The following is a 45,311-nucleotide window of genomic DNA, read 5'->3' as shown; positions in this document are numbered from 1 at the left end:
CCCAAAATGAAAGCCAGCGCCTTTAGACGCTGGCCAGTAGCAGGGGCTTATAGCCTCGAGCAAACCACCCGTTTGACGGGTGGTAGTGATTAAACGTTAGGAGGCAAGAGGATGCAGGAATTCATTTTGGTGGCGGAAAAGTTATTTATCGGCTTTTTAGCTTTGATTTTTGTCATAAACATTTCCGGAAAAGGCAATCTGGCGCCCAGCACAGCCTCCGATGCGGTGCAAAACTATGTATTGGGTGGTATTATCGGCGGCGTAATTTATAACGACAACATCAAAATCTGGGAATATCTGGCGGTACTGGCGATTTGGTGCGGTCTGGTTCTGCTGCTTCGCTATGTGAAGATGCACAATGTGAAAATGAAGCAGGTCCTGGACGGTATTGCCCTTCCCGTAGTGGATGAGGGCGTTATACTCTATGATAACTGCAAAAAGCTGGGACTTTCCGCCCACGATCTTTCCTTTAAATTACGAACCAATCGGGTATATTCCGTAACAGAGGTGAAAAGAGCTGTTTGTGAGCAGAACGGACAGCTGATTATTGTAAAATACGGTGAGGAGAATCCGAAATTCCCCCTGATTACCGATGGTCACCTTCAGAATAATATTCTGACCATTATCGGAAAAAACAAGGAATGGCTTCAAGAGGAATTGAAAAAGCAGGGCTATCAAAGTATACACGAGGTCTATTTGGGAGAATATAACAAAGGAGAGCTCAAGTTATTTCCTTATAAGAAATAAAAGAGAAGGTTCAAAAGAGAAGGTTCAAAAGAGAAAAAAGTTTCTTTTCCATAAAGCGGACAGGTTCTCCCCATGGGGAGATTGTTTCAGTTCAGCCAAAGGAAAAAGAAGCTTTTTTTTGTGAAGAAAAAATGTTATAGTAAACTAACTTTGCCGCAAATAGATATCCTTGCTTTTTTCTGTTGAAAGCCAAAGCATAGATTTATCGAAAAATCAAAGGAGGATTTTTTGTTTTTTGGAAAGGAGCAGTTTATGGAATGGAAGATAGAGAAGCATCAGATTCGTTATGAAGAGGACGGAAAAGTCCTGGCGGAAATAACCTTTCCTTATTATAAGGCAGAGGAAAAGGTCTATGAATTTGACCATACCTTTGTGGATCCCTCTCTGCGGGGGCAGGGAATTGCAGGGGCCTTGGTGGAAAAGGCCATTGCAGAGGTCAGGGCAGAGGATGGAAAAATCCTTCCCACCTGTCCTTATGTAAAGGAATGGTTTGCCCGTCACAAAGAGGAAGAGGGGATTTTGTATCGTGAGCACTAAAAAGACATTGCCTCATACTTCTTTTTCTTTTGCACGCCTTCGCAAGTCTTATCTTGTCCTTAGTGCCTGTCTTGTCCTCGGTGTCTGCCTTATTCTTAGCGCTTGTGGAAAGAAGAATCGTTATCAAGACCAGTTTATGGATGTCTTTGATACGGTTTCTCTGGTCATCGGCTACGAGGGAAATGAAGGGGATTTTCAGAAAAACTTCAAAGCAGTGCATAAGCGCCTGCAGGAGCTCCATCAGCTCTTCGATGTGTATGACGATTATCCCGGGGTACAGAACTTAAAGTATGTAAATGAAAATGCCGGCACTGCTCCGGTGAAGGTGGATCCGGAGATTATGGCCTTACTGAAGTTCGGAAAGGAAATCTATGAAAAGACAGACGGAGAGGTAAATATCGCCTACGGAGCTGTCCTTCGCATCTGGCATGACTATCGGGAGGCGGGCATTGCCAATCCGGAAAATGCAAGGCTTCCGGAGGAAACAGCTCTTTTAGAGGCTTCCAAGCATTGTAATATTGAAGATTTGATATTGGATGAAGCAAACTCCACCGTGTACTTTCAAGATCCGGAGCTTAGGCTGGATGTAGGCGGCATTGCCAAGGGTTGGTCCGTGGAAAGGGCAACAGAGCTATTGGAACAAGCCGGAGCCAAGCATTATTTACTGAATATCGGAGGTAACCTCCGGGCTATCGGGAAAAGGGGAGATGGAAAACGCTGGGTTTGCCCCGTGGAAAATCCCTTTTATGTGGATGGACAGGATACGGAGCAGTTTGCGGTGGCCGGAGAAATTGAAGATACTTCTTTGGTAACCAGCGGAGATTATGAGCGTTTTTATGTGGTAAACGGTAAGCGCTATGCTCACATTGTAGACCCGAGAACAAGGATGCCTGCCGACAGCCATCGTTCCGTAAGTATTTTGACCAAGGACTCCGGCCTTGCAGATGGACTTTCTACGGCTCTTTTTATTCTGGATGTGGAAGAGGGAAAGGCACTTCTGAAGAAGTTTCAGGATGGCGGAACGGATGTGGAAGCGATGTGGATCGAACCGGATGGAACACAGGACTATACGGAGAATTTTTTGACGAAAATATCGGCAGAGGCGAATTCCTGATTACAGCCGATTTCACGTGCGGAAAAGCTTTACAGCGCGGAGAAACTTCTCGGTGCTTCAGCCTGTTGGAGTGCGGGCATTTTCCAAGGATAGATCAAAAACAGTTTTTCCGATACCAAGCAAATCTAAACTTTTCATAATCCGAGAGAAAGAAGTCTTTACAAGGCTTCTTTTTTCTATTATACTTATGCGACACGCACGGTAGCGTGGAATTGAATCCGGAAACATGGATTCTTGGTGATAAGTTGTTTTGCTTATGTTTTTGATTTTGTGCAAAAAAAGCGGGATAAATCTTGCTTTCCGGCCGGGGATATGGTATTTTAGTACGGCTGTGGCATGATAGCGTTGAAGGAAAAGATTACTATAGAAATGAAAGCAGTAATGTATAAGTTTCTACAGAGAGCTTTCTGGAGCGAATGTCAAGTTTTGAAACTGACGGCAGGTCACTGTACTACAATCTAAGCACCAAGCAGCGGGTGCGGCGTGTGTATTTTTAAAAGATACGCGCGGAAACGTGTACAGTCACCAACTTATCGTCAATAACCCGATAGGAGGCGACTTTTTTTATGGCAAGTCAAGTAATGAGAATCACCCTCAAGGCTTACGAGCATGGCCTTGTGGACGAATCAGCCGCAAAAATCGTAGAGAACTGCAAGAAGACAGGTTCTCAGGTTTCCGGCCCAGTACCTCTTCCGACAAAGAAGGAAGTTGTAACAATTCTTCGTGCGGTGCACAAGTACAAGGATTCTCGCGAGCAGTTTGAGCAGAGAACCCACAAGAGATTGATTGATGTCATCAATCCTAACCAGAAGACCATGGACAGCTTACAGAGATTGGAGATGCCCGCAGGTGTTTTCGTAGACATCAAGATGAAAAACAAATAATTCTAGTATGAACCGATTACGGTTCCGCTGTAGAAAGGAGAACAGATGAAGAAAGCTATTTTGGCAACAAAAGTAGGAATGACACAGATTTGGGATGAAAATGGTGTGTTGATTCCAGTAACTGTACTGCAGGCCGGTCCTTGCGTGGTTACCCAGGTAAAGACCCTTGAGAACGACGGTTACAAGGCAGTTCAGGTGGGATTTTTAGAGAAGAGAGAGAAGCTGGTGAACAAGCCTCTTAAGGGACAGTTCGACAAGGCCGGCGTTTCTTACAAGAGATTCTTAAGAGAATTCCGTTTTGAGAATGCAGAAGAGTATAAGGTTAAAGATGAGATTAAGGCAGATATCTTTGCCGAGGGAGATAAGGTAGACGTAAGTGCTACTTCCAAGGGTAAGGGATTTGCATCTGCTATTAAGAAATATGGACAGCACAGAGGACCAATGACCCACGGTTCTAAGTTCCATCGTCATCAGGGATCTAACGGTACATCTGCAACACCATCCAGAGTACTTCCCGGTAAGGGAATGCCCTCTCACATGGGTGCGGTAAAGGTTACTACTCAGAACCTTACTGTAGTGAAGGTTGATGCAGAACAGGGATTAATCCTGGTAAAGGGTGCGGTTCCGGGACCAAAGAAGGCTCTTGTAACCATCAAAGAAGCTGTTAAGTCCTAAGACGAGAAGGAAGGAGGAACATACTAATGGCTAACGTATCTGTATTTAATATGCAGGGTAAGGAAGTTGGCAAGATGGATCTGAATGATGCGATTTTCGCAGCACCGGTTCACGAGCACTTATTACACCTCGCAGTAGTTGCACAGCTTGCTAACAAGCGTCAGGGAACACAGAAAGCCCTTACTCGTGCAGAGGTTTCCGGAGGCGGAAGAAAGCCTTGGAGACAAAAGGGAACAGGTCATGCAAGACAAGGTTCCATTCGTGCCCCGCAGTGGAAGGGTGGTGGAGTAGTATTTGCCCCGACTCCAAGAGATTACACCACCGGCATGAACAAGAAGGAAAAGAGAGCAGCGTTAAAGTCTGCACTGTCTAACGCAGTAGCAGAGAACAAGCTTATTGTATTGGATGAGATTCGTTTCGACGAAATCAAGACCAAGAACTTCCAGAGCATGTTAGACGCTTTCAAGGTAAACAAGGCTTTCGTTCTTCTGGATCAGAATGATCAGAATACTGTGCTTTCTGCAAGAAATATTCAGAATGTAAAGACAGCTCAGGTTAACGAGTTAAACGTTTACGATGTTTTGAAGTACGGCACTGTATTAGCTACAAAGGCGGCTCTTTTAAAACTTGAGGAGGTATACGCATAATGGCTAACTTACAATATTTCGATGTGATTCTTCGCCCTGTTGTGACTGAGAAGTCCATGGCAGACATGAGCGAGAAAAAGTACACCTTCCTGGTAAATCCTGAAGCTAACAAGATTCAGATCAGAGAAGCTGTAGAGAAGATGTTCGAAGGAACAAAGGTAAAGGCTGTTAACACCATGAACCTTGACGGAAAGAAGAAGAGAAGAGGGATGGTATTCGGAAAGACAGCTAAGACTAAGAAGGCAATCGTTACATTGACTGCTGAGTCTAAAGAAATCGAGATTTTCAGCGCACTGTAAATTGCTAAGAACTGCGTGAAAAAATTTCTCAATTATACGCAGAAAGAAGGAGAAAAAGTAAAATGGGTATTAAGACATATAAAGCTTATACACCGTCCAGAAGAAATATGACCGGTTCCGACTTCGCTGAAGTTACCAAGAAGACACCGGAAAAATCTCTTTTGGCTAAGAATAAAAAGACTGCCGGTAGAAATAACCAGGGTAAGATCACTGTTCGTCACCACGGTGGTGGAAATAAGCAGAAGTACAGAATTATCGACTTTAAGAGAAACAGTAAGGACGGCATTGTGGCAACTGTTGTAGGTATCGAGTACGATCCAAACCGTTCCGCAAACATCGCACTTCTCTCTTATGCAGACGGATCCAAGGCATACATCCTTGCACCTAACGGTTTGACTGACGGGATGAAGGTTATGTCCGGAGCAGAGGCAGAGGCAAGAGTAGGAAACTGCTTACCATTGTCCGCTATCCCTGTAGGTTCCGAAATTCATGCTATCGAGTTAAAGCCCGGTAAGGGAGCGCAGCTGGTTCGTTCCGCAGGAAATGCAGCACAGCTTATGGCGAGAGAAGGAAAGTATGCAACCTTAAGACTTCCTTCCGGAGAAATGAGAATGGTTCCTATCGAGTGCCGTGCAACCATCGGTGTAGTAGGTAACGGAGACCACAACCTCATCAATCTTGGTAAGGCGGGAAGAAAGCGTCACATGGGTATCCGTCCAACAGTTCGCGGATCTGTTATGAACCCTAACGACCACCCACACGGAGGTGGAGAAGGTAGAGCTCCTATCGGACGGAGCGGACCTAGCACACCTTGGGGTAAGCCTGCACTTGGTTTGAAGACCAGAAACAAGAAGAAGCTTTCCAATAAGCTTATCGTAAGAAGACGTGATGGTAGAGCCATCAAATAATTGAGGAGGAGAAAGAAAAATGGCACGTTCTATTAAAAAAGGACCATTTGCAGATCAGAGTCTTTTAAAGGCTGTGGATGCACTGAATGCACAGAATCAAAAGACAGTAGTGAAAACTTGGTCTCGTCGTTCCACAATCTTCCCGTCATTTGTAGGTCACACCATTGCTATTCATGACGGAAGAAAGCATGTTCCTGTATATATCACAGAGGATATGGTCGGACACAAGCTTGGCGAATTCGTTGCCACCAGAACTTACCGTGGACATCATGGTAACGGCGACGAGAGAAAAGGATAATCTGCATAATTGAAAGGAGGACATGAACAATGTCAAAAGGTCATAGATCTCAGATTAAAAGAGAGAGAAATGCAAATAAAGATAAAAGACCTTCCGCTAAGCTTTCTTATGCTAGAGTGTCTGTACAGAAAGCTTGCTTTGTTTTAGATGCTATTCGTGGCAAGGGCTTGGAAGAGGCATTGGGAATCGTTACCTATAACCCAAGATATGCTTCCACATTGGTTAAGAAACTTCTTGCGTCCGCAGCTGCTAATGCAGAAAACAATAACAATATGAATAGAGAGAATCTTTATGTTGCAGAGTGCTTCGCAAATGCAGCTCCAACATTAAAGAGAATCCACCCAAGAGCACAGGGTAGAGCTTACAGAATCTTCAAGAGAAGCTCACACATCACTGTTATTCTGGACGAAAGAAAGTAAGGAGGCAAGGAATGGGACAGAAAGTCAATCCGCACGGTATGAGAGTCGGTATCATTAAGGACTGGGATTCTAAGTGGTATGCAGACAAGAAAAACTTTGCAGATAATCTTATCGAAGATCACAAGATCAGAGAATTTTTAAAGAAGAAGCTGTATTCCGCAAATGTCTCTAAGATTGAAATCGAGAGAGCGGCTGAGGATAAGGTTCGCATTATCGTATTTACTGCTAAGCCCGGATACGTTATCGGTAAGGGCGGAGCGGAAATCGAGAAGTTAAAGAAGGATGTTCAGAAGATTACCAACAAGAACATCTTCATCGATATCAAGGAAATCAAGAGACCGGATAGAGATGCACAGCTTGTTGCAGAAAGTATCGCGTTGTCCTTAGAGAACCGTGTATCTTTCCGTAGAGCTTTGAAGCAGGCTATGTCCAGAACCATGAAGGCAGGAGCTTTGGGAATTAAGGCTTCCGTTGGTGGACGTTTGGGCGGAGCGGATATCGCAAGACGTGAGTTCTATAGCGAGGGAACAATTCCTCTTCAGACTCTTCGTGCAGATATCGATTATGGATTTGCTGAGGCCGATACTACCTATGGAAAATTAGGAGTAAAGGTATGGATTTACAAGGGCGAGGTACTTCCTGCCAAGAAAAATAAGGAAGGGAGCGAGAAATAATTATGTTAATGCCTAAGAGAACGAAATTCCGTAAGCAGATGCGCGGAAGAATGACCGGTAAGGCTACTAGAGGCAATACCGTTAGCCATGGAGAATTCGGAATTATTTCCACTGAACCTTGTTGGATTAGATCCAATCAGATCGAGGCAGCCAGAGTTGCCCTTACAAGATACATTAAGCGTGGCGGTAAGGTTTGGATCGACATTTTTCCAGACAAGCCTGTATCTGCAAAGCCCTTGGGAGTACGTATGGGATCCGGAAAGGGTGCTACAGAGTACTGGGTTGCAGTAGTTAAGCCGGGACGCGTGTTATTTGAGATTGCCGGTGTACCGGAGGAAATTGCAAGAGAGGCGTTACGTCTTGCTTCTCACAAGCTTCCTTGTAACTGCAAAATCGTCGCAAAGGCAGATCTGGAAGGCGGTGATAACTAATGAAAAAGAAAACATATTTAGAAGAGCTGAAGGCAAAGTCAGCTGAGCAGCTGAATGAAGAGCTGGTTTCCGCAAAGAAAGAACTTTTCAATCTGCGATTCCAGAATGCAACCAATCAGTTGGATAATACAGCCCGCATTACCGAGGTTCGGAAAAACATCGCTCGGATTCAGACTGTTATCACTGAGAAAGCGAAAGCGTGAGAAGGGAGAACAGAATAATGGAAAGAAATCTGAGAAAAACCCGTACCGGTAAGGTGGTTAGTGCAAAGATGGACAAGACCATCGTTATCGCTATTGAAGATCACGTGAAGCACCCTCTTATTGGAAAAATCGTAAAGCGTACCGTTAAGATTTACGCTCATGATGAGAACAATGAGGCTGGTGAGGGAGATACAGTTAAGGTAATGGCAACCAGACCTTTATCTAAGACCAAGAGATGGAGACTTACTTCCATCATTGAGAAGGCGAAGTAATATAGGAGCAAGGAAGGAGCATATATGATTCAGCAGGAAACAAGACTTAGAGTTGCTGATAACACAGGTGCAAGAGAGCTTCTTTGCATCCGTGTTATGGGAGGCTCTACCAGAAGATATGCCGCCATCGGAGACATCATTGTAGCTTCCGTAAAGGACGCTATTCCCGGCGGACAGGTTAAGAAGGGTGACGTTGTAAAGGCCGTTGTGGTTCGTACAGTGGATGAGACCAGAAGAAAAGATGGTAGCTATATCCGTTTCGATGAGAACGCAGCAGTTATCCTCAAGGAGGATAATACCGCAAAGGGCACCCGTATCTTTGGACCGGTAGCAAGAGAGTTAAGAGATCATGGTTACATGAAGATCGTATCCCTCGCACCGGAAGTATTATAAGGAGGGGAGCCAGATGCGTAGAATTAAGAAAGACGATATGGTAAAGATCATTACCGGTAAGGACAATGGTAAGCAGGGTAAGGTTTTATCCTTCGATCCAAAGACCAACAAGGTAGTGGTAGAAGGTTGCAACATGGTAACCAAGCACCAGAAGCCAAGTCAGGCTAACCCACAGGGCGGAATTGTTCGTAAGGAAGCAGCTTTGGATGCATCCAATGTAATGCTTGTTGTTGATGGACAGGCTACTCGCGTAGGATTCAAGCTTGAGAATGGCAAGAAGGTTCGTGTGGCTAAGAAGACCGGTAAGGTTATTGACTAAGAGAAAGGAGGAATAAAGGATGGCTAGATTAAAGGAAATTTACAATAGCGAAATCAAAGAAGCTATGCAGAAGAAGTTTAACTATAAGAATGTTAACGAAATTCCAAAGCTTGAAAAAATCGTCATCAACATGGGTGTTGGTGAAGCAAAAGAAAATTCCAAGGTTCTCGACAGTGCAGTACGTGATTTAGAGATCATTACCGGACAGCATGCTGTAACAACAAAGGCAAGAAAGTCCGTTGCGAACTTCAAGATCAGAGAGGGACAGGCAATTGGATGTAAGGTTACTCTTCGCGGAGAGAAGATGTACGAGTTCGCTGATCGTTTGATCAACTTGGCTCTTCCTCGAGTAAGAGACTTCCGTGGTGTGAACCCCAATGCCTTCGATGGTAGAGGAAACTATGCCCTTGGAATCAAAGAGCAGATTATTTTCCCTGAAATCGAGTTCGACAAGGTAGATAAGGTTAGAGGAATGGATATCATCTTCGTTACAACTGCAAAGACTGACGAAGAGTCCAGAGAGCTTCTTACCCTGTTCAATATGCCTTTTGCGAAATAATCGGAGGAAAAAATGGCTAAATTATCAATGAAATTAAAGCAGCAGAGACCTGCAAAGTTCTCCACAAGAGAATACACAAGATGTAAGATTTGTGGACGTCCCCACTCTGTACTTCGTAAGTACGGAATCTGCCGTGTATGCTTCCGTGAGTTAGCATATAAGGGAGAGATTCCAGGGGTGAGAAAAGCATCTTGGTAAAATGATTGTAAAACGAATATCGATTGCATAAGCATTCGATATTTCGTTTGCAAAGAGGATAGTGCATAGGGCGCATCCTCATAGATAAAAAGAAAGGATATCCGTAAAAATGAGTATGAGTGATCCAATCGCAGATATGCTTACAAGAATTCGTAATGCAAACACTGCAAAACATGACAGCGTATGTATCCCAGCATCTAAGATGAAGCAGTCTATTGCTGAGATTCTTCTGAAGGAAGGTTACATTTCCAGCTGCGAGTTAGTTGAAAATGGAAAATTCCAGGACATTAAGATCGGACTGAAGTACGGTTCCAACAAGAATGAGAAGATCATTTCCGGAATTCGTAGAATTTCCAAGCCGGGTCTTCGTGTATACGCCGGCAAAGAAAATATGCCTAGAGTACTTGGTGGACTAGGTACAGCAATCATTTCCACAAACCAGGGTGTAATCACCGACAAGGAAGCAAGACAAAAGGGTGTAGGCGGAGAAGTCCTTGCCTTTGTATGGTAATCTGTCGGAATATATTTTCTGAAAACAGTATTTTACTGAGAATTTAAGAGAGGAGTATACTATGTCACGTATCGGAAAGTTACCGGTCGCGATCCCGGCAGGCGTTACTGTTGAGATTAAGGACAATGTAGTAAAGGTAAAGGGACCAAAGGGAACCTTAGAGAGAACCTTTGCAAAAGAAATCACAATTAAGGAAGAGGATGGCCACTTAGTGGTTACTCGTCCAAATGACAATAAGAAAGAGAAGTCTCTTCACGGATTATCCAGAGCTTTACTGTTCAACATGGTTGAAGGTGTAAGCAACGGTTACGAGAAGAAGCTGGAAATCAATGGTGTAGGATACAGAGCGGCAAAGCAGGGTAAGACCTTGACTTTGACTTTAGGATATTCTCACCCTGTAACCATGGAAGATCCGGAAGGCTTGGAGACCGTATTAGAGGGAGCCAACACCGTATTTGTCAGAGGAATCGACAAAGAGAAGGTTGGCCAGTATGCTGCGGAAATCCGCTCTAAGAGAGCACCGGAGCCTTATAAGGGTAAGGGAATTAAGTACTCTACCGAGGTCATTCGTCGTAAAGTCGGTAAGACTGGTAAGAAATAATAGGAGGAAAGTAGAATGGTTAGCAAGAAAAATAAAGCCGAGCTTCGTCAAAAAAAGCACGCAAGAATCAGAAACCGTTTATCTGGTACTCCTGAGAGACCACGTCTTGCGGTTTTTCGTTCCAATAAGCACATGTATGCACAGCTTATTGATGACGCTGCAGGGAATACCCTGTGTGCAGCTTCTACCTTAGATAAGAATGCGAATTTGCAGTTTACCGACAATGTTGAGGCAGCTCAGTATGTAGGTAAGGCCATCGCTGAGAAGGCATTGGCAAAGGGAGTTAAGGAAGTGGTATTCGACAGAGGCGGCTTCCTGTATCATGGTAAGGTTCAGGCCCTTGCAGATGCTGCAAGAGAAGCCGGACTAGTATTCTAATCGAGAGGAGAAATCACTAAGATGAAGCGCGAAAAAATTGACGCAAATCAGTTAGAGTTAAATGACAGTGTAGTAGCCATCAAGCGTGTTGCTAAGACTGTTAAAGGTGGACGTACCATGAGATTCTCCGCTCTTGTAGTAGTTGGAGATGGAAATGGACACGTTGGCTGCGGTACCGGTAAGGCAACTGAGGTACCTGAAGCGATTCGTAAGGCAAGAGAGGCTGCAGTAAGAAACATGGTTACTGTACCTGTAAATGAGGATAAGTCTGTACCACACGATTACCTTGGAAAGTTCGGAGCTTCCACAGTTCTTCTGAAGAAGGCTCCTGAAGGAACAGGTATCATCGCCGGCGGACCTGCACGTATGGTGTGTGAGTTGGCAGGAATCAGAAACATCCGTACAAAGTCTTTAGGATCTAACAACAAGACAAATGTAGTTTATGCAACTTTACAGGGACTTACTTCTATGAAGACTCCTGAGCAGTTCGCTGCACTCCGTGGCAAAACTGTAGCAGAAATTACAGGTTAAGAGGGAGGGTAGAAATGGCAGATAAATTAAAAATTACTTTAGTGAAGTCTCCTATCGGTGCCATCCCTAAGCAGAAGGCAACCGTTCAGGCTCTTGGACTTAAGAAGATTCGTCAGTCTGTAGAGCTTCCGAACAATGGCACCACTAAGGGAATGATTCAGAGAGTCAATCACTTGGTAAAAGTGGAAGAGATTTAAGGAGGCGACTATGGAGTTATCAAAGTTATCACCTGCAGAGGGCTCTAAGCACTCCCAGAATTTCCGTCGTGGCAGAGGTCACGGTTCAGGAAATGGTAAGACAGCAGGTAAGGGACACAAGGGTCAGAAGGCTCGTTCCGGAGCACCAAGAATCGGTTTCGAGGGTGGACAGATGCCCTTATTCCGTCGTATTCCTAAGAGAGGATTTACAGATCCCAACTCAAAGGTAATTACAGGAATCAACGTTTCCGTATTGGAAGATCGTTACAATGCAGGAGATGAGGTTACTTTAGAAAATTTACTGGAGAAGAGAATCATCCGTAAGGTAAATGACGGTGTTAAGATTCTTGGAAACGGTGAATTAACAAAGAAGCTTACTGTTAAGGTAAATGCTTTCTCCGAGAGCGCAAAGGAGAAGATTGAGGCTGTGGGCGGAACCTGTGAGGTGATCTAAATGCTTCAAACAATACGAAATGCATTTAAGGTAAAAGATTTAAGAGATCGTCTTATTTATGTTTTCCTTATGCTCGTAGTAATTCGTTTTGGATCAAATCTTCCTATCCCGGGTGTAAATCCGGGATATTTTGGAGATTTATTTAAGAGCATGGCCGGAAACGATGCTTTCGGTTGGTTTAATACCATGACCGGAGGATCCTTCGAGCAGCTCAGTATTTTTGCATTATCCATTACCCCCTATATCACTTCCTCTATTATTATTCAGCTTTTAACCGTGGCGATTCCCGCCCTGGAAGAAATGCAGAAGGATGGAGAAGAGGGAAGAAAGAAGCTGACAGAATACACCAGATACGTGACCATCGGTTTAGCACTTTTAGAGTCTACAGCCATGGCAGTAGGATTTGGCGGTTCCGGACTTCTGATTGGATATGCAGAGGGTTCAGTCTTTCGTAAGATTGCCGGCGTAGTGATTTGCGTAGTAGCAATGACAGCCGGATCTGCACTTCTGATGTGGATTGGTGAAAGAATTACGGACAAGGGAGTGGGAAATGGTATTTCTCTGGTTCTTTTGTTCAATATCTTATCCTCGGTTCCACAGGATTTTCTCACACTCTATGAGAGATTTATTATGGGAAATAACACTGCGAAGATGGTTGTAGCGGCTATTATCATTGCTGCGGCAATCTTCTGTATGGTGGCGTTTACCGTAGTTCTGCAGGATGCAGAAAGAAGAATCCCGGTGCAGTATAGTAGAAGAGTACAGGGAAGAGGACTTGTTGGCGGACAGCAGTCTCAGATTCCGTTAAAGGTGAATACGGCAAGTGTTATGCCGGTAATCTTTGCTTCCTCCTTAATGACCATGCCGGTGGTTATCGGGCAGATTATAAGGGTGGATCAAAGCTCTATTGTAGGACAGATTATCATGGGATTAAATTCCGGTTCCTGGGCAAATCCCAATGCTCCGATTTATTCCTTAGGTTTAGTTCTCTACATTGCCCTACTGTATTTCTTTGCTTACTTCTATACTTCTATTTCCTTTAATCCCTTGGAAGTAGCAAACAATATGAAGAAGCAGGGTGGTTTTATTCCCGGAATCAGACCGGGAAAGCCGACCAGTGATTATCTGGAAGGTATTCTTCGATATATTATTTTTATCGGAGCCACCGGACTGGCTATTATTGCATTAGTTCCCATTATCATTTCAGGCGTATTTAACGTCAGCAGAATTTCCTTCTCCGGAACTTCCTTAATCATCATCGTAGGTGTTGTTTTGGAAACTTTGAAGGCCATCGATTCTCAAATGGTAATTAGAAACTACAAAGGATTTTTAGACAACTAATCTATAGCCTCCTTAGTTTACTAAGGAGGCTCATAGTGGTTTATCCCATCATGAAAGAGGCCCATATTGAAGATTATCATGTTAGGAGCGCCTGGTGCGGGAAAAGGAAGCCAGGCAAGTCGTATTTCTAAGGTTTACGGTTTACCCCATATTTCCACCGGAGATATTTTCCGGGCTAATCTTAAAGGGGAAACAGAGCTTGGTTTAAAAGCAAAGACATATATGGATCATGGGGAGCTGGTTCCCGATGAAATCACCATTGCGATGCTTCTGAACCGTTTGGAAGAAAAGGATTGTGAGAAGGGCTATATCCTGGACGGATTCCCCAGAACCATTCCTCAGGCGGAAGCTTTAGAAAATGCTCTGGCTCCAAAAGGAGAAAAGATTGATCTTGCATTGGACGTTGAAGTACCGGATGATGTGATTATTCACAGAATGGCCGGCCGCAGAACCTGTCCCCATTGTGGTGCGATTTTCCATTTGGAAACCTTAAAGCCAAAAAAAGAGGGGATTTGCGACAACTGCGGTGAGCATCTTGTGCAGAGAAAAGATGATGAAGAGAATACGGTGAAAAATCGTTTGAAGGTTTATCATCAGAGTACCGAACCATTGATTTCCTTCTATAAGAAAGAGGGAATTCTGGAAGAGATTGACGGAACAAAAGATTTAGAAACGGTATTTGCAAGGGTAAAGGAAATCTTGAGCCAAGTGGAAAGGAAAATCCATGATTGAGATTAAGTCCAAAAGAGAAATTGAACTGATGCGGGAAGCAGGCAAGGTTCTTGCAGAAGTACATGAGAAAGTAGGAGAGGCGGTAGCCCCGGGAAAGAGCACCTACGAACTGGATAAGTACGCAGAGGAGCTCATCCGAAAAGCAAAATGTACTCCAAGCTTTCTTCATCTCTATGACTTTCCGGCAGCTTGTTGCGTATCCGTGAATGAGGAGTTGATTCACGGAATACCGGAGAAGACAAGGATTTTAAAAGAGGGAGACATCGTTTCCTTCGATATCGGAGTAAATTACAAGGGCTATCACAGCGATGCCGCCAGAACTTGGGCGGTGGGAGAAATCGCACCGAATGCCAAAAGACTGGTGGAAACTTGTAAGGAATCCTTTTTCCGGGGAATCGAAAATGCGGTTCCCGGAAATCATCTAAATGATATTTGCGGAAGCATCGGAGATTATGTAGAAGCCCACGGCTACGGCGTAGTTACCCAGTATGTGGGACACGGCATCGGCCATCAGGTACACATGGATCCGGAAGTACCCAACTATCGCATGAAGAAGAAAGGCCCGAAGCTACAGGCAGGAATGACCTTGGCCATAGAACCCATGATTACGGAAGGCAATCCGGAGGTCAGGGTTTTATCCAATGACTGGACGGTGGTTCCCCTGGACGGTAAGCTTACGGCACATTATGAAAATACAATTTTAATCACAGACAACGGACCGGAAATCCTAAGTCTATCGAAAGGATGAATTGAGTATGTCGAAATCAGATGTAATCGAAATTACAGGTAAGGTAATCGAGAAGTTACCAAATGCCATGTTTCAGGTGGAACTGGAAAACGGGCATCAGGTATTGGCTCATATTTCCGGAAAATTAAGAATGAACTACATTCGTATTTTACCGGGAGATAAGGTGACTATTGAGCTTTCTCCCTATGACTTATCAAAGGGAAGAATTATCTGGAGAGATAAGTAGGGTTTCGCTTTACATTTCAAGACTGTTTTGCTAGAATGATACGGCAACTCTGTTCAAATTCGTAAAGGAAAGGGGAATTTTACTTATGAAAGTAAGATCATCAGTAAAACCTATCTGCGAAAAATGCAAAGTAATCAAGCGAAAGGGCTCCATCAGAATTATCTGTGAAAACCCTAAGCATAAGCAGAGACAAGGTTAATTAACAGGAGGAAATCAAAGATGGCTCGTATTGCAGGTGTAGATTTACCTAGAGAGAAGCGAATCGAAATCGGTTTGACTTACATCTACGGAATCGGAAGACCCTCAGCAGACAAGATCCTTGCAGAAACCGGCGTAAATCCGGACACAAGAGTAAAGGATTTAACTGACGATGAGGTAAAGACTCTGGCGACCTATATTGCAGAACACCAGATGGTAGAAGGTGACCTTCGTAGAGAGATCGCTTTAAACATCAAGCGTTTGCAGGAAATTGGTTGCTACAGAGGAATCCGTCACAGAAAGGGACTTCCCGTAAGAGGTCAGAAGACTAAGACCAATGCAAGAACCCGTAAGGGACCAAGAAAGACCGTTGCTAACAAGAAGAAGTAAGGTCTGAACAGTAACTAATGGATCTTCATGTTTTAAATACAGGAAGAAGAGAAAAAGGAAAGTAGGTTAGTTTAACTATGGCTAAGTCAACTGGTAAGAGAGTGACAAAAAAGCGCGTAAAGAAAAACGTTGAACGCGGACAGGCACATATCCAATCATCTTTCAATAACACTATCGTTACTTTGACAGATGCTCAGGGTAATGCTTTATCATGGGCAAGTGCCGGCGGTCTGGGATTTAGAGGTTCAAGAAAATCTACTCCATATGCAGCGCAGATGGCTGCTGAGACTGCTGTAAAGGCAGCTTTGGTACACGGCTTAAAGTATGTGGATGTAATGGTTAAAGGACCGGGATCCGGAAGAGAAGCAGCAATCCGTGCTTTAGCAGCAAACGGATTGGAAGTAACCTCCATCAAGGACGTTACACCGGTTCCACACAACGGATGCCGCCCACCAAAGCGCAGAAGAGTATAATGCACTGTGCCCGGGAGATTATGGAATTTCCTATAGCGGCATAAGCTTGTACAGAACAGTATGACCATGTGGTCAGCCTGAAGAAGCCTTATCGGTGTAAAGGGCGTATCAATTTTTTAGGGATGTTGGCTTGTTGAGTCGACAAAACTTGATATTTAGGAGGATAAAATGGCAGTAGATAAAGTTCCTGTGCTTAAAAGATGCAGGTCACTTGGACTGGACCCCGTATTTTTAGGAGTGGATAAGAAATCCAACAGACAGCTTCGTAACCCAAGAAGAAAGATGAGTGAGTACGGTCTTCAGCTTAGAGAGAAGCAGAAGGCAAAGTTCATCTATGGCGTATTAGAGAAGCCTTTCCGTAACTACTATGCTAAGGCAGAGAAGTTAGCAGGACAGACCGGTGAGAACCTTATGATTCTTTTAGAGTCTCGTCTGGACAACGTTATTTTCCGTATGGGAATGGCTAGAACCAGAAGAGAAGCTAGACAGGTTGTAGGACACCGTCACGTAACCGTTAACGGAAAGATTGTAAACATTCCTTCTTATCTTGTATCTGCAGGGGATGTGATTCAGATTAAAGAATCCATGAGAACTGCACAGAGATATAAGGATATTGTGGAAGTAACCAACGGCAGAATGGTACCGGCATGGTTAGAGATGGATGCTGAGAAGCTTAGCGCAACCATTAAGTCTCTTCCACACAGAGAAGACATTGACGTTCCTGTAAACGAAATGTTAATCGTCGAGTTGTATTCTAAGTAATGATAGCCTAAAAAAGGAGGCAGCATGTTTGATTTTACAAAACCAAACATTGAAATTCTTGAAATTTCAGAGGATAAGCGTTTTGGTCGTTTCGTATGTGAACCACTGGAACGAGGCTACGGCTCAACCCTAGGAAATTCTCTTCGGAGGATGATGCTTTCCTCTCTGCCCGGGGCTGCGATTTCTGCAATTAAGATCGAAAATCTGTCCGGAGACAAGGTTTCCGGAATTCAGGAAAGTTTCCCTGAGCTCTTAACCAATCTTAAGAGCATTGCGGTGATTTTGCCGGAGGAAGTGGAAAGTCTGGAAGTTTCCGTTGATTTATCCGGAAAGTCCGAGATTCTGGCTGAAGATTTTATTGGAGAGTCGGAACTTAAGCTGAGTAATCCTACAGAGCATATTGCTACTGTAGAGGCGGGAGCCCAAGGCTCCATTTCCCTCTTTATCAGTAGAGGACAGGGTTACTCCGGAGAAAAGGCAGAAGGAAGAGTAGAAGCACCAAAGGAATATCAGGACATTGATGCTTTGTATACTCCTGTGGAAAGAGTAAATATGTCTATCGAGAATACCCGTGTAGGAAATATGACGGACTATGATCGATTGACTTTGGATGTATATACCAACGGAAGTATGTCTCCGGAAGATGCGATTTCCAAGGCGGCACAAATGCTTTTTCAGCACCTGGATTTGTTTGTAGCGCTTTCTGAAGAAGTGGCTGCAACAGAGCTTATGGTGGATAAGCCCGAAGATGAAAAGGGCAAAGTAATGGAAATGAATATTGATGAACTGGAATTAAGTGTCCGTTCCTATAACTGCTTGAAGAGAGCAGGAATCAACACAGTGTCCGAGTTAACCTCCAAGACACCGGAGGATATGATGAAGGTTCGTAACCTGGGAAGAAAGTCTCTTGAGGAAGTTTTGGCGAAGTTAAGAGATTTGAATCTGGGATTATCATTTCCGGAAGAATAGATAACAGTAAGGCCAACCGGTAAGACTAAAAAGCACGGATAAGGAGAAAACATGGCAAATTATAGAAAGTTAGGAAGAGCTTCAAACCAGAGAAAGGCAATGCTTCGTGCATTAACCACTTCTTTATTGGAGCATGGAAAGATTTTTACTACTGAGGCTAGAGCGAAGGAAGTTCGCAAGCAGGTAGAGAAGCTTATTGCTTTGGCAGTAAGAGAGAAAGACAACTATGAGATGGTTGTCGTTAATGCAAAGGTTGCAAAGAAGGATGCGGATGGAAAGCGCGTTAAAGAAGTGAAAGACGGTAAGAAGGTTACCGTTTATGAGGAAGTAGAGAAGTCCATCCAGAAGGATAAGCCTTCCCGTTTGCAGGCTCGTCGTCAGATTCTTGCAGCTACCTATGTTCCAACTGTTAGACCTCAAGAAGCAGCCGGAAGAAAGAAGAACACCAAGAAGTTAGACTTGGCGAAGAAGCTTTTTGAAGAGATTGCACCAAAGTACGAGAACCGTCACGGTGGATATACAAGAATCGTAAAGGTAGGTCTTCGTAAGGGAGACGCTGCTATGGAAGTTCTTTTAGAGCTTGTATAATATTTTACAAAACGAATAGAACAAAGTTGCTAAAAAAGAGGAAGCCCGGCTTCCTCTTTTTTTGATACCATAGTGTAAATACTGGCGTATTTGTATAAGAATAGCAAAGAAATACTGCGTAAAACAGCTAAAACAAAATAAATGATAGAGTAGTTATAGAAGAATGAAATAACAAAATGCAAAAAAATGATAAAGTTTATATAAACAAAATTGGCAAAATAAGAAAGAAAATATAATCAGGAATATCTCTTATTCTATAAATATAATTGACGTAGCATAAAAATACAGGTAAGCTATGGGTTAAATTATTGTGAGATACAAGAAATTTTCTTATTTTTAAATCATGAACTAATTAAGTGAGAAAGAATAAGTTTCAGGAGATCACAATATTTTTCATTATAGGACGGAACAATGGAGGAGAAAGCATGGGAATGTTTAGGACGCCCTATGGAAAAGGCGGCGTTCTTTCCAGGGAGGCAGATGAAGCAAGAAAAAAGCTGTATAAAGATATACGGCCTTTGGAATTGCAAAAAAAAGAAAAACGGCTTCTGATTGCTTGTTATTTCTTTCAGCTTCCTTTTCTCTTGATTCCGGGATTTTTCTCTAAGGTTGCCCTATCCCACAAGCTTTTTCTGACCTTGCCCTATGGTATGTGCATCATTCAAGTGCTTTTAGCCTCTGTTCGTTTCCTGGGCTATCTTAGGAAGAAAGGTATGGTGGACGGTTGGACCTATCAAAGAAGCTTCATTCCTTTGGAGGGAAATGTGGTTCTTTCCTTCCTATTTGCAGGAATCCTTCTTCTTTTCCAGGGGATTTATCTCTTGCGTGGGGGTAGAGATGGAGGGCTTGTAGGAGAGGCATTGGTTTTTGCTTTGCTTTTGGGATTTATCGTTTTTTCCATCCTGTTTTGGCGGAAGTTAAAACAGAGCTTTTCCTCTTGGAAGATGGAGGAAAGAACGGTCTATAATGAATGAAAATGCAGTTTGAAAGGAAGCCAAAAAATTACTAAAAGGAGGAAGTAGTATGAAGAAAAGAAAAGCGATTATGGCATCACTGCTTGCATCAGTGATGGCGCTTTCCGCATTGGCAGGATGCTCTCCCAAGAAGGCGGAGGACGGAACAAAGGCTCAGGGCGAAAGCGGTCAAGAAGCCGGCGGAAATACCGACGGTTCCCTGGTTTTTGCTCAGGATGAGTTCAGCTCCAAGTTTTCTCCGTTTTTCGCTGAGACTGTACCGGATCAGGATGTAGTGAATTTTGTCACAGCCCCACTCTTACCCATAGATCGAAGCGGTGCCATTATTTACAAAGGCATTGAGGGAGAGACCAAGGAATATAACGGAAAGGAATACAGTTATAAGGGAATTTCAGACCTAGCTGTTACCGAGAATGCAGACGGTACCGTATACTATGACTTTACTATAAAGGATGGTGTAAAATTCTCTGATGGCAAGCCTTTAACTGTTGATGATGTTATTTTCTCCATGTATGTTTTTGCAGATCCTACCTATGACGGATCAGCTTCCTTCTATTCCGTACCGATTCAGGGTATGGAAGAATACAGAAAGGGTATGGAGCCCCTCTTTAAGCTGATTCTGGCTGCAGGAGAGGATAATAAGGACTTCTCCAAGTGGACAGAGGAACAGCAGACAAAGTTCTGGGCAGATTACAAGAAGGCTGCAGAGGCCTTTGTAAAGGAAATTGAGGATTCTTTAATTTCCAGCGGAAGCAACAAGGAAGGAGATTCCGTAGCGGCATTCGCGGCAAACTATGGCTATGAAGGATTGAAGGAAGATGCAACAGCCATGGATTTCTTCAATGCCATGGTAGCAAAGTACGACGGCAGTGTAAAGGATATGAGTTCTGCAGAAAGTGCAGGTACTCCATTTACCGAGTTAATGGAAAGCTACAAGGACTACGCAGTCGGTGTGGAGACCGGTAATTCCGCTCCCAATATCAGCGGTATTCAGAAGACCGGAGACAACACTGTACGTGTTATTACCACCAAGGTGGACGCTCAGGCAATCTATCAGCTTGCTATGGCCATCTCTCCATTACACTACTATGGAGATCCTGCCCAGTATGACTATGCGAACAATAAGTTCGGTTTCCCCAAGGGAGATTTAAGCAGTGTTCGTGCAAAGACCACTCAGCCTTTAGGTGCAGGTGCCTACGTTTTTGAGAAATATGAAAACGGTGTGGTTTCCATGAAGGCAAACGAGAACTACTTTCTCGGCGCACCGAAGACCAAGAGTTTGAAGGTGAACTATGTTGCACAGCCTGACCGTGTAAATGCAGTCTTGACAGGAACAGCAGATGTAACCAACCCAAGCTATACCAATGAGATTGCAGATGCCATTAAGAAGGCAAACAGCAACGGAGAAATCTCCGGAGACAAGATCTATACCTCTGCTGTAGATGCCTTAGGATATGGATATATCGGTATTAATGCCCACAATGTTTCTGTAAACAATGAGCCGGGAAGTGAAGCTTCCAAGAATCTTCGTCGTGCCTTTGCCACTATTTTCTCTGTATACAGAGACCTTGCGGTAAGCAGCTACTATGGAGACAGAGCAAGTGTAATCAATTATCCGATTACCAATACTTCCTGGGCAGCACCTCAGCCTACCGATGACGGCTATCAGATTGCTTTCTCCAAGGATGCAAAGGGAGAACCAATTTATACATCAGGAATGTCCGATGAGGATAAATATGCAGCAGCAAAGAAGGCGGCTTTAGGCTTCTTAGAGGCGGCAGGCTACACCGTGGCAGACGGAAAGATTACTGCAGCTCCTGCAGGGGCAAAGATGGAATATGAGGTTATCATCCCCGGTTCCGGAACCGGAGACCACCCCTCCTTTATGATTTTGACAGAGGCACAGAAGGCCTTTGCGGAAATCGGTATGAAGCTTACCATTAACGATATTTCCAACAGTGCCGACCTGTGGAACAAGCTTCAGGCTAAGCAGGCAGAGATGTGGTGTGCGGCTTGGCAGGCAACACCGGATCCGGATATGTTCCAGATATATTACTCCGATATTGCAAATGGTGGTGCTAATCCCGGAGGTTCCAACTACCAGTACCAGATTGAGGATGCGGACTTAGATGCCATGATTCTTCAGGCAAGAGAGTCAACTGATCAGGAATACCGTAAGACCATGTATAAGGCTTGTCTTGACAAGATTATCGACTGGTCCTGCGAGGTACCAATCTACCAGAGAAAGGAAGTAACCATCTTCTCTGCACAGCGTGTTCAGGTGGATACCATTACTCCGGATATCAGCCCATTCTATAAGTGGTATGCTGAAGTTGAGAATCTTCAATTAGCAAAGTAAAAGTAAACGGATTGTTCCGTCTACATTTTTCGGGTAATAGCCGCGTTTCCTGAAGCTTTAGGAATGCGGCTATTCTTGATATGGAAGAGTAGGTTTTTCAGTGAAAAAGTATATTATCAAACGATTATTATGGTCCGTAGTGATTCTGTTTATCGTGGCTTTCTTGCTTTATATTTTAATGCGATCTCTACCAACCTCCTATTTGGAGCAGATCGCCAGACAGAAGTCTCAACAGCCCGGCTCCAAAAGCTTTGAAGAGTGGATGCAGCAGTTGGAGGCTACTTACGGCATGGACAAGGGAATCGTTCCCGGATTCTTTGCCTGGTTGGGCAAGGCTCTTCGAGGAAACTTCGGAGACAGCTGGAAGTACACCGTGCCGGTTACCCAGAAATTTAAAGAGGTAGTGGGTATTTCCTTTATCATGAGCTTTGTGGTTATGGTTTTGGAATTTGCTATTTCCGTGCCCTTGGGCATTATTGCGGCAACCAAGCAGTATTCCTGGCAGGATAATGTGATTTCTATCGTAGCTTTGGCAGGAATTTCCCTTCCTACCTTCTTCACAGCTTCTCTTTTGAAGCTGGTATTTTCCGTGAAATTACAATGGTTCGACTTAGGCGGACTGGTGGGAAGAAATTACGATATTCTTTCTCCAAGCGGAAAGAAGATGGATATTGCTTTACACCTGGTTTTACCGATTCTTACCCTTCTGATTGCCAGCATCGGAGCGTATATGCGATATATTCGTACCAATATGCTGGAGGTATTAAATTCGGATTATATCCGTACCGCAAGAGCCAAGGGACTTTCCGAGGGACGGGTAATCTATCATCATGCCTTCAGAAATACTTTGATTACGCTGGTAACCATCTGGGGCACCTCTCTTCCCGGATTATTTTCCGGAGCCATGATTACGGAGCAGCTCTTTTCCATTCCGGGAATCGGTTACACCTCTTATCAGGCTATGATTTCAGGAGACATTCCGTTCTCCATGTTTTACTTAGTGTTTATTGCCGTTTTGACCTTGATTGGAAACCTGCTAACGGATATTTTATATGCCGTGGTAGATCCTCGAGTTCGTATTGATTAGGAAAGGAGGGGAAAAGATGTCTGATTTAGAAAATTCTGTAGATAAAACTACACAAGAAACTGTGCAGAATACGGAAGAGTATAGCGATGCTAATGCATCGAAGAATGCTGAATATTCTTTAAGTGATGACCGTCGTGTCAAAACCCTCTCCCCCGGAGCAATGGTGGCAAAGCGTTTTTTCCGAAACCGTATTGCGGTTTTGGGTATGGTGGTTTTGATTTTCATGTTTCTCTTCTCTTTCTTAGGAGGAGCCTTAATGCCCTACGGAGAGTCTCAGCTCTTCTATCGTAAGGACAGCCAAAGCCAGAAGTATGCCGGCGTTAAGGTGAACACGGAGCTTCGTTATCAGCAGGCGGAAAAGGACAGTTTCCCTGCCCTTGCCCAGGCCCAGTTCGTATTGGCCAAGGGAAAGAAGCTGACAGAGTTTGCCGCAGGAGGCGTAGACTATAGCTATGAAGAGGCGGGAAAAGACTTCTATATCATTACAAAGAAGGGAAGCTCTGACCCGGTAGCTTTTGCGGCAGTGGATACCGTGACTTCCGTTTCCGGAGCAGGACAGATTCCTTTTGCGGAGCAGCTAAGCATTTTAAAGGCCTTGGCAAACGGAGAAAAGGAATTTACTGATGGAGGCAGCAGCTATACCCTTTCCGAGGATGGAACCGTAACAAAGGACGGAACAGCCTATGCCTATGCCAGCCGTTATGTGGTGAATGCCATTATGAGCGATGTGACCTTCTCCCAGAAGTTTAAGGAAGAGCTTCTGGAGCAGATTCAGGCGGGAGCTACCAGCTTTAGCTTTACCGACGATGACGGAGTAGAGGCAAACTATACCATGGAATATGACGCCACCTCCAAAACCTATAATATTCTGCAAAGCAGAGAGCAGATGGTCTATGACTCTTATTCTCCACCCAGTAAGGCCCATCCTCTGGGAACCGATAAGAACGGTATGGATATGTTGACCAGACTGATGTACGGCGGAAGAGTTTCTCTTTATATCGGCTTCGTAGTTGTGATTATCGAAACCGTTTTGGGAATGCTTCTGGGCGGTATTTCCGGATACTTCGGAGGCTGGATTGATTCCTTAATCATGCGAATTGTGGATATTTTCTACTGCATTCCCACCATTCCAATCTACATCATCATCGGTGCGGCTATGGATGCGATGAGAGTGGATCCCCAGATTCGTATGTTTTACCTGATGATTATTCTGGGATTTTTCGGTTGGCCTTCCATCACCAGATTGGTACGTGGACAGATTCTTACTTTAAGAGAGCAGGAATTTATGACTGCGGCGGAGGCTACAGGCATTAAGCCCGTAAACCGAATCTTCCGACACCTTTTACCAAACGTTATTCCTCAGCTCATTGTTACCTGTACCATGAGCTTGGGAGGCGTAATCTTGACAGAGGCGGTATTGTCCTTCCTGGGACTTGGTGTAAAGTTCCCCTTTGCTTCCTGGGGAAATATCATTAACGATGTTAACAATACCTATGTCTTAAGTAACTATCTCTTCATTTGGATTCCTGCCGGTGTCTGCCTATTGCTTACCGTGTTGGCCTTTAACCTGGTGGGAGACGGCTTGCGAGATGCCTTTGACCCGAAGATGAAGCGATAAAAGGTTTCGGTAAAAAATCATGCTTTCCGGCATTTGCCTTGGAAAGCTGTAGGAAGATGAGTTGAGGATAGAAAATGGCAAGAGAAGACGGTTATCTCTCCGGTAAAGAATCCCGGAGGATATCGAAAGAAAATAGAAAAATCACCGCTGCCTTAGAGAAAAAGCGGAAGCGGAAAAATGTCCCGGAATCAGAGTATTTGACGGAGATGAAGAATCCGGAGAATACGGTGGAGTTTGAGAATCTTCGGACCTATTTCTACACGGATGCCGGAACGGTAAAGAGTGTGGATTCCGTGAGCTTTTCCGTTCCTATGGGAAAAACCGTGGGGGTAGTGGGAGAGTCCGGTTGCGGAAAATCCGTAACCAGCCTTTCTCTGATGCAGCTTTTACAGCGGCCTCAGGGACAGATTGTGGACGGAGCCATTCGCTTAAATACGGGAGATAAGGTTTACGATATTACCAAGACCCCTGAGACAGTGATGCAGCACCTTCGAGGAAACTTTATGTCCATGATTTTCCAGGAGCCTATGACCTCCTTAAATCCGGTTTTCAAAATCGGAGACCAGGTGGATGAGGTGCTTTTGTTCCATAAGAGCGGTTATGAAACGAAAGAGGCGGCGAAGAAGCGTACCATTGAGCTTTTGGAAATGGTGGGCATTGCCAACAGTGAGGGCGTTTACAATATGTATCCCCACGAGCTTTCCGGCGGTATGCGGCAACGTATCGTAATCGCCATGGCTCTGGCCTGCTCTCCTAAGTTAATTATTGCGGATGAGCCTACAACAGCCTTGGACGTAACCATTCAGGCACAGATTCTGGATTTGTTACGAGGCTTAAAGGACAAGATTAACTCCTCCATTATGCTGATTACCCATGACCTTGGGGTAATTGCGGAAATGGCGGACTATGTGGTGGTTATGTATTCCGGTCGTGTGGTAGAGGCGGGAACGGCGAAGGAAATCTTTTCCAATCCTTCCCACCCCTACACCATCGGTTTGATGGCTTCCAAGCCTGTGGTAGGAAAGCATGTGGATAAGCTCTATTCCATTCCCGGAAAGGTGCCAAACCCCATTAACATGCCAAATTATTGTTACTTCCGAGATCGTTGCGACAAGCGGAAGGCTTGCTGTGATGGGGCTTACCCCGGTGAAATCAGCCTGACTGAGACCCACAGAGTAAGCTGCTACCTGTATGATGAGGAAGCGAGGAAATAATGGAAAATAGCATTTTAAAGGAGACAGAAGCAAAGACTGTCCGGGAAAATGAAGACAATATTTTAGAAGTCCGTGGCTTAAAGAAATACTTCCCTATTCGTGGAGGCTTCTTTAATACGGTGGTGGGACAGGTGAAGGCCATTGACGGCATTTCCTTCTCCATCAAAAGAGGAAGTACCATGGGCTTGGTGGGCGAGTCCGGTTGCGGAAAGACCACCACAGGAAGAGCCATTTTACGCTTAAGCGGAGAGAAGACAGCGGGAGATGTGCTGTTTAACGGAAAAGAGGTTTATGATCTTTCCAAGTCCGCCCTAAACGAAATGCGTACCAAGATGCAGATTATCTTCCAGGATCCCTTCTCCTCCCTTTCTCCCAGACTTCCCGTTGGCGAAATCATTGGAGAGGCAGTAAAAGAGCATCATCTGGTTCCCAAGGAGGAGTACGAGGACTACATTGACCGCATTATGGATAACTGTGGCTTACAGCCCTTCCATAAGGGCCGTTATCCCCATGAGTTCTCCGGCGGACAAAGACAGAGAATCTGTATTGCCAGAGCCTTGGCCTTAAATCCGGAGTTTGTGGTATGTGATGAGCCGGTATCCGCCTTGGACGTATCCATTCAGGCGCAGATTATCAACCTTTTGAAGGATTTACAGGAAAAGTATAAGCTGACCTACCTCTTTATTTCCCATGACTTATCCGTGGTAGAGCATATTGCGGATACGGTTGGCGTAATGTATCTTGGAAATCTGGTGGAGTTCGGAAATACGGAGGATATCTTTGCCAATCCTCTCCACCCCTATACCAAGGCTTTGTTCTCCGCGATTCCGATTCCGGATCCGGAGGCGAAGATGAATCGTATTATTCTGGAAGGAAGTATTCCTTCCCCCGCCAATCCTCCTGAGGGTTGTAAGTTCCATACCCGTTGCAGCCAGTGCATGGAAATCTGCAAGAGCAAGGTGCCGGAAGAGAAGGATATGGGAAATGGGCATAAGGTTTGCTGTCATTTGTATGATGATGGAGCTGTGAAGAATTAATAAGGTTTTCATGGAAAATAGGGCTGAAAGTGGGGCATGCTCTCGCTGACTTTGCCTACAAAAGGAGTTGTGAAGAGGTAAGACGGTTTTCTATGTAATATAGGTCTGAAAATGGGGCACGCTCCCGCTAGCCTCGCCACGTAGCAGTACTAACTTCGAGCTTCGCTTTAGCTCGCTTTCAGTAAGTACTGACGGGCTCAGACTACCCCCTTTCAGACCTATATTACCGAAAACCTGTCTATAATAGTTCTTCGCAGCTTCTTTTTTGTTGGCTGTTAGTGAGTAAGGCATAAGTAGGGTTGAGCCCGGACTCCTTTTTCAGACCTATATTACCGAAAACCTGTCTAAGATAATTCTTCGCAGCTCTTTTTTGTTGGCTGTTAATAAGTGCAGACATAAGCAGAGTTGAGCCCGGACTCCCCCTTTCAGACCTATATTACCGAAAACCTGTCTAAGATAATTCTTCACAGTTCTTTTTTGTTGGCTTTTAATGAGTGCAGATATAAGAAGGGTTGAGCCCAGACTCCCTTTTCAGTCCTATATTACTGAAAAAGTGATTTATAATGAAAGTGCAGTAGTTATGGTGTTTGTGTGCCTACTACTGCACTTTTTTAGCAGGAATAATTAACAAAGTCCAAAGTATACCGTCTTTATGCGGTTTCCGAGATTTTCGAAATATGATTTGATAAATTACATTAATTATGCTTTTAATAAAGCGCAGATAAGTATGATGACGGATCGGGAACATATTTTGCCTCTTCTTAAAGAAAACCCTTCGCTGACACAGGTAAAACTATCAAAATAGTTCCAGCATAGCTAGGAATGCAAATGAGGGATGAACTACTGTATGCGATAGTGAAAATCTTTTATCCATAGGGGAAAGCTTTCTGAAATGGAATCGTGATAGAATAGTGGTCAGAATTAGGATCAAGGGCGCTAATTACGGCGGGAAAGGATGGGTTATGGGAAAGATGGTGAAGCTTGGGGTTGTCGGTCTTGGGCAAAGAGGGGCGGACTTAGTAAAAAATGTGTATTGTGAGCATCCGGATGTGGATTTTATTGCACTTTGTGATGTTTATTCGGATCGGCAGAAGGAAGTGGCGGATGCTTTAGTGGAGATGGGAAGGGAAAGACCTAAGACCTTCTCCGACTATAGGGAGATGCTTTCCATGGAGGATTTGGATGCGATTGTGATTTGTGCATCCTGGGATACTCATAGTGAAATAGCCATGGCGGCCATGCGGGCAGGAAAAGCGGTGGCCTCCGAGGTGGGGGGAGCCTATACCCTGTCGGAGTGTTGGAATCTGGTGGATTGCTATGAGGAAACAAAGACTCCCATTATGTTTATGGAAAACTGCGTCTATGGCAGGGATGAAATGATGGTTTACCGCATGGCGGAGGAGGGGGTTCTGGGAGAGATTGTGCACTGCGAAGGGGGCTATAAGCATGATTTGCGGGAGGAAATCTCCTTTGGAAAGGAAAACCGCCATTACCGTTTGGAAAATTACATTCATCGCAATACGGAAAATTATCCTACCCATGAGCTAGGACCGATTGCCAGGGTGCTTCATATCAACCGGGGAAACCGTATGTTAAGCCTTTGCTCCATGGCTTCCAAGGCAGCAGGCCTTAGAGAGTATATCAAGGAAAAAAAGCCGGAGGACAAGGCATTGCAAAATACGGTATTTCAGCAGGGGGATGTGGTCAATACCATCATCAAATGCAGTAATGGGGAAAGCATTTTACTGACCTTGGATACCACCCTGCCCAGAGCCTATTCCCGGGGCTTCACCGTACAGGGGACGAAGGGGATGTATATGGAGGACAATGCTTCTATCTTCCTGGATGGGGATGAGGGAGCAAAGGATCATTTTGAATGGAAGAAGCAGTGGGGAAATGTGGAGCGTTTCCGGGAAAAATATGAGCATCCCCTGTGGAAAGACTATCTGAAGGCGGGGGTGAAGAAGGGACATGGGGGCATGGATTATCTGATTTTCTCCGACTTTATCCGTTGCCTGCAGGAAGGCCGGCCCATGCCGATAGATGTGTATGATATGGCCAGCTGGATGAGCATTACCGCCCTGGCGGAGGAGTCTATTGCTCTTGGGGGACAGCCGGTAGCCATTCCCGACTTTACCAATGGAAAGTGGATAAAGAGGACTTAAGAAATCAAATTGCTGTAATAGAGCTACGGGATTGCAGAATGTCTTAAGGTCTGCGGCAAGTCGGCTGTTCCGGAATTGTAAGAGAAAAGCACTTGTTTTCCCCTGTGCACCCGCCTTATACTGAGAGGAAATGTGAACAGGAGGTTTTGTATGATTAGATTTTTTCAAAATACAGGAAAGCGCCTGGGGCTGTCTTTAGCCTTTATGGCCACAATGCTTTTTTCTTTAAGCATGCCTGCTTTTGCGAAGGATAGCATCAGCAACATCAATATGATTCGAATTAAGGTAGAGGAAAGACTTCGGAATCTGGATCCGGGAGATAGTCTTGGAAATATCAGTGAAGGCGATTTTTCCACAGGGGACAGCGACAAATACCACGTGGATGCGGTTCAGTGGGTAGACAGCGGAAATGCAGGAGACATTACCGTGGGAAGCACTCCCAAGGTACAGCTTTATCTTGTGGCGGACAGCCGGGATAAGAGCAATGGAGATACTCTCTATTACCAGTTCTTCGGTGCCTATAACAGCAACAATGTTCGGGTGACCAACGGAACTCTGATTAGTGCCAAGAGAATCAGTTCCACAGAGCTTGAGCTTCTGATTCAGCTAAGAGCGGTTCAGGGGCAGTATTCCATGGCGGATAATTTGCAGTGGGACAGTAATTCTCTGGGAAGAGCTCGTTGGACTGCTCCGGAAAACGGTTCCGGCGTCTATGAGGTAAGCCTGTTCAAAGAAGGTAGAAGACTGGCAAAGATTACCACAGATGCGTTAAGCCTGAATTTTTATCCTTGGATGACAGAGGAGGGAAGCTATACATTTTCCGTAAAGACCATTCCTTATACCGAGGAGCAGAAGAAGGCGGGAAAGTCCTCTGAGGAAGCGGAGTCCGAGGTTTTGGATATCCAGCAAAGCACCCGTTCCAACGGAGAAGGAAAGTACAGTGAAAATCAGGTACAGGGACAGAGCGGACAGAACAATTCCGGAACTGCCAACATTCCTAGTACTATCGGTTTTAGCCAAAGCAACGGAAAGTGGTATTTCCGTTTCCCCAACAGCCAGCCTGCCATCAACACCTGGGTGGAGTGGAATGGACATTGGTACCATTTCAACGGACAGGCGGAGATGGAAACCGGATGGTTTAAGAATAGCTATGGGGACTGGTACTATTTGGACCCGGTCAACGGCGATATGAAGACCGGCTGGAGATTCATTAACCAGAAGTGGTATTATCTTCGTCCGGAAAAGGATGACCGCTGTGGGGCTATGCTTTCCAACGGCATCATGCAGATCGGCAAGGAGCAATATTACTTTGACAATTCCGGTGCCATGAGAACGGGCTGGATTTCCTTACAGGAAAACGGAAACACGGTTTACTATTATTTCAAAGAGGACGGGGCAATGGCGAAGAACACTACTATTTCCGGCTTCCGTTTAAATGAAAGAGGACAGTGGGTAAAGTAATGCAAAAAAGAAATACAGTATCGTATGCGAAAAGGGATTTTCTTTAGCATATTTGTTTGGGCCTTCCAGGATAGAGATATCTTGGAAGGTCTCAATATTTTATAGAAAAGTATTGTAAGTAATCAAGGAGATAGTAAATGCTGGAAATCAAGGGTTTGAAGAAGAGTTTTAAGGCAAAAGAAGTTTTGAAGAATCTGAATCTTTCCATCAATGAAGGAGAAATCGTCTGTTTGCTTGGGAATAATGGGGCCGGAAAGACTACCTTAATTAACTGTATCCTTCGCATGCTGCAGGCAGATGCGGGCTCTATCTTCTTGGAGGGACGAGACATTTCCACGTATAAAAATGAGGAGTATTTTTCCAAGGTAAATGCTTTGCTGGAATCCAGTGTGAATGTCTATGATTATCTTACCGGATGGCAAAATATTGAGTACTTTTCCGGACTACAGAACATTGATTCCGGGAACGAGAAAATAAAAACTTATATTTCTTTGTTTGAATTGAAAGAAGCAATCCACGAAGCTGTAGGGACTTATTCTCGAGGAATGCGACAAAAGTTGGCTTTATTGATTGCCCTAATGTCTTCTCCGAAGCTCTTGCTCTTGGATGAGCCTACTTTGGGGCTGGATATTCAGAGTAAGTTATCTGTTATTCAGACATTGAATACCATTATAAAAACAGAGAAAATTGCAGTATTACTCACCTCTCATCAAATGGATGTAGTACAAAAGCTTCAAAGTAGAATACTGATTTTAAAGGATGGAGTCGTCCATGCTTTTGATAAAACAGATTACGAAGACAAAGATTTATATACGGTCTCTTATATAAAAGATAGCGTAATGGAAAGTGACACGATTCGGGGAAGTTTTCAGGATATTTATCAAAGCTATTATGGAAAATATGAAATTATGGAAATAAGAAAAAAGGAAAGAGACTTGGAAGAAATATTGCTGGAGGTTTTCCATGAAACTGATTAAGGCTGAATTTAAAAAAAGTCTGATAGAGGCGGCCAGCTATTATCCGGATTATATTGTGGGCCTGTTAACCGACATTTTGTTGCTCGTGATTGTCATGAATACGGAGGGAGAACAAGAGGAAAAACTCTTTGCTTATCTTCTATGGGTTTTGGTAAATGGTGTTTTATCGGAAGCGTCTTTATGTATATCTACAGAAAAGCAAATGGGAACTTTGCAAAACCTGATGATTAAACCATATTCCATTATGCAAATCATTAGCGTGAAAACCTTAATCTGGTTTATGATTAACAGTGTAAAAGCCTTGGTTTGCATAGGGATAGCTTCTTTGTTTATAAAACTGAGCTTTCGATTCGAACATTTTTATATTGTTATCTTGGTGTGTTTTGGCTGTATGGGAATATCCTATGTACTGTCTGCCTTAACCCTCATTATTACGAAAATGGCCTCCTTTGTCAGCATTGTGGGTTATCTGTTTTTATTTCTTTCCGGTAGTATCCTTTCTTTACCGGAATATTTGCAGTATACCAATCCGCTATCGGCAGGTTCCCATTTTTACGCTCTATTGATTTATCAAACAGCAGGGATTAAGGACTTTTTTATTCTACTGATGCTATGTGTAGCATATTTCTTTGCAGGAAAAGGCATTTTTACATTTGTTTTTCAAAGGAGTAAACAATTTAAATGGACATATTAAGACTATGATGAAGCATGAGCTGACGATTAGAACCGCATTTCATTGCCTTTTCACATGCTAAGGGATATACTGACTAGGATTTATTGTGTATTTCTTTAGGAGAAAATTTTTGAATAATATAGAAGTAAAAGATTGTACTTACGAATACGTACGAAGGGACGAAAATGATGAGGTAGTGGAGAAACTTTCCGCTATTTCTCATTTGAATTTCACAATCGAAGAGGGAAGCTTTGTTTGTGTGCTGGGCCACAACGGTTCCGGAAAATCCACACTGGCAAAGCTTTTTAATGCTTTACAGATTCCTACGGAGGGATGCGTGATTATTTCCGGTATGGACAGCCGGGAGGAGGCCAATGTTTTTCCTATCAGGGAAAAGGTGGGCATGGTTTTTCAAAATCCCGACAACCAGATTATTGCCTCCGTGGTGGAGGAGGATGTGGGCTTCGGTCCGGAAAATATCGGTATTCCTACAGAGGAAATCTGGAAGAGGGTGGCAGATGCTCTGGACGCAGTCAATATGGAAGCCTACCGCCTGAAGTCTCCTAATCACTTATCCGGCGGACAAAAGCAAAGGGTAGCTATTGCAGGAACTCTGGCTATGGAGCCGAAAACCATTGTACTGGATGAGCCTACCGCCATGCTGGATCCCAGCGGTAGAGCGGAGGTGATTCGTTCCATTCGGGAGCTGAACCAAAAGAAGGGCATCACCATCATCTTGATTACCCACTATATGGAAGAGACGGTGGATGCGGATCGAATTATTCTTATGGATCAAGGGAAGCTGGTATTGGACGGTACGCCGAAGGAAATCTTTTCCAAGGTGGAGGAGCTAAAGTCTTTACGGATGGATGTGCCTTTGATTACGGACTTGGCCCATGAGCTTCGTCTTTCCGGTATGCCGGTTTCGGAGGGAATTTTAAAGGAAGAGGAGCTGGTGGAGGAATTGCTTGCTATCTTCGGGGAGGATTCCTTTGTGAAAGAGATGGAGCAGGTGCGAAAACAGGAGGATACGGAAGGCAAATCCGATGCGTTGCCAAGCTTGGAGACAGACAATTCTGGAGTAAGGAGTGCTGAGGGAGTAGATTCTCAAACTCCCACGCCCTCTTTAGAAGAAACGGAAAATGAAAAGGACAAGGAAATAGAAAAGGACTTTATTCTGAAAGTGGAAAATCTTTCCTGCATTTACCAGAAGGGCACTGCCATGGAAAGCTATGCCTTAAAGGACATTCATCTTTCCATTAAAAGGGGAAGCTTTTCCGCCCTGATTGGCCACACCGGTTCGGGAAAATCCACCCTTTTACAGCATTTTAACGGTCTGATTAAGCCGGAAACAGGAGAGATTTCCGTACATTTTCGGAAGAATCCTGCCCTGATTCTACAGGATAAGGGCTTTTTGTTCTGGAAGGGTAAGAAAAGAAAAGTGGAAAAGGAAGGGGTACTTTCCTTCCGGGAAGAGGGCTTTGATTTTCAAGGACTTCGCTTCAAGGTAGGCTTGGTCTTTCAGTATCCCGAGTATCAGCTTTTTGAGGAAACGGTTTTCGAGGATGTGCTTTTCGGGCCGAAGAATCAGGGCCTATCTTTGGAGGAAGCCAGGAAAGAGGCGGAAGAGGCTTTAAGAAGCATGGGAGTGGAAGAAGCTCTATGGCAGAAGTCTCCCTTTGAACTTTCCGGCGGACAGAAGCGAAGGGTAGCTATTGCGGGCGTGCTGGCTATGGAACCGGAGCTTTTGATTTTGGATGAACCCACCGCAGGCTTAGATCCGGCAGGAAGAGAAGAGCTGTTTCAAGTGATTGCCCATTTGCAGGAGCGCTATGCCATGACCATCCTCCTGGTTTCTCATTCCATGGATGATGTGGCTCGCTATGCGGAGGAGGTTTTTGTCTTAAATCAGGGAGAATGTATTCGGCAGGGTAGCCCGGAGGAGGTATTTTCCCATAAAAAGGAAATGGAGGAACTGGGCTTAGGACTGCCCCAGATTCGTGCTTTTTTGTATAGCTTGGAGGAAAAGGGCTTGTCCTTCCCTAAGAAGAATACGGTAGAGGAAGCGAAGGCAATGATTCTTTCTGCCTATAAAAAGAGAAAGGGAGGGGAAAATGCTTAGAGAAATTACTTTAGGGCAGTACTACCCGGTAGACTCCCTTCTTCATAGACTGGATCCCAGAGTGAAGCTGGCAGGAACCTTTTTGTTTCTGATTGCCTTGTTCATTGTAAACAGCTGGACTGCCTATATTTTTCTGGCTCTGGTTTTGCTTTTATTGATTAAGCTTTCCAATGTTCCCTTCTCCTTTATGGTTCGGGGCTTGAAAAGTGTTTTGTTCCTCCTTTTACTGTCGGTGAGCTTTAACCTGTTTTTAACACCGGGAAAAGAGATTTTTCGCTTTTATATGCTTAAAATCAGCCAAGAGGGATTGCATATTGCGTCTATGATGGCGGTGCGACTGATTCTTTTGGTATTAAGCAGCTCCTTAATGACCCTTTGCACCACCCCCAATGAGCTGACAGACGGTATGGAGAAGGGGCTGTCTATCTTGAAAAAGCTGCATTTACCCATCCACGAGATTGCCATGATGATGTCTATTGCACTGCGTTTCATTCCGATTTTGGTGGAGGAAACGGATAAGATTATGAAGGCCCAGATGGCCAGGGGGGCAGACTTTGAAAGCGGAGGAATCGTTCACAAGGCAAAGGCTATGGTGCCGATTTTGGTGCCCCTCTTTGTCTCCGCCTTTCGAAGAGCCTATGACCTGGCTTTGGCTATGGAATCCCGTTGTTATCAGGGAGGAGAGGGTAGAACGAAAATGAAGCCTCTCCACTATGAAAGAAGAGACTATCTTTCCTACCTCTTCCTGCTTATAGTGTTGGCGCTTTCCATTGGAAGCCGATTTGTCTCTCTACCATAAAATCAGAACCATGCAGAGATAAAGCGGACAGGGTTGCAAGGGCGGTATTGCCGGATAAAATCACAAGGAGAGTACGACAAAGAGAGAATGCTTTTTTCGGTATGGCAGATATTTTCGGGAAGGTAAAGAAGCTTTGTCTTCTGCGTACTGATTGAACAAGAGAAAGGAAGAGATGGAACAGCGTATTGTATTAAAACTGGCCTATGAGGGTACGTCCTACCATGGCTTCCAAAAGCAGGAGGGGCTTTCTACCATTGCAGGCACCGTAGAAGAGCAGCTCCGTAATCTTTTTCCATGGAAAATGGAGAACTTTATCGGAGCCAGTCGGACGGATCAGGGGGTGCATGCTCTTGGTAATCTTCTTTCCTTTGATACGGAGGGGAAGGTTTCCGGAGAACAGATTTTACGGGCCTTAAACAGCTATTTGCCGGAGGATATCAGGGTGATGGAAGCCTACTCCGTGCAGCAGGATTTTCATCCCCGCTTTACTCCTCATAGGAAGGCTTATCGATACAGCATTTGCCGGAGCAAAGTGGAAAATCCCCTTCGCAGAAGGACAGCCTATCACTATACCTTTCCTCTGGATTGCGGGAAAATTTCCGAGGGAATGGAGCTTTTAAAGGGAGAGCATGATTTCCGAAGCTTTGCCAATCCCAAGGCTCAAAGTCTTCTACAGGGGGGGAGCTCTGTGCGGGAGATTTATCGCTTTTCCATGGAAGAGGAGGGGGATTATCTTCATTTTTCTGTAGAGGGAAATGGATTTTTGTACCACATGATTCGGATTCTGGCAGGGACTCTTTTGGAGCTGGGAAGGGGAAGGATAAGCCTTTCCCAATTAGAAGAGATTTTGGAAAAGAAGGATCGCACTCTGGCAGGTCCCACCGCTCCGGCAAAGGGGCTTTGCTTAATGAATTTAGACTATGGAGATTTTCAGACTTTTCTTTTATAGTATAGAAGAGTTTTCGAAAGGCCATGGAATTGTTTTTTAGAGAACAGTGCATTGTTGTTATAAAGCTAGGATACAGTTTTTATATAGGCTATGGAACTGTCTTTATAGAAAGTATAAAATAGAGCTTTAGAGTGGCTTGAGGGGATGAAGAGGAAAGAAGGGAGTAAGGCATGGAAAAAGAGCAGATTTCCTTTTTTGATTTTCAAGGAAGATATGGAAAAGAAGAGTATTCTTCTCTTCGAGAAAAGGGAAGCTATTATCCGGAAAGATTGGAGCAAGGCTGCATGGGCTTTCGGAAAAGCCTCTTGGAAAAGAATATTTCCCCCTATGGATTGCATTTCTTTGACTGTGCTTCCATGCACTTTTTGACCAAGTTTTTTTTAGAGAGACTTCGGGAGGACTTTATTCTTCTGCTTTTTGACCATCAGGCGGATTTGAAGAGGCGGGAGGCAAGGGCGCTTTGTCACAATTCCTGGCTTCGGCAGGTAATGGTTCGCCTTCCCCATTGCAGGGGAATTTTGCTTTTGGGAGCCACCGAAGAGGAAAAAGGAATCATTAACGATGCTTTAATGACCTTAGGGGATGAGTTTGTTCCTATGCAGGGAGGCGGGGATAGCCTGGAATCCAGAAGGGAGCTTGCCGCAAAGCATCCCGGGGTTCGGGACCCCTTGATGCACACCAGCCTTTATTGTTTTACGGATAGGGATTTTCAAAGCGGAAGAGCCAAGACCCACATTCCTTCCCTTCTTCGTTTGGTGCAGCTGCCTCTATACTGTTCTATGGATAAGGACATTTTCGGAAAAGGCTTTACAGAGCAGGAATACCGTATTGCTATGGATTGTGTTTTAGCTTCGGGACAGAGGATTTTGGGGATGAATATTTTCGAAGGAGAGGGAGAAGCTGCTCCGGGAGAGGAGTTTAACCTTTCTCTGATTCGGGAATATAAGGAAAATGCCTGTGGGCTATTCCAAAAGACTGAGCTATAAAAGCATGAAGATGCTGAAAATAGTGTTTCAAAGCAGTAAAAACTAACGCAGTAAGCCGCTTGGAATTGCCAGCAAAGAAAAGTTTGTAAAGAAAAGCTTGTAAAGAAAAGCTCGTAAAGAATAGCTTGTAAAGAACAGAAAACTTCTAAAGAATAGAAGAACTGGTAAAACAAGTATGGCAGAATGGAGAACCGGCTTACAAAGTGTAGGTAAGGTGTGAAATGTAAACAAGAGCAGGAGGAAGCAGGAGATGAAGATTCGTGTAGCAGACTACATTGCCCAAAAATGTTATTCCATGGGACTGAGCAGAAATTTCTCTGTGGTTGGCGGAGGGGCAATGCACCTGAATGATGCCTTAGGACACCATAAGGGAATCAAGACCTTATACCAGCACCATGAGCAGGCTTGTGCCATGGCGGCGGAAAGCTATGCCAGAATCCACAATGTACCGGGAATTGTATGTGTGACTTCCGGCCCCGGCGGTACCAATGCCATTACCGGTGTGGTGGGAGCGTATCTGGACTCCATTCCCATGCTGGTGCTATCCGGTCAGGTGCGTCACGACAATACCGCCCGTTGGTCCGGAAGAGCACTCCGTGCCATGGGAGACCAGGAATTTGATATTCTGCAATCCGTATCCTGCATGTGTAAATACAGCGAGATGCTGATTGACCCTTATCGGGTGCGTTATGCCATTGAAAAGGCGATTTACCTTTGCCAGACCGGGCGTCCGGGACCATGCTGGCTGGACGTTCCTGTGGATGTGCAGGGATTTATGGTGGAGGAAGAGGATTTGTTGGGCTTCTCCCCGGAAAGCTATGAGGCTGGAGGAGACGGCTGGGCAGAGGGAACGGTGAAGGATTCCCATCCGGAGACTGCCACCGCTCTTCGGCGGTATTTTGCGTCGGATGCGGAGAAAGAGGCTCTTTTAAAGGCTTTATCTTCTGAGAAGAATCCGCATATCCTGGAAGAGGACAGAACAGAGAAGAAGGAAAAGACCGGGATTCAGAACTGGCAGGATTTCCTTCCTCTGGCAAAGGAAGTTTTAGAGAAGATTCGGAGCAGTGAGCATCCCATCTTCTATACCGGAAACGGTGTTCGTATTGCGGGAGCGGAGGGCTTGTTCTTAGAATGTGCGGAAAAGCTGGGAATCCCCGTGGTTTTAGGCTGGAATGCTCCGGACATCTTCCCCACTACCCATCCCTTAAATGCAGGCCGTCCGGGAGGAAGAGGAGACCGCCCGGGAAATCTGGCGGTGCAAAATGCTGATGTGATTTTAAGCATTGGCTCCCGTTTAAATATTCGTCAGGTAGGATACAGCTTCTGGGAATGGGCGCCTAAAGCCTATGTGATGCAAAATGACATTGATTTGGAAGAGATTGCAAAGCCCTCCGTACACTGTGACCTTCCCCTTCATGGAGATGCCAAGGCTCTCTTAGAAGCTTTACTGCATTTATTGAAGCAGGAAGAAAAGCTTCCTCTTTTTGCCGGCGGAAAGGGCATTTCCAGAGAAAAGGCGAAAGGCTTTGTGCGGGAAGATGCGGCAGGAAAGATTTTAGCGGAAAAGCAGGATGAGAAGCTAAGTTGGCTTGATACCATCCGTTTTTATCAGGCAAACTATCCCACCGTACTTCCGGAGTATCTGGAGGAGCGGAAAGGGGAGCTCACCAATGTCTACGCCCTTGTGGAAAAGCTTTCGGAGAGAGCTTTAGAAGACCAGATTACCGTGGTGGGAAACGGTTCTCCCTGTGTTGCCGGCGGACAGAGTTATATCATTAAAAAGGGAACCCGCTTTATCAGTCAGGACGGTGTGGCGTCCATGGGTTACGGATTACCGGCGGCTATCGGTGCCTACTACGGTGTAGTGGATTTTACCGAGGAAGAGAAAAAGCGTCTTTCTGAGGATCCTTATTGGAAGGGCAAGGGAGAAATTTACCCTCCATACCAGGGGAAGGATATTCTCTTAATGACCGGAGACGGCTCCATTCAGATGAATTTGCAGGAATTGCAAACCATTATCCATCATCAGATGCCCATTAAGATTTTTGTGGTAAACAATGGAGGCTACCACTCCATTCGCCAGACCCAGAACAGCTTCTTCGGAAAGCCCCTGGTGGGAATCGGTGTGGACTCCGGTGTGGAGGGCTGTGACCTGTCCTTCCCGAATTTGGAAAAGTTGGCCCATGCCTACGGCTATCCTTACGTTTCCATCAAGGAAAATGCAGAGCTTGAGCAGGGGATTGAAAAGACTTTAGGACAGAGCGGTCCCGTGATTTGTGAAGTGTTTGTCAGTATGGAGCAGCAGTTCCTGCCAAAGTCCAGTGCCAAGAGAGATGCGGAGGGCAATCTCTTCAGCCCGCCTCTTGAGGATATGGCGCCCTTCCTTCCGGAAGAAGAAATGGAAATGCTTATGCTCTATCCCAGAAAGAAATAAGGGAAGCATTTTCAAAGGAAGATGCAAAGTATTTTCAAGCGGGAACAATCAAGCAATAAGGGAGTTTTGTGAAGATATTAATTAGTGGGGTAAGTAGTTTTCTGGGGATTTATACCGCAATGGAGCTACTTTCCCAAGGCCATCAGGTCTATGGCATTGTTCGAAAAGAGAGTAAAAATAGAGAGAAGCTGGAGTCCCTTAGGGGGCTTCAGCTCATTTCCGTTGATATGAAGGCGTTTTCCTCCTATGCAGAGGAAGGGGAACTTGTTTTGGCAGAAGACATCAGGAAACAAGAAGACAGTTTCTCCCGGGAAGCTGCCTTCTCCCGGGATGGCTTTGCTTTAGCGTCTCTAGTCCCAAACGACTTGGATGCCATTATCCACTTTGCCTGGGACGGTGTAGGCTCCAAGGGAAGAGAAAATCCGGAGATTCAGGAACAAAATCTTTTGATGAGTAAGGGCTTTTACCAATGGGGGCTTCAAAACGGTGTGAAGTACTTTCTCTTTGCCGGCTCTCAGGCGGAATACGGCAGAGGCACAAGGGAAAATCCGGAGCCGGTAAGTGCCTATGGAAAGGCAAAGCTTAGCTTTTCCCGCTACGGACTTTCCGGTGGCAGAGTGGTAGAAGACTCCGCTTTTCCGAAACAATGCTTTAGGTCTTTCGATGATAAGGAAGAGGCGGAACAAGAGAAGGCAAAAGAGACAGAACAAAAGGCGGAACAAAAGACAGAACAAAAGACAGAACAAAAGACAGAACAAAAGACAGAACAAAAGGCAGAACAAGAGAATCCGATGAAGTTCTTAGACCTTCGGATCTTTTCTGTCTATGGCGTAGGCGACCATGAGACGACTTTGGTACATACTCTGGTGCAGGCGGTACTGGCAGACCGGTCCATGGATTTAAGCCCATGCAGTCAAATGTGGAACTTTATGGAGGCAAGGGACTTGGCTAGAGCCATAGCCTTCCTGCTGGAGGGAAGCTTCGGAAGCGGTACTTATGATCTTTGCAGTCAGGATAGTCGCCCTTTAAAGGACTATGTTTTGGAAATAGAGAGTCTTGGCAAGGTATTTTTAGAAAAGAAAGAAGGAAAGACCTTAAGCACCTCCTCCTCTCTACTCCGATTCGGAGAGCGGGCTTCCAATGCGGAGGGGCCTGTGGATTTAAAGCCTTCTATAAAAGACTTATACGATAGAGGATTTTTGGAGAAAATCTCCTTTCAGCAGGGGATAGAAGAGCTGTATCAACACTTTTATCAGAAGAGAGTATAGAAAACTATATAAAAAACTATATAAAAAACTATATAGAAAAGTATGTAGAAAAGAATATAGAAAAGAATATAGAAAAGTATTATAGAAGCGTATATAGAAGCGTATATAGAAGCGTATATAGAAGAGTCTATAGAAATGAGGGAAAGCATGGCAGAGAAAAAATGTTTAGCCTGTGGGGAAAATTTGGAGGAGCTGGCTGTTTTTCATAATATGCCTAAGTCTGCCCAGGAATTTCCCACAAGGGAAGAGCTGGCTACGGAGAAGGGGATGGATCTTTCCCTTTGCCAATGCAGGTCCTGCGGTCTTGTGCAATTTGATACGGAAGCGGTTCCCTATTACAAGGATGTGATTCGGGCCGGGGGTGGCAGCAGCACTATGAAAGCCCTGAGAGAGGAAGAGTATCAAAAGCTTCTCTCTTTTTTGGCAAAAAAGGAAGAAAAGAGACCTTTGATTTTGGAATTGGGCGCCGGAGCAGGAGAGTTTCTGGCCATGTGGTCAGGGGTGGAAAGTGGAGCCGACACAAGTTCTGATGTAAACTCCGTTACAAGTCCTGATACAGCTTCCGGCACAAGTTTAAGTATAGGTGCAAAAAGAAGCCAAAATCTTGAACCCTATGTGCTGGGAATTGAGCATAAAAAGGAGCTGGTGGAGAAGGGGCAGGCAGCAGGGCTTTCCCTGTATCAGGGTTTTCCGGAAGCAGGATTTGAACTGAAAAATATGGAAGGAAAGCATTTTCAAAGCGGAAAAACCCGTCCGGTAGAGGGAGAGTTAGACGCCATGGTGCAGTTTAACTTTTTAGAGCACCAGCCGAATCCCGGGGAAATGCTCTCCTTTGCCTATGAGCATTTGAAAATGGGGGGATATTTTCTTCTCACCGTGCCCAGCTTTCAGTATATTTTAGATCACCGTTCCTACTATGAGTTACTTAGAGATCATATTGCCAATTACAGTGAGGAAAGTCTTTTAAGCCTGGTACAGGATCAGGGCTTTTCCCTGGTGGAAAGCCGAGTTATCAACCGGGATACCATAGAGTTTCTCTTGGAAAAGAGGGAAAAGGAAAGCTGTACCACCTTCCGCTCATTGGGACAGAAGGTGGATATTAAGCCGATTTTGGAAAATGAGAAGGCTATCCAAGAAGACATCCAAAAGCATTTGGAAGGACTTAGGAAGAAGGGGGAGAAAATGGCGGTGTGGGGTGCCAGCCACCAGGGCTTAACCCTCCTTTCCACCACAGCATTACAGGAGGAAGTGGCTTATATCATTGACTCTGCCCCCTTTAAGCAGGGAAAATACAGCCCTGCTTCCCACCTTCCCATTGTGGATAAGAGCCATTTTCAAAAGGAGCCGGTGGAGGAGATTTTGATTGTGGCGCCGGGCTATACGGAGGAAATTGCCGGAATTATTCGAAGAGATTTACACCCCTGCCCCAGGGTTTTGGCCTTAAGGGGAGAGAAGATAGAGGAGCTGTAGACTATTTTTTTGGATTATAAACGACAAGCGGTAAGTAGTAAGTTATAGAAAGGAAATGCGAATGAAAGCCTTTGTACTGGAGGGGAGAGGGAAAGTCTCCTTTATCGAAAAGGAAGAGCCTAAGCTTTTAGAAGAGCATGGGGTATTGATTACCCCTGTCTTAGTGAGCCCCTGTACCAGTGATGTGCATACCATTTGGCAGGGCTCTCCAAAAAGAAAAGACCTTACCCTGGGCCATGAGTGCATTGGCAGAATCCTGAAAAAAGGGAGGGAGGTGAAGGACTTTTCCGAGGGGGAGATTGTGGCGATTTCCGCCATTACTCCGGATTGGGGGAGTCCTGAGGTTTTGGAAAATGAAGCCCATGCGGGGTATCCCTTTTCCGCCCATAGCTTGGGAAAATCCATTGACGGAGCCTTTCAGGAGTGCTTTTACCTTCCCCATGCAGATCAAAACCTTGGGAAAATCCCAAAGGGCATGGATTTGGAGGATGCCCTCCTTTCTGTGGATGTTTTGCAAACCGGCTTTACCGCTGCGGAGGAAGCGGAAGTTAAGGAAGGGGATACGGTTTGTGTACTGGGAATAGGAGCTATCGGCCTTGGGGCTGTCTTTGCCGCAAAGCTTATGGGTGCCAAGAAGATTTTTGCAGTGGGAAGCCGGGAGGACAGCAAAAGGTTGGCGGAAAGCCTTTCTTCGGAAAGCTGCCCGGTAGTGGTGCTGGACTATAAGACTTGTAAGGCTACTCTCCCTAAGGATAAGCACCCTCTAGCAAACTCCACCCATTCCCCTATTGTCAATGCCATCTGGGAGGAAACGGAAGGAAAGGGCGTGGATAAGGTTCTCATCTGCGGTGGAGATGAGTATGCCCTGGCGCAGGCCCTGGACATGGTAAAATATGGCACCGGCATTGTCAGCAATGTAGCCTACTTCGGCTCCGAGGAGGATGTGGAAGCCTTGGAAATGGCGGGGCAGGATATGGAGCTTTCTCTGGGAGAAAAGAAAAAGCGGAAGAAGGCCATAGACGGACTGTTGCTTCCGAAATTTTCCTTAGGAAAGGGCATGGCCGGAAAGACTCTACGCTTTTCCCTTTCCAAGGGGGGCAGAAAGCATTTGGAATGGGTATTGGAGAAGGTGCAGGAATCCGGCTTCCATCCAAGCATTTTCCTTACAAAGCGCTATCACGGCATGGACAAAATTCCGGATGCCCTCTATGATATGAAGGAAAGAAGAGCCATTAAGGTGGCTGTATATATGGAAATTTAGAAGATGCCCCTAAGCAGAACGGGCATTTTAGAAAGAGGTTTCTTTTGAAAAAAACCATTAGTATCGTTGTTCCCTGTTATAACGAAGAGGAAAATGTAGTTCCCTTGGCCAATGCGCTCAGGCTCTGCTTTAAGGAGCAGCTTCCGGAGTATCAATACGAAATTCTTTTTATCGACAATGATTCCTCCGATAAAACCAGAGAGAAAATTCGGGGGCTTTGCAAGCTGGATAAGGGGATTAAGGCGATTTTTAATGCTAAGAATTTCGGCCAATTTAATTCCCCCTACTATGCCATGCTGCAAAGTACGGGAGATGCCACCATTTTGATGGCGGCGGACTTCCAGGATCCGGTGGAAATGATTCCCCGCTTCGTTCATGCCTGGGAGGAGGGCTACCGCATTGTAATCGGGGTTAAGACCGAAAGCAACGAGTCAAAAATCATGTACGCCCTTCGGAGCCTGTACTATAAGCTGATTCGAAAAATGTCTTCCGTGGATCAAATCAGTCAGTTTACCGGCTTCGGTCTATACGATCAGGGCTTTATTTCCGTGATGAAATCCTTGGACGATCCAACGCCTTTCCTACGGGGGATTGTTGCGGAGCTTGGATACAGAAGAAAGGATATCTCCTATACCCAGCCCAAGCGCCGGGCTGGGGTTACCCATAACAATTTCTATACCCTTTATGATGCGGCCATGCTGAGCTTTACCAGCTATACCAAGGTGGGACTTCGAATTGCGGTATTTTTCGGGGGAATCTGCGCCGGCCTTTCCATGCTCTTTGGCTTACTGTATTTGATTATGAAGCTGATCTGGTGGGATCGTTTCCCCGCAGGAATGGCCCCCATGCTGATAGGAATGCTTTTCCTGGGCTCTGTGCAGATCTTTTTTATCGGCCTTTTGGGAGAGTATATTTTATCCATTAACCAAAGGGTGATGAAGAGACCGCTGGTAGTGGAGGAAGAACGGCTGAATTTTTCGGAACAGCCGGGGCAGAATGAAAGTTCTTCGGAAGAGGTGTAAGAGAAAATGAGAGCAAAGATTGATATTGCCTTAGTCAGAGAAGAAAAATTACATATTCAGGGCTGGGCTTTCGGAAGAGACCCGGAGACTCCGGTAAAACTGTCCGTACAGGGAAAGGGCGGGGAAAAGAGAGAATTTTCCTATGAGGAAGTGGAGCGGGAAACCGTAAATGAAGCCTATTTTCCGAAGTACGAGGAGGAAAACGGGAAGAAAATCCAGAGGAAGCTGGGCTTTTCTTTAGACACCCCCTATGCGCTTTCTAAAGGCGAGAGGGTGGAGCTTTTGATTCAGGTGGATCAGCAGCTTCGTCGTTTTAGTTTTGATGATAAAAAAATCGAGTCCTTTAACTCCCATGCCCACAAGAAGATGGAGAAATTCCTGGCTCTTTTCCAATGGGAAACCGTAGAGGCAGTGAAGGATACCCTGAAAAAGGGCGGTCTTTCCGCCCTTTGGCATAAGAGTGTGCGGAAGTTAAAGAGTATCGAAGAGGATTACGACTATAACGAGTGGTACAAAAAAGAGAAGACCGGAGCGGAAGAGCTATCACGGCAAAGGGCGGAAGTTTGGGAGAATCCCCTGCTTTTTTCTATTGTGATTCCGGTGTATCGTCCGAAGGAAGCTTTTTTAAGAAGACTCTTGGACAGTATTTTATCCCAGACCTACCCGCATTTTGAAATTTGCCTTGCGGATGCTTCCGAACTTTCCGAGGATTCCTTGGAAAATGGAGAAAAGTCCCCCATTGCGGTTTTAAAGGAGTAT

The 45,311-nt window shown here is 45.0% G+C and carries 54 protein-coding genes; all 54 read left to right on the top strand.

Going from position 1 to position 45,311, the window contains the following annotated elements:
• Positions 1-111 precede the first annotated feature (111 nt).
• Positions 112-747, top strand: a complete 636-nt coding sequence (locus tag RDQ32_RS04225; protein ID WP_304069241.1) for a DUF421 domain-containing protein — start codon at positions 112-114, stop codon at positions 745-747.
• 228 nt (positions 748-975) lie between these two features.
• Positions 976-1,284 (top strand): GNAT family N-acetyltransferase, encoded by a 309-nt coding sequence (locus tag RDQ32_RS04220; RefSeq protein WP_304069239.1) that lies wholly within the window; start codon positions 976-978, stop codon positions 1,282-1,284.
• The gene (locus RDQ32_RS04215) at positions 1,274-2,398 is read left to right on the top strand and encodes an FAD:protein FMN transferase (protein ID WP_308579225.1); all 1,125 of its coding nucleotides are present in this window, start codon (positions 1,274-1,276) and stop codon (positions 2,396-2,398) included. Before RDQ32_RS04220 ends, RDQ32_RS04215 begins: the two co-directional genes overlap by 11 nt.
• A gap of 566 nt (positions 2,399-2,964) precedes the next feature.
• Positions 2,965-3,282, top strand: a complete 318-nt coding sequence (rpsJ, locus tag RDQ32_RS04210) for a 30S ribosomal protein S10 (RefSeq protein ID WP_007157682.1) — start codon at positions 2,965-2,967, stop codon at positions 3,280-3,282.
• Positions 3,283-3,327: 45 nt separating this feature from the next.
• The gene (rplC, locus tag RDQ32_RS04205) at positions 3,328-3,957 is read left to right on the top strand and encodes a 50S ribosomal protein L3 (protein WP_183683845.1); all 630 of its coding nucleotides are present in this window, start codon (positions 3,328-3,330) and stop codon (positions 3,955-3,957) included.
• Positions 3,958-3,983: 26 nt separating this feature from the next.
• Positions 3,984-4,604 (top strand): 50S ribosomal protein L4, encoded by a 621-nt coding sequence (gene rplD, locus RDQ32_RS04200; protein ID WP_007157679.1) that lies wholly within the window; start codon positions 3,984-3,986, stop codon positions 4,602-4,604.
• Positions 4,604-4,903 (top strand): 50S ribosomal protein L23, encoded by a 300-nt coding sequence (gene rplW, locus RDQ32_RS04195; protein ID WP_007157678.1) that lies wholly within the window; start codon positions 4,604-4,606, stop codon positions 4,901-4,903. The genes rplD and rplW overlap by 1 nt, the downstream gene beginning before the upstream one ends.
• A gap of 62 nt (positions 4,904-4,965) precedes the next feature.
• Positions 4,966-5,811, top strand: coding sequence for a 50S ribosomal protein L2 (gene rplB / locus RDQ32_RS04190; RefSeq protein WP_007157677.1), 846 nt, complete (start codon positions 4,966-4,968; stop codon positions 5,809-5,811).
• A 19-nt stretch (positions 5,812-5,830) separates the two neighbouring features.
• Positions 5,831-6,109 (top strand): 30S ribosomal protein S19, encoded by a 279-nt coding sequence (rpsS, locus tag RDQ32_RS04185; protein WP_298479056.1) that lies wholly within the window; start codon positions 5,831-5,833, stop codon positions 6,107-6,109.
• 29 nt (positions 6,110-6,138) lie between these two features.
• Positions 6,139-6,528: a 50S ribosomal protein L22 gene (gene rplV / locus RDQ32_RS04180; protein ID WP_007157675.1), complete on the top strand. Its 390-nt coding sequence runs from the start codon at positions 6,139-6,141 to the stop codon at positions 6,526-6,528.
• An 11-nt stretch (positions 6,529-6,539) separates the two neighbouring features.
• Positions 6,540-7,202, top strand: a complete 663-nt coding sequence (gene rpsC / locus RDQ32_RS04175; protein ID WP_007157674.1) for a 30S ribosomal protein S3 — start codon at positions 6,540-6,542, stop codon at positions 7,200-7,202.
• 2 nt (positions 7,203-7,204) lie between these two features.
• On the top strand, positions 7,205-7,633 hold the full coding sequence (rplP, locus tag RDQ32_RS04170; RefSeq protein WP_007157673.1) for a 50S ribosomal protein L16: 429 nt from the start codon (positions 7,205-7,207) through the stop codon (positions 7,631-7,633).
• Entirely contained in the window at positions 7,633-7,836 is a 204-nt protein-coding gene (rpmC, locus tag RDQ32_RS04165; protein ID WP_007157672.1) for a 50S ribosomal protein L29, read from the top strand. The genes rplP and rpmC overlap by 1 nt, the downstream gene beginning before the upstream one ends.
• A 17-nt stretch (positions 7,837-7,853) precedes the next feature.
• Complete coding sequence (gene rpsQ, locus RDQ32_RS04160) at positions 7,854-8,108, top strand: 30S ribosomal protein S17 (protein ID WP_007157671.1); 255 nt, start codon at positions 7,854-7,856, stop codon at positions 8,106-8,108.
• 24 nt (positions 8,109-8,132) lie between these two features.
• Complete coding sequence (gene rplN, locus RDQ32_RS04155; protein WP_007157670.1) at positions 8,133-8,501, top strand: 50S ribosomal protein L14; 369 nt, start codon at positions 8,133-8,135, stop codon at positions 8,499-8,501.
• A gap of 13 nt (positions 8,502-8,514) precedes the next feature.
• On the top strand, positions 8,515-8,820 hold the full coding sequence (gene rplX / locus RDQ32_RS04150; protein ID WP_183683843.1) for a 50S ribosomal protein L24: 306 nt from the start codon (positions 8,515-8,517) through the stop codon (positions 8,818-8,820).
• Positions 8,821-8,839: 19 nt separating this feature from the next.
• The gene (gene rplE, locus RDQ32_RS04145; protein WP_007157668.1) at positions 8,840-9,379 is read left to right on the top strand and encodes a 50S ribosomal protein L5; all 540 of its coding nucleotides are present in this window, start codon (positions 8,840-8,842) and stop codon (positions 9,377-9,379) included.
• A gap of 12 nt (positions 9,380-9,391) precedes the next feature.
• A complete protein-coding gene (locus tag RDQ32_RS04140; protein WP_007157667.1) occupies positions 9,392-9,577 on the top strand; it encodes a type Z 30S ribosomal protein S14 in 186 nt (61 codons plus the stop codon).
• Positions 9,578-9,686: 109 nt separating this feature from the next.
• Positions 9,687-10,088: a 30S ribosomal protein S8 gene (gene rpsH, locus RDQ32_RS04135; RefSeq protein WP_183683842.1), complete on the top strand. Its 402-nt coding sequence runs from the start codon at positions 9,687-9,689 to the stop codon at positions 10,086-10,088.
• A gap of 61 nt (positions 10,089-10,149) precedes the next feature.
• Entirely contained in the window at positions 10,150-10,689 is a 540-nt protein-coding gene (gene rplF, locus RDQ32_RS04130) for a 50S ribosomal protein L6 (protein ID WP_007157665.1), read from the top strand.
• Positions 10,690-10,704: 15 nt separating this feature from the next.
• Positions 10,705-11,067, top strand: coding sequence for a 50S ribosomal protein L18 (gene rplR, locus RDQ32_RS04125; RefSeq protein ID WP_007157664.1), 363 nt, complete (start codon positions 10,705-10,707; stop codon positions 11,065-11,067).
• Positions 11,068-11,088: 21 nt separating this feature from the next.
• Positions 11,089-11,598 (top strand): 30S ribosomal protein S5, encoded by a 510-nt coding sequence (gene rpsE / locus RDQ32_RS04120; RefSeq protein ID WP_007157663.1) that lies wholly within the window; start codon positions 11,089-11,091, stop codon positions 11,596-11,598.
• Between the two features lie 14 nt (positions 11,599-11,612).
• A complete protein-coding gene (gene rpmD / locus RDQ32_RS04115; protein ID WP_007157662.1) occupies positions 11,613-11,795 on the top strand; it encodes a 50S ribosomal protein L30 in 183 nt (60 codons plus the stop codon).
• Positions 11,796-11,805: 10 nt separating this feature from the next.
• The gene (gene rplO / locus RDQ32_RS04110; protein ID WP_007157661.1) at positions 11,806-12,249 is read left to right on the top strand and encodes a 50S ribosomal protein L15; all 444 of its coding nucleotides are present in this window, start codon (positions 11,806-11,808) and stop codon (positions 12,247-12,249) included.
• Positions 12,250-13,590, top strand: coding sequence for a preprotein translocase subunit SecY (gene secY / locus RDQ32_RS04105; protein WP_007157660.1), 1,341 nt, complete (start codon positions 12,250-12,252; stop codon positions 13,588-13,590).
• 66 nt (positions 13,591-13,656) lie between these two features.
• Positions 13,657-14,322, top strand: coding sequence for an adenylate kinase (locus RDQ32_RS04100; protein WP_007157659.1), 666 nt, complete (start codon positions 13,657-13,659; stop codon positions 14,320-14,322).
• Positions 14,315-15,070 (top strand): type I methionyl aminopeptidase, encoded by a 756-nt coding sequence (gene map / locus RDQ32_RS04095; protein WP_308579222.1) that lies wholly within the window; start codon positions 14,315-14,317, stop codon positions 15,068-15,070. The genes RDQ32_RS04100 and map overlap by 8 nt, the downstream gene beginning before the upstream one ends.
• A gap of 7 nt (positions 15,071-15,077) precedes the next feature.
• On the top strand, positions 15,078-15,296 hold the full coding sequence (gene infA / locus RDQ32_RS04090) for a translation initiation factor IF-1 (RefSeq protein WP_007157657.1): 219 nt from the start codon (positions 15,078-15,080) through the stop codon (positions 15,294-15,296).
• An 85-nt stretch (positions 15,297-15,381) separates the two neighbouring features.
• Positions 15,382-15,495 (top strand): 50S ribosomal protein L36, encoded by a 114-nt coding sequence (gene rpmJ, locus RDQ32_RS04085; RefSeq protein WP_003022746.1) that lies wholly within the window; start codon positions 15,382-15,384, stop codon positions 15,493-15,495.
• Between the two features lie 20 nt (positions 15,496-15,515).
• Positions 15,516-15,884: a 30S ribosomal protein S13 gene (gene rpsM, locus RDQ32_RS04080; RefSeq protein WP_007157656.1), complete on the top strand. Its 369-nt coding sequence runs from the start codon at positions 15,516-15,518 to the stop codon at positions 15,882-15,884.
• Between the two features lie 77 nt (positions 15,885-15,961).
• Entirely contained in the window at positions 15,962-16,357 is a 396-nt protein-coding gene (rpsK, locus tag RDQ32_RS04075; RefSeq protein ID WP_007157655.1) for a 30S ribosomal protein S11, read from the top strand.
• Between the two features lie 168 nt (positions 16,358-16,525).
• Positions 16,526-17,119: a 30S ribosomal protein S4 gene (gene rpsD / locus RDQ32_RS04070; protein WP_183683838.1), complete on the top strand. Its 594-nt coding sequence runs from the start codon at positions 16,526-16,528 to the stop codon at positions 17,117-17,119.
• Positions 17,120-17,143: 24 nt separating this feature from the next.
• A complete protein-coding gene (locus RDQ32_RS04065; protein ID WP_007157653.1) occupies positions 17,144-18,088 on the top strand; it encodes a DNA-directed RNA polymerase subunit alpha in 945 nt (314 codons plus the stop codon).
• A 51-nt stretch (positions 18,089-18,139) separates the two neighbouring features.
• Positions 18,140-18,676, top strand: coding sequence for a L17 family ribosomal protein (locus tag RDQ32_RS04060; RefSeq protein ID WP_308579221.1), 537 nt, complete (start codon positions 18,140-18,142; stop codon positions 18,674-18,676).
• A 425-nt stretch (positions 18,677-19,101) separates the two neighbouring features.
• Complete coding sequence (locus tag RDQ32_RS04055; RefSeq protein ID WP_308579220.1) at positions 19,102-19,650, top strand: hypothetical protein; 549 nt, start codon at positions 19,102-19,104, stop codon at positions 19,648-19,650.
• A gap of 49 nt (positions 19,651-19,699) precedes the next feature.
• Entirely contained in the window at positions 19,700-22,009 is a 2,310-nt protein-coding gene (locus RDQ32_RS04050) for an ABC transporter substrate-binding protein (RefSeq protein WP_308579219.1), read from the top strand.
• Positions 22,010-22,109: 100 nt separating this feature from the next.
• Positions 22,110-23,096: an ABC transporter permease gene (locus tag RDQ32_RS04045; protein WP_308579218.1), complete on the top strand. Its 987-nt coding sequence runs from the start codon at positions 22,110-22,112 to the stop codon at positions 23,094-23,096.
• A gap of 16 nt (positions 23,097-23,112) precedes the next feature.
• Complete coding sequence (locus tag RDQ32_RS04040) at positions 23,113-24,714, top strand: ABC transporter permease (protein ID WP_308579217.1); 1,602 nt, start codon at positions 23,113-23,115, stop codon at positions 24,712-24,714.
• A gap of 74 nt (positions 24,715-24,788) precedes the next feature.
• The gene (locus tag RDQ32_RS04035) at positions 24,789-25,928 is read left to right on the top strand and encodes an ABC transporter ATP-binding protein (protein ID WP_308579216.1); all 1,140 of its coding nucleotides are present in this window, start codon (positions 24,789-24,791) and stop codon (positions 25,926-25,928) included.
• Entirely contained in the window at positions 25,928-26,965 is a 1,038-nt protein-coding gene (locus RDQ32_RS04030) for an oligopeptide/dipeptide ABC transporter ATP-binding protein (protein ID WP_308579215.1), read from the top strand. The genes RDQ32_RS04035 and RDQ32_RS04030 overlap by 1 nt, the downstream gene beginning before the upstream one ends.
• A 962-nt stretch (positions 26,966-27,927) precedes the next feature.
• On the top strand, positions 27,928-29,130 hold the full coding sequence (locus RDQ32_RS04025; RefSeq protein ID WP_308579214.1) for a Gfo/Idh/MocA family oxidoreductase: 1,203 nt from the start codon (positions 27,928-27,930) through the stop codon (positions 29,128-29,130).
• A gap of 150 nt (positions 29,131-29,280) precedes the next feature.
• Positions 29,281-30,591, top strand: coding sequence for an N-acetylmuramoyl-L-alanine amidase family protein (locus RDQ32_RS04020; protein ID WP_308579213.1), 1,311 nt, complete (start codon positions 29,281-29,283; stop codon positions 30,589-30,591).
• A gap of 137 nt (positions 30,592-30,728) precedes the next feature.
• Positions 30,729-31,568 carry an ABC transporter ATP-binding protein gene (locus RDQ32_RS04015; RefSeq protein ID WP_007157641.1) on the top strand — a complete coding sequence of 280 codons (840 nt, stop codon included), beginning with the start codon at positions 30,729-30,731 and terminating at the stop codon, positions 31,566-31,568.
• Entirely contained in the window at positions 31,555-32,262 is a 708-nt protein-coding gene (locus tag RDQ32_RS04010; protein ID WP_007157640.1) for a hypothetical protein, read from the top strand. The genes RDQ32_RS04015 and RDQ32_RS04010 overlap by 14 nt, the downstream gene beginning before the upstream one ends.
• 109 nt (positions 32,263-32,371) lie before the next feature.
• A complete protein-coding gene (locus RDQ32_RS04005) occupies positions 32,372-34,363 on the top strand; it encodes an energy-coupling factor transporter ATPase (RefSeq protein ID WP_040649276.1) in 1,992 nt (663 codons plus the stop codon).
• On the top strand, positions 34,356-35,162 hold the full coding sequence (locus RDQ32_RS04000; RefSeq protein ID WP_308579212.1) for an energy-coupling factor transporter transmembrane protein EcfT: 807 nt from the start codon (positions 34,356-34,358) through the stop codon (positions 35,160-35,162). The genes RDQ32_RS04005 and RDQ32_RS04000 overlap by 8 nt, the downstream gene beginning before the upstream one ends.
• Before the next feature lie 172 nt (positions 35,163-35,334).
• Positions 35,335-36,111, top strand: a complete 777-nt coding sequence (gene truA, locus RDQ32_RS03995) for a tRNA pseudouridine(38-40) synthase TruA (protein WP_040649357.1) — start codon at positions 35,335-35,337, stop codon at positions 36,109-36,111.
• A 170-nt stretch (positions 36,112-36,281) separates the two neighbouring features.
• Positions 36,282-37,097, top strand: a complete 816-nt coding sequence (locus RDQ32_RS03990; protein ID WP_007157636.1) for a hypothetical protein — start codon at positions 36,282-36,284, stop codon at positions 37,095-37,097.
• A gap of 250 nt (positions 37,098-37,347) precedes the next feature.
• Positions 37,348-39,531, top strand: a complete 2,184-nt coding sequence (locus RDQ32_RS03985) for a thiamine pyrophosphate-binding protein (RefSeq protein WP_308579211.1) — start codon at positions 37,348-37,350, stop codon at positions 39,529-39,531.
• A 68-nt stretch (positions 39,532-39,599) separates the two neighbouring features.
• A complete protein-coding gene (locus RDQ32_RS03980) occupies positions 39,600-40,799 on the top strand; it encodes an NAD(P)-dependent oxidoreductase (RefSeq protein WP_308579210.1) in 1,200 nt (399 codons plus the stop codon).
• A 147-nt stretch (positions 40,800-40,946) separates the two neighbouring features.
• Positions 40,947-42,269: a class I SAM-dependent methyltransferase gene (locus RDQ32_RS03975; RefSeq protein ID WP_308579209.1), complete on the top strand. Its 1,323-nt coding sequence runs from the start codon at positions 40,947-40,949 to the stop codon at positions 42,267-42,269.
• Positions 42,270-42,330: 61 nt separating this feature from the next.
• Entirely contained in the window at positions 42,331-43,530 is a 1,200-nt protein-coding gene (locus RDQ32_RS03970; protein ID WP_308579208.1) for an alcohol dehydrogenase catalytic domain-containing protein, read from the top strand.
• Between the two features lie 44 nt (positions 43,531-43,574).
• A complete protein-coding gene (locus tag RDQ32_RS03965) occupies positions 43,575-44,552 on the top strand; it encodes a glycosyltransferase family 2 protein (RefSeq protein ID WP_308579207.1) in 978 nt (325 codons plus the stop codon).
• Between the two features lie 6 nt (positions 44,553-44,558).
• Positions 44,559-45,311, top strand: a 753-nt coding sequence (locus RDQ32_RS03960) for a glycosyltransferase (RefSeq protein ID WP_308579206.1), incomplete at its 3' end; no start/stop codon positions are given.

It is taken from the genome of uncultured Oribacterium sp., from assembly GCF_902481605.1.
GTDB classification, from domain to species: Bacteria; Bacillota; Clostridia; order Lachnospirales; family Lachnospiraceae; genus Oribacterium; species Oribacterium sinus.
This window is presented reverse-complemented; position numbering and strand designations above follow the sequence as displayed.

What these genes read in the sequence shown, in the direction of transcription:
- RDQ32_RS04065 (WP_007157653.1), top strand. Translation starts at nt 17,144, where the DNA reads ATGTTTGATTTTACAAAACCAAACATTGAAATTCTTGAAATTTCAGAG.
- RDQ32_RS04140 (WP_007157667.1), top strand. Translation starts at nt 9,392, where the DNA reads ATGGCTAAATTATCAATGAAATTAAAGCAGCAGAGACCTGCAAAGTTC.
- rplD (WP_007157679.1), top strand. Translation starts at nt 3,984, where the DNA reads ATGGCTAACGTATCTGTATTTAATATGCAGGGTAAGGAAGTTGGCAAG.
- rplX (WP_183683843.1), top strand. Translation starts at nt 8,515, where the DNA reads ATGCGTAGAATTAAGAAAGACGATATGGTAAAGATCATTACCGGTAAG.
- RDQ32_RS04010 (WP_007157640.1), top strand. Translation starts at nt 31,555, where the DNA reads ATGAAACTGATTAAGGCTGAATTTAAAAAAAGTCTGATAGAGGCGGCC.
- rplO (WP_007157661.1), top strand. Translation starts at nt 11,806, where the DNA reads ATGGAGTTATCAAAGTTATCACCTGCAGAGGGCTCTAAGCACTCCCAG.
- rplF (WP_007157665.1), top strand. Translation starts at nt 10,150, where the DNA reads ATGTCACGTATCGGAAAGTTACCGGTCGCGATCCCGGCAGGCGTTACT.
- rplW (WP_007157678.1), top strand. Translation starts at nt 4,604, where the DNA reads ATGGCTAACTTACAATATTTCGATGTGATTCTTCGCCCTGTTGTGACT.
- RDQ32_RS04225 (WP_304069241.1), top strand. Translation starts at nt 112, where the DNA reads ATGCAGGAATTCATTTTGGTGGCGGAAAAGTTATTTATCGGCTTTTTA.
- rplC (WP_183683845.1), top strand. Translation starts at nt 3,328, where the DNA reads ATGAAGAAAGCTATTTTGGCAACAAAAGTAGGAATGACACAGATTTGG.
- rplE (WP_007157668.1), top strand. Translation starts at nt 8,840, where the DNA reads ATGGCTAGATTAAAGGAAATTTACAATAGCGAAATCAAAGAAGCTATG.
- rpmD (WP_007157662.1), top strand. Translation starts at nt 11,613, where the DNA reads ATGGCAGATAAATTAAAAATTACTTTAGTGAAGTCTCCTATCGGTGCC.
- rpsS (WP_298479056.1), top strand. Translation starts at nt 5,831, where the DNA reads ATGGCACGTTCTATTAAAAAAGGACCATTTGCAGATCAGAGTCTTTTA.
- rpsD (WP_183683838.1), top strand. Translation starts at nt 16,526, where the DNA reads ATGGCAGTAGATAAAGTTCCTGTGCTTAAAAGATGCAGGTCACTTGGA.
- RDQ32_RS04050 (WP_308579219.1), top strand. Translation starts at nt 19,700, where the DNA reads ATGAAGAAAAGAAAAGCGATTATGGCATCACTGCTTGCATCAGTGATG.
- RDQ32_RS04020 (WP_308579213.1), top strand. Translation starts at nt 29,281, where the DNA reads ATGATTAGATTTTTTCAAAATACAGGAAAGCGCCTGGGGCTGTCTTTA.
- truA (WP_040649357.1), top strand. Translation starts at nt 35,335, where the DNA reads ATGGAACAGCGTATTGTATTAAAACTGGCCTATGAGGGTACGTCCTAC.
- RDQ32_RS04025 (WP_308579214.1), top strand. Translation starts at nt 27,928, where the DNA reads ATGGGAAAGATGGTGAAGCTTGGGGTTGTCGGTCTTGGGCAAAGAGGG.
- RDQ32_RS04055 (WP_308579220.1), top strand. Translation starts at nt 19,102, where the DNA reads ATGGGAATGTTTAGGACGCCCTATGGAAAAGGCGGCGTTCTTTCCAGG.
- secY (WP_007157660.1), top strand. Translation starts at nt 12,250, where the DNA reads ATGCTTCAAACAATACGAAATGCATTTAAGGTAAAAGATTTAAGAGAT.
- RDQ32_RS03990 (WP_007157636.1), top strand. Translation starts at nt 36,282, where the DNA reads ATGGAAAAAGAGCAGATTTCCTTTTTTGATTTTCAAGGAAGATATGGA.
- rpsK (WP_007157655.1), top strand. Translation starts at nt 15,962, where the DNA reads ATGGCTAAGTCAACTGGTAAGAGAGTGACAAAAAAGCGCGTAAAGAAA.
- RDQ32_RS03970 (WP_308579208.1), top strand. Translation starts at nt 42,331, where the DNA reads ATGAAAGCCTTTGTACTGGAGGGGAGAGGGAAAGTCTCCTTTATCGAA.
- rpsC (WP_007157674.1), top strand. Translation starts at nt 6,540, where the DNA reads ATGGGACAGAAAGTCAATCCGCACGGTATGAGAGTCGGTATCATTAAG.
- RDQ32_RS03975 (WP_308579209.1), top strand. Translation starts at nt 40,947, where the DNA reads ATGGCAGAGAAAAAATGTTTAGCCTGTGGGGAAAATTTGGAGGAGCTG.
- RDQ32_RS04030 (WP_308579215.1), top strand. Translation starts at nt 25,928, where the DNA reads ATGGAAAATAGCATTTTAAAGGAGACAGAAGCAAAGACTGTCCGGGAA.
- rpsM (WP_007157656.1), top strand. Translation starts at nt 15,516, where the DNA reads ATGGCTCGTATTGCAGGTGTAGATTTACCTAGAGAGAAGCGAATCGAA.
- RDQ32_RS03985 (WP_308579211.1), top strand. Translation starts at nt 37,348, where the DNA reads ATGAAGATTCGTGTAGCAGACTACATTGCCCAAAAATGTTATTCCATG.
- RDQ32_RS04035 (WP_308579216.1), top strand. Translation starts at nt 24,789, where the DNA reads ATGGCAAGAGAAGACGGTTATCTCTCCGGTAAAGAATCCCGGAGGATA.
- rpsQ (WP_007157671.1), top strand. Translation starts at nt 7,854, where the DNA reads ATGGAAAGAAATCTGAGAAAAACCCGTACCGGTAAGGTGGTTAGTGCA.
- rpmC (WP_007157672.1), top strand. Translation starts at nt 7,633, where the DNA reads ATGAAAAAGAAAACATATTTAGAAGAGCTGAAGGCAAAGTCAGCTGAG.
- rplV (WP_007157675.1), top strand. Translation starts at nt 6,139, where the DNA reads ATGTCAAAAGGTCATAGATCTCAGATTAAAAGAGAGAGAAATGCAAAT.
- RDQ32_RS04000 (WP_308579212.1), top strand. Translation starts at nt 34,356, where the DNA reads ATGCTTAGAGAAATTACTTTAGGGCAGTACTACCCGGTAGACTCCCTT.
- infA (WP_007157657.1), top strand. Translation starts at nt 15,078, where the DNA reads ATGTCGAAATCAGATGTAATCGAAATTACAGGTAAGGTAATCGAGAAG.
- RDQ32_RS04040 (WP_308579217.1), top strand. Translation starts at nt 23,113, where the DNA reads ATGTCTGATTTAGAAAATTCTGTAGATAAAACTACACAAGAAACTGTG.
- RDQ32_RS04060 (WP_308579221.1), top strand. Translation starts at nt 18,140, where the DNA reads ATGGCAAATTATAGAAAGTTAGGAAGAGCTTCAAACCAGAGAAAGGCA.
- rpmJ (WP_003022746.1), top strand. Translation starts at nt 15,382, where the DNA reads ATGAAAGTAAGATCATCAGTAAAACCTATCTGCGAAAAATGCAAAGTA.
- rpsE (WP_007157663.1), top strand. Translation starts at nt 11,089, where the DNA reads ATGAAGCGCGAAAAAATTGACGCAAATCAGTTAGAGTTAAATGACAGT.
- RDQ32_RS04015 (WP_007157641.1), top strand. Translation starts at nt 30,729, where the DNA reads ATGCTGGAAATCAAGGGTTTGAAGAAGAGTTTTAAGGCAAAAGAAGTT.
- rplR (WP_007157664.1), top strand. Translation starts at nt 10,705, where the DNA reads ATGGTTAGCAAGAAAAATAAAGCCGAGCTTCGTCAAAAAAAGCACGCA.
- rpsJ (WP_007157682.1), top strand. Translation starts at nt 2,965, where the DNA reads ATGGCAAGTCAAGTAATGAGAATCACCCTCAAGGCTTACGAGCATGGC.
- map (WP_308579222.1), top strand. Translation starts at nt 14,315, where the DNA reads ATGATTGAGATTAAGTCCAAAAGAGAAATTGAACTGATGCGGGAAGCA.
- rplP (WP_007157673.1), top strand. Translation starts at nt 7,205, where the DNA reads ATGTTAATGCCTAAGAGAACGAAATTCCGTAAGCAGATGCGCGGAAGA.
- rplN (WP_007157670.1), top strand. Translation starts at nt 8,133, where the DNA reads ATGATTCAGCAGGAAACAAGACTTAGAGTTGCTGATAACACAGGTGCA.
- rpsH (WP_183683842.1), top strand. Translation starts at nt 9,687, where the DNA reads ATGAGTATGAGTGATCCAATCGCAGATATGCTTACAAGAATTCGTAAT.
- rplB (WP_007157677.1), top strand. Translation starts at nt 4,966, where the DNA reads ATGGGTATTAAGACATATAAAGCTTATACACCGTCCAGAAGAAATATG.